Source organism: Chlorobaculum sp. MV4-Y, assembly GCF_025244685.1.
Taxonomy (GTDB): domain Bacteria; phylum Bacteroidota; class Chlorobiia; order Chlorobiales; family Chlorobiaceae; genus Chlorobaculum.
On sequence record NZ_CP104202.1, the window covers coordinates 1,958,556 to 2,007,500 of the forward strand.

Below are 48,945 nucleotides of genomic sequence, written 5' to 3' on the forward strand. Positions count from 1 at the left end.
GTACTCACGCAGCTCGGTCTGGGTCAACTCGGTGAGGTATTCCTGCAACTCATGCTTGGTGTTGCGCCAGGTGAAGTAGGTGTACGAATGGGTGTAGCCGCCTTTTGCAAGACGCGCCATCAGCTTTGGCCGGGTGAAGGCCTCGGCGAGAAACATCGTCTCGGGGTGCTCTTCGCGGATCGAGCCGAGCGCCCACTCCCAGAAGCCGAACGCCTTGGTGTGCGGATTGTCCACGCGGAAAATCTTGACGCCCTTGCCGATCCAGAAGAGGAATACGTCGCGCAGCGCGATCCAGAGATTCTGCCAGTCCTCGGACTCGAAGTCGATGGGCAGAATATCCTCGTAGCGCTTCGGGGGATTCTCGGCGAACTGCACCGTCCCGTCGGGACGCCAGCGAAACCACTGCGGATGCTCCTTCACCCACGGATGGTCGGGCGAGCACTGGAAGGCGATGTCGAGCGCCACCGAAATGCTGTGCTTCTCCGCCTCCTGCACGAAGGCCTCGAAATCCGCCATCGTGCCGAGTTCGGGATGCACCGAAGTGTGGCCGCCGTCCGCGCCGCCAATTGCCCAGCAACTTCCCGGATCCTCCGGCCCGGCCACCAGCGCGTTGTTCTTTCCCTTGCGCTTGGTCACGCCGATGGGGTGAATCGGCGGCAGGTAGATCACGTCGAAGCCCATCAGAGCGATGCGCGGCAAGAGATTCATGCAGTCGCGGAAGGTTCCGTGTTTGCCCGGCTCCTCCGACCACGAGCGGGGAAAGAGTTCGTACCAGGTGCTGAACCCGGCCTTTTTCTGGTCGATCTGGAGGAGGAGAATCTTTTCATAGAGGGTTACCATCGCTTTTTCGGGGGCGCGCCGCATGGCCGCCGCCAGTCCTTCGCTCAGCGCCGCTTCGACTGCCGCCTCGCTCGCGCCGACCGTGAGCAGGCCGACGTAGTGATGCAGCGTGCCCGCATCATCGTCCGCCGCGCGAGCCGCGCCAAGTTCGACGAGCGTCGCACCGATGCGCAGGTCGAGCGACACATCCTGCCCCGCGTCAAGCTTCTTCTGCAACCCCGTCCGCCAGGTCTCGAAATGATCGACCCAGCCCTGCACGGTATATTCATACATCCCAGGCTTGCCCACCTCGAACGACGCCGTCCAGCGGTCGTTGCCGAGGTGTGTCATCGGAACCACGCTCCACGCCGTCTCGCCTTTCAAACGGTACAGCAGCTCGGCGACAATGGTATCCGCGCCATCGGTAAAAATATCGGCCTCGACCGTCATCCGGTCGCCCTCGGTTCTCTTGACGGGAAAACGCCCGCCGTCGATTTCAGGAAAAACGCGGTCGATCACGACCCTCCGGCGTCCGTCGAAGGGACGATCCTGCCGAATCGGGGCAGGTAGCGCAAACTCTTGTTTCATAATCTTTTATGAGTGGAACTTCAGACCGCGCCTCCGGGAACCGGCAGCGCTATCCGGGAACAGGCTCCGGCCATCGTCATAAGGCTGAGCAATGCCGACCCCCCCTGTTTTTCATTCATGAAAATATGAAATGTACCACTCTTTCCCCCGCCGGGAAGCATCTTATTTCTGCCGCTGCGAACGACACTGCCTGCCGGATTTGTTTTCATTGAAAAAAATGATTCTTTTCGTGAGCACAGTTTCAACCACAACCTGAATTTTACAACCATGTTTGACGCCGAAAAAGATCGCCTGCACCAGATCGAGCACCGCCTGAACCAGTTACGGGGGTATCTTTAACATCGATGAACGCAAAGAGAAAATAAGCGACCTGGAGAAGATTTCTGCGGCTCCCGACTTCTGGAACGACCAGAAAACGGCCAACGCGCTGATTCAGGAGTTGAAGGAGCACAAGTCCTGGATCGACGAGTTCGACGAAATCGAAACCGCCGCCAGGAATGCGCAAGAGGAGATCGAAATCGCCATCGAGCTTGAGGACGAATCGCTGGTTTCCGATCTCGACGCCACGCTTGACCGCATTGAGGAGGAGCTGGGCAAAATGGAGTTCCGCAAAATGCTCTCCGGCAAGGACGATGCGGGCAACGCCATGATCGTCATCCACGCGGGCGCGGGCGGCACCGAGGCGCAGGACTGGGCCGAGATGCTCTACCGCATGTACATGCGCTGGGCTGAACGCAAGGGATTCAAGGTTTTCACCGACGACTACCAGGAGGGCGATGGCGCGGGCATCAAAAGCGCAACGCTCGAAATCATCGGCCCTTACGCCTACGGCTACCTCAAGGCAGAGAACGGCGTGCACCGGCTCGTCAGGGTCTCGCCCTACGACTCGAACGCCCGCCGCCACACCTCGTTCGCCAGCGTCTTCACCTATCCCGAAGCGCCGCCGGACGTCGAGATCGAAGTGCGCAAGGAGGACCTCGAACTCTCCACCTTCCGCAGCGGCGGCAAGGGCGGCCAGAACGTCAACAAGGTCGAAACCGCCGTGCGCATCAAGCACATTCCGACCGGCATCGTGGTGGGCTGTCAGGAGGAGCGTTCGCAGCTCCAGAACCGTGAACGCGCGATGAAGATGCTCATGGCGCAGCTCTACCAGCGCAGGCGCGAAGAGGAGGAGGCCCAAAAGCGGGAGATCGAGGGCAAGAAAAAGAAGATCGAGTGGGGCAGCCAGATTCGCAGCTACGTGCTCGACGACCGCCGCATCAAGGATCACCGCACCAACTACGAGCGCTTCGACGTCGAAAACGTGCTCGACGGCGACATCGACGACTACATCCAGCGCTACCTTTCCGAATTCGGCGACGCATAAGCGAAGATGCCATGAGCGAGATGGACAACAAGACACTCTGGTTTGGCATCGTCACCGACATTCACTACAACCCCGAAACCGAGACCGGCAACTCAACAGAAACCGGTCTCGCTCGGGGCATCGAGCAGTGGATGCAGGAGGGTGCAGAGTTCGTCATCCAGCTCGGCGACCTCATCAGCCGCGAAGGCCCCGAAGCCGAGGCCGACCTCATCGCCGTGCGCGACATGCTCGCCCGCTTCCCCGGCAAGGTCTATCACATTGCAGGCAACCACTGCCTCACCGTATCGCCGGAACGCTACAAAGCGATCATGGGCCTCGAAAGCCTCTACTACACCTTTGCCCAGCACGGCACCCGCTTCATCGCGCTTGACGGCATGGAGGTTTCAGCCGTCAACGAACCCCAAACTGAAGCCGACCGCCACCTGCTCGAATACTACCGTGACGCCGTCAAAGCCCCCTTCTACTGCGGAGCCATCGGCGCGCGCCAGCTCGAATGGCTCGTGAACGAACTCGACCTCGCGCTGAAAAACGAAGAGCCAGTCATCATCCTCAGCCATTTGCCGTTGCTCGAAGAGACCACCGACGAAAAACACGGCCTGTTATGGAACCACGAAGAGGTCGTCGCGATTTTGTCGCGCTATCCAAATGTACGCGCAGTTTTGAGCGGGCACTATCACTCCGCCAAGCAGGCAGTGCGGGGTGGAGTGCAGTTTGTGGTGTTGGCGGCCTTTGGAGACAAAGGGGAATGTCATAACAAATACTGCCTCATAATGGAGCTGTCAGGACACAGGCTTGTGATCCGGTCATCAGCAGGGCAGGTTCTGCTCGACGTTGACATTGCATAGCACATAGAGTCAGCCGAGCCATTATCGACCGGCTGACTCCAAAACAATCTTGCCGCTCATTCCGCCCGTTCGAGCACTTCGGCAATGCGCTTTGCCGCTGCGCCGTCCCATTTTTCGGGAATCAGGGTCTTTTCCGACGGTTTGCCAGAGAGGATGACCGAGGCGCGGTCGAGAATCTCCTGTTCGTCGGAGGCGATCAGCACGTTGGTGCCGAGTTCGACGGTCGAGGGGCGAGCGGTGCTCTGACGCAGGGTAAGGCAGGGCACGTTCATCACAGTCAGCTCGGCCTCGAATTCGGCGCTGTCAGTGAGCACGAACGCCGACTCCTTGAGCAGGCGCAAAAGGTCGATGTAGCCCGGCATGTCGATCATCCGGAGACCCGAAACGCCGCCGAGCGCATCTGCGGGCGACGGGCTTCCCGGAAGCAGCACGGTCGAGGTGGCGGCAAGCGATTCGAGCACTTTGCTGAAGAGATCGCGATTTTCGGAAGGTTCCGGCTTGAGCAGGACGGTGACAAACTTTTTCGGAGCAAGCGAGAGCGTTTCGAGCACGGCGGATTCGTTGGCCTTCGCCATAAGCGTCACGAGGCTGTCGATGGCCGTGTTGCCGACGAAAAGGATGCGCTCGTCGGCGAAGCCTTCGTTCATGAGGTTGTAGATGCCGCTGTGCTCGCTGACGAAATGGAGCGCCGCGACCGAGTCGATGACGAGTCGACTCAGCTCCTCGGGGTCGGCGCGGTCGTAACTACGCAGACCAGCGTCGAGGCTGACCACCGGGATACCCATTTTCGCGGCGGCAAGCGCACCGGCGAGGCTGGCGCTGTCGTGGCCGCCGGGCACGACGAAGACTGGTTCAAGTTCGCTAAGCACACGCTCTAACGCAAGCATAAGCGACGCGGTCTCGACAACCGGCGTGCATGGCTCCAGCTCGATGGTGCGGAGTTCATCCGACAAGCCGAATGCCGAGGCAAGCACGTCGTGTTCGGCGCGGCTGCCTGGCGTGAGCGCGCGAACGAGCACCGGCTCGAAAACGCCCTTTTTTCTGAAGACACTGACAAACGGGGCGACATGGAGAAACGCCGCGCGATCCTGGGCAATCAAGACTATTTTTTTCACAGAGGAGACCGGAAAGCTTTATTACATTGACAAATTGAACGATAACCTTCGGAGCAAACCCGAACCAGCCGCATGAAAACAAGACGATCGATAGCGATAGCCGCATGGTGCCTGCTGCCTGTGGCCCTATGGGTAACCTCCCTGCCGGATAATACGCTCTCTGCGGAAAATAAGAAAACAATCCTCGAACACGCCGACCAGATCGAAGGCGGTGAAAAAACCGGCCCATCCGGCACGGCAATTCCTTACCGGTCGGCGGTCGGCAATATCAAGTTTCTGCACGGAGAGACGACGCTGGAGTGCGACCGGGCGACCGACTGGCCCGACAGCGAGCGTATTGATCTCGAAGGACATATCATCATCAAAGACAAAAACGTCGAAACCCGGGCTGATCGCGGCGTTTACCACACCGACAGCGAAACCGGCGAACTGTCGGGCAACGTCCGGGGGCGGGTGATCGGCGACAGCCTGACGACAAAATCGGGACGGGCGGCGTTCGACCAGCACAAAAATGAACTCTGGCTTTTCGACGATGCCGTGGCCTGGCAACTCGGCAGGCAGCTCAGTGGAGACTCGATCCGGGTTCATGTCCATGAGGTCGCTGGAAAAAAGAAGGTGGATGAAATCCAGGTGTTCGGCCACGCTTTTCTTGCTGTCCGGGACACACTCTCCGCCTCGCCTGCGCTGCATGACCAGCTTTCTGGCAAAAAACTGACGGCGAACCTCGACGACAATTCCCGCCTGCAGAAGGTCATCGCCATCAGCAAAGCCCGAAGCCTGTACCATATCTATGACGACAAGAATCAGCCGTCGGGAGTGAACTTCACCTCCGGCGACAGGATCAGGATGTTCTTCGTCGAGGGCAAACTCGACCGCATACTCGTCACTGGCTCTCCTCTCGGCAAGGAGTACCCGAACTACATGCGTAACGATCCGGAGATCAACCTGCCTGGCTTCCGGTTGCGTGACAAGGAGAAGCCGGTTTTCGCACCCTGAGCCTGACAAAGAAAAAGCCTTCCCGTTTTTCGAGAAGGCTTCTTGCTGTTCTATGAAATCACCGTCCGGTCACTTGGCTAAGGGACAGGCACCGGTGGAGCATCCGCCGCCGGATTCCGAGCCTGTGGACGACGATTTGCTGCCGCAGTAGTCGGTGCTGTAGAAGCCTGAACCTTTGAGCACGAAGCCCCCTTCGGCGCTGATGACTCGCTCGTAAGACTCCTCGCCGCACTTGGAGCACTTGGTCAGTGCGTTATCGGTCATGCGCTGAAAAACCTCTTCTTCATGCCCACACTGGCTGCAGCGGTAATGATAGGTTGGCATATTCTATTCCTCCGTTGAGAATCTTTTTCGTGTATGTTGTTTTGGTATCTTCGGGTCGAGAAAACCCTGCAATGTTGGACTCTGTATATAAGTATATTTAATTTTAAAAAAAGTTTCACCGGTGATCGTAAAAACCCGGGCGGTGGTGCTCCGCGACATCAAGTATCGTGACCAGTCCAAAATCTGCCTGCTGCTGACGCGGGAGTACGGGCAGGTGTCGGTGATCCTGAAAGGCGGACGCAGCGCAAAAAGCCGCACCGGCCCGATCTTTTCGCCGGGCAACATCATCGATGCGGTGCTCTACAAAAAGGGCAACCGCGACATCCAGCTCCTGAGCGATGCCAGCCTCGTGACGAGCCCGCTCTCCGAGTCGCCTGACCTGGAACGCTTCAGCGTACTCTACCGGGTGCTCGACCTCGTGCGCTACGCATCCACCCACGAAGAGAAGAACGTGCCGCTCTTCACCATCGCGCACTCGGCCATCTGGCGGCTGTGCCATACGGAGCGCAACTTCCAGACGATCCTCGCCTGGTTCCTGCTTCGCCTCGTCAGCGTACTCGGCTTCACTCCGTCACTCGACCGCTGCGTCTTCAGCAATCTCGACCTGCCCGGCAGCATCGACGAAATGAAACTCGGCGAACTCTTCTTTGTTCACGATCCCGGAGGCTTCGCCCTGCCCGGCAGCGCCGTGCCGATGGGCGCCGCCATCCAGACGGTGCCGGTCAGCCGCTACCATTTCATCCGCGCTCTCGCCGCCACCGGCGGCAACGCGCCGTGCCCGGAAGCTCTGGCAGACGACATTGCAGCGGTCACGGCGCTCTTGCAGGAGTACTGCGCTTGCCACCTCGACCGGATGCCACATCGCAAGCATCTCGACATCGTCTCCCGCCTGATCTCCGCATGAGCGGCGACATGCGGCATGGCTGTTTTCAATCTTCGGGACTATTTTCTATCTTGACCAGTCATTTAAAGCCATAACCCTCGACTAATTCAAACCGAACGATTCGACATGCCTGTACTTACCCGTTCTGCCGAGCTTTTTGAAAAAGCCAAAAAGTTCATCCCCGGTGGCGTCAACTCCCCGGTTCGCGCTTTCAAATCTGTCGGCGGCACCCCGATCTACATGGCCAAAGGCCAGGGCGCTTACATGACCGACGTTGACGGCAACACCTACCTGGACTATGTCGGATCATGGGGGCCGTTCATTCTCGGCAGCATGCACCCCCGCGTGACCGCCGCGATTGAATACACCCTGCGCAACATCGGCACCAGCTTCGGCACCCCGATCGAAATCGAGATCGAAATCGCCGAGCTGCTTTGCAAGATCGTGCCCTCGCTCGAAATGGTGCGCATGGTCAACAGCGGCACCGAAGCCACCATGTCCGCCGTCCGCCTCGCCCGCGGCTACACCGGCAAGGATAAAATCATCAAGTTCGAAGGCTGCTACCACGGCCACGGCGACAGCTTCCTCATCAAGGCCGGTTCCGGCGTGCTCACCCTCGGCGCTCCCGACAGCCCCGGCGTCACCAAAGGCACTGCCAACGACACGCTGAACGCCACCTACAACGACATCGAGTCGGTCAAGGTGCTCGTCAACGAAAACAAAGGCCAGGTCGCCGCGATCATCATCGAGCCGGTCGCAGGCAACACCGGCGTCATTCCGGCCAAGAAAGAGTTCCTCCAGGCCCTCCGCGAACTTTGCGATCAGGAAGGCATTGTGCTCATTTTCGACGAGGTGATGTGCGGCTTCCGCGTGGCTCTCGGCGGCGCTCAGGAGCTGTACGGTGTCACCCCTGACCTCACCACGATGGGCAAGATCATCGGCGGCGGTCTGCCGGTCGGTGCATTCGGCGGCAAGCGCCACATCATGGAGAACATCGCCCCGCTCGGCTCGGTCTATCAAGCTGGCACGCTCTCGGGCAACCCGCTCGCCCTGACCGCCGGTCTGGAAACCCTGAAGATTCTCATGGAGGAGAATCCCTATCCGGAACTCGAGAGAAAGGCTGCGTTCCTCGAAGCTGGCTTTAAGGCCAACATGGACAAGCTCGGCCTGAACTACGTGCAGAACCGCGTCGGCTCTATGGCCTGCCTGTTCTTCACCGAGACCCCGGTTGTGGACTACAAGAGCGCCATCACGGCTGACTCGGCCAAGTACGGCAAGTACTTCCACTCCATGCTCGACCAGGGCATCTACCTCGCCCCGTCGCAGTTCGAGGCCATGTTCACCAGCTTCGTGCACACCGACGAGGATCTGGAGAAGACCGTCAAGGCAAACTACAACGCCCTCGTCGCTGCCCACCAGTAAGCCGCGAGAGGACGACAGAGACGAAAAAAGGGCTGCCTGGAAAGGCGGCCCTTTTTTGTTTGAGGGGATTTTTTGGATTGGGTTGGACGTGAAAGCGAGGATGGTGTAAACAGCGCCGCCGTCAAGCCAATGATTTTGTACCTAATCGGGTATAGTTTGAATAAAAACGTCTGAATTATACCCGTTCGGGGATGCTTTCGTCCGTGCTTGACCCGTCATAATTTGAAACCAAAAACGAGAAATTATGACGAGAAATTATGAGTCAATGAGGCCCGTTATCATAACCGCTCAGATCGCTGTCAAGCGACCAAACAAGCACCAGGCCCATGGGATGCCGGTCGCGGGTCTGCTCCCACTCTTTGATAATGGAAAAATCGCTCAGGCTAACACCTTCACGGGTTGTCAACCACTCCATAAAGACTTCACGACCTGGAAAGTAGGTTGGCCGATACGGTGCCTTGCCATTGAGCGCATCAAGGACGTTTCCAAGCAGCTTCTCTGCGAATTGACGACGCTGATTTCCATCCGGTAAATGCGCAATATGATTTCCCGTCTCCCATATCGTAGCCATCGGCAAAAGAAAATTGTCGCTATTCTCGATACGAATCTGAAAGTCATCAAAAATCTCTTTACGATTCTGATTTCTTCCGGGCACATCCAGTATGTTCGTATAGACTGAGGTGTCGAGCAGAACAATATCACCCATTTGCCCCCTCCGAACGCATCTTTTCCAGTCATTCGAGCGCATGCTGCTTGCGCGCTTCTCCGGTTGGATGATACTTCACGAAACGCTCCAGCGTACCGGAAGTCATCAGATGACCGAGCGTTCCCTGGGCGATCAGTTCGGGATAATCCGGAACATCGGCCAGCCGGACAAGGCGGCTCGAACCATCCTCCGGGTCGCGATAGCAGAATACGACATCGGGCACCGCCGAATCCGGAAGGGCATCGAGCATCGCCGGATTGTGGGTCGAAAGCAGCACTCGCAAAAATCGCTTCTGTGCTATCTGCTGGATCTGCTGTAAAAGATGATGGGCGCGGCTCGGATGCACGCCATTATCGATCTCCTCAATGACAACCAGACTGCCTTCCGGCGCAGACAACATCGCTGCTGCGATGGCAAGAACCCGAAGCGTACCATCTGAGAGCAGTGAAGCATCATACTCCTTTGAGCGCCCGCCAAACGTTTCGGTGAGCTTAACCATTACCCCGCCACGAGGTTCTTGCAGAAAGGAAAGGCCAGAAATATCCTGTTCCGGAAGACTTTGAATAAAATCGAGAATCGGCTGGCGGTTACAATATCGATCCTCCCTAGCTAACTCAAACAGATCCCTCGCTGGAATTGTTAGCTCCTCCCACCAGAGGTTGTACAGCACTGCAGAAACATTTTTTCCGTTCCCCTGCAATACTGAATCGGATGGAAATTCATAGCCCCGCATTTGAGCTGGAACAGGATCGAGAAAGAGCATCGCAGCAAGCCACTGTTCGAGCTGTTTCATCACCGGCGGGATGCGCTCACGAGATATCTTGTGAGCTGCATCGAATGCTGCTGGTGCTGTCAGTTGGGTAAAAATAGCCGCCTGATCACTACAGATGACATGCGGTTTGTTGCGTCCTCTGGTAAAGTTATTATATGCGACGCTTGCATCTGCTCCTTGTTTTCCGGATGGTTGATCAAGGGTGTATATCGGAACAGTTGCGCCTTCATGTGTGAGTGTTTCAGAGGTAATATGCAGTCCATCTATTCTGCGTGTAAGTCCTATAGAGAGAGTATTCTATTCATCGGCATCAGTTTCAACACCAAAACCGAATTGTTCACCCTGCTCATAAGCTAAATCTTCTACCCGGCCCCGAACAACCTTGTCCCCGCTCTGCACTGCATACTGGATAGCGGAAAGGCGCTGCCCCTGGGCAAGCCATGACAACAGCCGCATCCCTTCGATCGCGTTGCTTTTGCCGGAGGCGTTGGCTCCGATCAGGACGGTCAACGGCGCAAGCGGAAGTCTGGCGTATCTGTAACTTTTGAAATCGTTGAGGGTTATTGCTTTGAGCATGGTAAATCTCTCTTGAATGAAACGGACAATTGCAAGCTTTCGCACCCCTACGTCGTCCACTGCCTCACCGCTTCCCTCGTTACCAGCGCCTGCGCCCCTGACTCTCGCAGCAGCGTCTCAACCACCGGTAAAAACTCTTCGATCTTTTCGGTGATGTCAACGATTTCGATCACCATCGGCAGCTCTCCGGCGAGTTCGAAAATCTTCGAGGTGTGCACTTTGTGGTGCAGGCCGAAAGAGAGCAGGCCTCGGAAGACCGTCGCTCCGGCCATACCGCGTTCGAGAGCTTCGCTGACGAGGAGTTCGTAGAGCGGGCGGTGGTGCAGCTTTTCCTGCTCACCGACGAAGACCCGCAGGAGTTCAGATTCGATGAAGTTCATCATTGCCAGAGTTTTGCAAGAAGGGTTCCGAAAACGATACAGACCAAACCGCCAACGAGACTGCCCGCGACGTACAGGCTGGCGTAGAGCGCCTCGCCGTCGCGCATGAGGCCGCTGGTTTCGTACATGGCCGTTGAAAAAGTGGTGAAGCCGCCGCAGAAGCCGGTCGTAAGCAGAAGGCGGGTTTCAGGAGAAAGCAGCGTGGTCGAAAGCGCCAGTTCGGTGATGAAGCCGATGAGGAACGATCCCAGAAGATTAACCGCAAATGTGGCAAAGGGAAAGCCGGTGCCCGAAAACGGCACGGCAAGCGCTACGAGATAACGCGCCACCGATCCGGCAAATCCGCCCGCGCCGACCAGCAAAACGTTCTTCATCACCACTCAGCACCCGCAACGGTCTTGACCGGTCTGCCGACCCTCGATGCGCTTGTGCGCGCAGCACATCTCGTCGTGGATGTTCATGAGGATGTTAAAAATACCGAGACAGATGATGGTGGGAGCCCAGAGTCCAATAAAGATTGCGACAAGCTGGCTGTTCGCCCATGTGCCGAAAATGAACACATAAATGGAGAGCATGATCGACAGGGCCGCAGCCACGAGGTAATACATCGGCTTCATAACGGGTGCTGGTTGGTTGATCGGGTCTGTTTCAATGAATGTAACAATTTGACCCCTTTCCATAAATCCCGGCAGGTCAACACTCCGCCCGGCGGGCCTTTCCGGTTCCGAAACGCGCATTCACCAGAAAAACCAGCGCAGCCACAAGAATGATGGTTGCACCCGAGGCCAGGTTAAACACCCATGAAAGCCACAGCCCGGCAATACTGAAAAGAGCGGCCAGCAAAGCGCCAACGACCATCATCCGGTAAAGATTGTGGCTGAAACTCCTAGCAACGGCGGCGGGAATGCTCAAAAGCGCGATCACCATAACGATGCCGACAATCCGCACCATGATGACGACGGTGAGGGCAATCAGGCAGAGCATCAGCAGGTCGAGCGCCAGCGTCTTCAAGCCGGAAATCCGCGCATACTCCTCGTCGAACGAGATGGCGAGAAACTCCTTGTCGAAAAGCCAGACGACGGTGATAATCAGCATATCGAGGCCCATGATGAGCCGGAGATCGGAGTCGGGCACGGTCAGGATGTTGCCGAAAAGATAGCTGAAGAGATTCGGCGCGTAGCCCGGCGTGAGGCCGATGAGGATGACGCCGATCGACATGCCCGCCGCCCAGAACGCGCCGATGGCCGTGTCCTCGGCGACCTTCGCTTTGCGAGACAGCAACCCGATGCCGATAGCGGCGGCGAGGCTGAAAGGAATGATTCCCGCAAGCGGATTCAGCCCAAGGTAGTAGCTCAGACCGATGCCGCCGAAGGCCGTGTGGGCGATGCCGCCGCTGATGAAACCAAGCCGCCGGACAACAACATAGGTGCCGATGATGCCGCAGGCGACGCTCGACAGAATGGCCGCCAGAAAGGCGTTTCGCATGAACTCGAAGTGCAGGATGTCAGGCATGGCGATGATTCTGGTGGGTTTCGTGTCCTTGAGGCGTGCGATGCTCGACTACATCGACCGGATAGCCGTAGAGATCATCGAGGGCCGAACGGCCAAGTGTCGAGCCGGGCTCGTGCATGTCGAGCGTGCAGTTCAGGCAGGCGATGCGCGAGACATGCCGCCCGATGGTGCCGGTGTCGTGCGTGACCAGCACGATGGTGTGGCTCTTTTTGAGCTGGTCGAGCAGGTCGTAGATGGTGGTTTTCATCTCGGGATCGACGCTGGCCGTCGGCTCGTCGAGCAGCAGCAGCTCCGGTTCTCCGGCGAGCGCACGCGCGATGAGCACGCGCTGGAGTTCTCCGCCCGAAAGTGCGCCGATTCGCCGCTGAGCAAGTTCAGCGAGACCGGTGGTTTCGAGCGCTTCGAGCGCTTTCCGGCAATCCTCGCGCCCGTAGCGCTGCAAGAGCCGCTTTTTCGAGAGCCGCCCCATCAGCACCACCTCCATTGCGCTGATCGGAAACGAGCGGTCGAAATCGAGGCGCTGCGGCACATAGCCGATGCGCCCGGCGGCGCGGCCCGGCTCCTTGCCAAACACTTTGACGCTGCCGGAGGTGGGTTTGACAAGGCCGAGCATCACCTTGAGCAGCGTGGTTTTGCCGCCGCCGTTCGGCCCGAGCACGGCGAGAAAGTCCCCCTCGTGCACCGAGAGCGACAGACCGTCGAGCACCTTCGCGCCGCCGAGTTCGACGCAGAGCTTGTCGCAGACGATCAGCGGCTCCATCATTGCAGGCTCTTTGCAAACGCGGCGGCGGCCTTGCGGAGATTCTTCGCATAATCACGAGCGAGGGGATCGACCGTGACGGTTTGTCCACCAATATCGGCGGCGATGGCCTCAGCCTGCGCCGAGCTGAACTGCGGCGCCAGGAACACCACCCGGATACCCGCACTCCGCGCCTGCCCGATCACAGCCTCCATCTGGCGCGGTGTCAGCGTCTTGCCCTCCTCTTCGGCGGCGATCTGCTCCAGGCCGTACTCGTGGGCAAAATAACCCCAGGCCGGATGGAACACCAGGAACCGGCGGCTCTTCACGCCACTCAGTTGCTTGCGAATCTCGCCGTCGAGAGCCTGAAGCTCTTTGTCGAGCGCCGCCGCATTGGCCGCATAATACTCCTTCCCTGCCGGATCAACGGCCTCAAGCGAACGCTCGACATTGGCCGCAATGAGGCGCGCATTTGCCGGAGCAAGCCAGAAGTGTGGATCGAAGTTGCCGTGATCGTGATGCTCCTCGGCAGACTCCTCGTGCTCGTGCGTCTCCGCGCTCATCGGCAGCAACGTCACCCCTTCGGAAGCGTTGCACACCGCCATTTTTTTGTTGAGATCGACGAGGCGCTGCATCCAGTCAAGCTCGAACTCGACCCCCGATCCCGCCTTGACGAACAGTGCCGCATTGCTCACATCCGCCATCTGCCTCGGCGTCGGCTCGTAGGTGTGCGGATTGCCGCCCGATGGGACCATCACCGACACCGCTACGCGGTCGCCACCGATGCGCTCCACGAACCACGCCAGCGGCTCGATGGAGGCGATGACCTGAATCTTGTTTGACGCGGGTTGCTTCGAAGCGCATCCCGGCAGAAAAACGGCGCAGAGCAAAAGCAGCGCGGCAATGCTTCGGGTGGAGGAGATAACGTGGGTATTGCGGCTGGACCTGATCATCATGCTGTGTCTCCGGATTCGTTGAGATTGAGGCGGAATCTGTTTCTCCGTAAAGATAGGGCAAGAGAGGAAATCCAAAAAGAGAGGTTTGGCGGGAGGCTCCGGATAGCCGACTCCCGCCGCATCCTTGTCAGCTCCGCCTGAAACGGTTCAGCGCACTGACGATTGCCTTGATGGAGGCGAGACTGATGTTCGAGTCGATGCCCGAACCGCAGACCAGCGCACCGTCATCGAAGGCAAGCCGGATGTAGGCAATGGCCAGCGCGTCGGAGCTGTGGCCGATGGCGTGCTCCGTGTACTCGTCAACATGGAAGTCGATGCCGGTATGGCTCACCATGCCACGCACGAAGGCGTCGAGCGGGCCGTTGCCTTTGGCCTTGAAGCTGAACTCGCCCTGTGGCCCAACCATCGCGGCGCTGATGATCGTTGCCACCTCGTCGTTGCAGTCCGGGTCTTCGTCACTCCAGCTGATCGTGCACTTTTTCATGAGATACGGCGTCGTCCTGCCGATATACTCCTTATGGAACAGCTCGTGAATCTGCTCGGGAGAAAGTTCATCGCCGGTGCGGTCGGTCACCTCCTGCACAACAACCCCGAAATCGGGCTGCATCCATTTGGGTACCTGGATGCCGTACTCCTTTTCGAGCACATAGGCGATGCCTCCCTTGCCCGACTGACTGTTGATCCGGACGATAGCCTCGTAGTTGCAACCAACATCCTCGGGATCGATCGGCAGATAGGGCACGTCCCAGACGCCGTCGGCAGCCCGCTGGTGCGCCTTCATTCCCTTGCTGATGGCATCCTGGTGCGAGCCGGAGAAGGCGGTGTAGACCAGATCGCCCGAGTAGGGATGGCGCGGATGCACCGTCATCCGGGTGCAACGGCTGTACACCTCCCTGACGTGCGGCAGGTTGGAGAAGTCCAGCTTCGGATCGATGCCCTGCGTCATCAGGTTCAACGCCATGATGATGATGTCCATGTTGCCGCACCGCTCGCCATTGCCGAACAGGGCACCTTCGATACGATCGGCTCCGGCCATCACCGCCAGCTCGGAGGTCGCCACCGCCGTGCCCCGGTCGTTGTGGGCGTGCACGCTGAAGAGCACCGCGTCGCGATCCTTGATGTGGCGGCAGAACCACTCGATGCGGTCGGCATAGACGTTCGGCGTCGAAAGCTCAACCGTCGATGGCAGGTTCAGAATCACCTTGTTCTCAGACGACGCGCCCCACTCGTCCATCACCGCGTGGCACACGTCGAGCGCGTAGTCCAGCTCCGTGCCGGTAAAGCTCTCCGGGCTGTACTCGAAGCGGATGCCCGGATTGCCGCTCGCCTCTTTCAGCTCGCGAACCAGGCGCGTTCCGGCCACGGCGATGGAGATGATCTCCTCCCGGCTCATGCGGAACACCAGCTCGCGCTGCTGACGCGAGGTCGAGTTGTAGAGGTGGACGATGGCGTTCTTCGCGCCATTGATCGCCTCGAAGGTGCGGCGGATGAGATGTTCCCGGGACTGGGTCAGCACCTGGATGCTCACATCGTCGGGAATCAGGTTGTTCTCGATCAGCTTGCGCACGAAAGCAAACTCCGTGGCCGATGCCGATGGAAAACCCACCTCGATCTCCTTGAAGCCAACCGATACCAGCAGTCTGAAAAACTCCACCTTCTCATCGACGCTCATCGGAATCGGAAGCGCCTGGTTGCCATCGCGCAGATCAACGCTGCACCAGATCGGGGCTTTGGTGATGGTCTTGTCCGGCCAGGTTCTGTCTTTCAGCCCAACCGTCGGATAGGATGTGTATTTCTTATAATTCATCGTACTCATGAGAGAATCTCCATTTAAAACACTTGATAGTAAAAGTCCCTTAATGAAAAAAAGCCGCTTACCCTGAGAGGATTGCGGCTTTGAAAATCAGATTCCGTGCAGTCAACGAAACTACAATGCGCTCCCCCTCAGGCAGGTAAGGCCTGTTAGCGATAGCGAAAGAAGAAGCATGTTGCTGACCGTGTTCATACAAGATAGTGTACCGTTAAATCGGCTGTACAAAAAGTTAGGATAATATAAACAATTCTTTTACCTCTGCAACGCCCTTGCGCCAGCCGCCTCCGATTGTCCGCAGATGCATAGGCGCTCCGCAAAAGAACAGCGAAGCGGTGCAGGAGGTTCCACGGCGATGGGCAAGCAACTGAACGACAACACCCCATAATTATCAGCTAACCGATAACAATGCCTCGATGCCTCGGCAAAAATGGCGGAAACTCCGCGACTTGTTACGCGATAGATCCATGTGCGGCGCGATTTTGCGGGCGGCTTCGATCTTGGGGTAGTTGCTCTTGTATATGCCATTCCTTTTCAAAAATCTGTGCAGGTGTTCCCAGGTTCCTGAGTTGTCCGGATTGCTGAACGACTGCGGGAAAGCCTTGCCGCACAAACCGGAAAAGGCGCCTTTCAACGCCTCGGTATCGCCGATGAACCAGGCTTCAAGTTCTTCTATCGCGATCCGGGTGATAACCTGAAAGCGACCGTTCTGGTCCGGACTTGTTCGGGTGAACAATTCGGCATCGTGCGCTATTCGTTCGAGTCGAGCCTTGAGATTCTCGCAATCATCTTTATCCCGATCCACGAGCACGACGATTTTCAAATCCTCCCCGTTCTCAAGCCGTTTCTTGTAACCAAGCAATCTTTTCGGCAATTCACCGATCAATCGGCTTTTGTTGCGCATGTTGATGAGCTTGAACTTCGCTTTTCCGGCAAGAATTTTCGGCAGGATGATTCGCAATGCCTCCTCGGCTGAAGGCTCCTCAAGCAGCACGTCGATCTGCATCAGCCAGCCTCCCCGGACGCAAATGGATCGCCAACCTCGAAATATCCCTCCATCCACAAATCTCCAAGGGATGCGCCCGCATCGAGCATTGCGGTGACCCCGGTCATATCGGCAATCCGCTTGGAACGAGTATAACCATTGGTATCGCGATACAGGACACGAACCTGACTGGCTCTCAACTGGTTGATGAAAAACGGCGAATGGGTCGTTACGATCAATTGTGTGCGTTCGGCAGCCTGTACGCACTCCTCGGCAAGTTCTGGCAACAAGCGCGGATGGAGATAGTTTTCCGGCTCTTCGATACCGATCAGGCGGGGCGGCTCCGGATCATAGAGTAGCGTCAGATACGCCAACATTTTCAGCGTACCATCCGAAGCGAATCGAGCCAGTATTGGGGTTGAAAATGGAGCGTCCTTGACCTGTAACAAGAGGCGGCCATCATCGAGAATTCTCGAATCGACCTTCTCTATCCGGGGTATTCGGCGACGTAGCGTCTCGAAAATTCTCTCCAGCCGGTCGTTATGCTGATCGGCCAGATATTGAATGACATTGGGCAGATTGTCGCCGGTCGCCGACAAACGCTCTTCGGCTCCAGCCTCGGGGCGTCCTCTTGCTGCATCGGCAGAAAGATAGGAGAGGTGCCAACCAGTGATAAACTCACGAAGCGCGATGACGCGAGGATTCTCGGCCAACTGTCCGAGCGTGTTGACCGCGAGGACATCCGGGCCAGCAAGCGGTTTATCTATGCGCTGATCTTTGGATTCAGGCTGCTCACCACTTATCACCTTTCCTTTGCCCTTCGTGTAATCAAGGAAATAAAATGGTGCTCCGGGATGCGTTCGTTTCCATCGGAGAAATTCCCGAATGACGACAGGGCCTTTCGACTCTTCCCCGATCTCAAGATGGTAGGTGATCAATGGCGTGCCGGGCCGCTCGCGATACTGAAGCTCGATGACAATCGCGCCGTCACAACCCCGGCTTCTCAGCTCGCGAAACCGTCCACGTCGATCCCATGCTTTTCGTAACCCTTCGGTAAAACACTCGGAAAGGAAGGCAAAGACATCGAAAACCGTTGATTTTCCGCTCCCGTTCGGCCCGAGCAAAACCGTAAGCGGTGTAAGGTCTTGAAAATAAATATCCTTGAGCGCCCGGTAATTCCTGACCCTGAGACTCTCTATGCGTGGCGGTTCTATGTAGTTATTCATCTCAGTGCGCTTTTCTGGGTGTTTATTGAACTTATGTTTGAATATAACTAATAAGCTGGGGTAGAGATGGCGCGCAGGGGTATAAACAAAAAGGAAGCGCCGCACACTCAAGCACTTCCTTTTTTTAGACTTTGCGATCAGGAGACACAAAGAACAGCCAACCGCCGCCGGAGGTTCCCCGCTACGCCCGCATCATCGGGACGAAATTGCCATGAAGCGCAGCACCTCGTGTCCCGCGCGGTCATACATCGTCAGCCGGCGACCTCTGACGATATAGCTGCTGCTCTTGCGAAGCGCACTGATAAACGCCCGTTCCCGCGACATCACCCCCGGCTGGCACATCATTTTTGATGATGCAATAGCGCCGAAACGGATGCTGCCCGGCGACTGAATAAACGAACCACTGATCTGGTTACAGCCGCCCGAGCCAACCATTTTGCCCGACGAGTACAGGATAATATGCATGTCCTGCCGCTGCCCGCGGATAAACTCCGCATCCTGACCATCGATCTTCTCAACCCTCCACCACGTCCTGAACAGCTTCGGCGTATCGGCATCCGGCTGCGTCGAGTATTGAGGCGAACAGGCGGTAAGCGCGGCAAGGAGAACGATGAAGAAGTATCGGATCATGACGGCAGAAGTTTGTTCGGGAGGAGAGTTCTGGTTTCCAAAGTAATATAAACAATACAAGGGGAAGATAACGGTGTAAGGGCAGACGGCAGGGGAATAAAACAAAAAAGGAAGCGCCGCGTACTCAAGCACTTCCTTTTTTTGTGGCTCCGCGAGTAGGATTCGAACCTACAACCCTTCGGTTAACAGCCGAATGCTCTACCATTGAGCTATCGCGGAATGCGACCCTTCCTGATCAAAGAGATGCAAATATAAGGCTGCGCGTCAAAATTCCAAACTCGCAAAGATATTTTTAATAATTTTTCCGTCTGACTGGCGGGTTCTGGCTTTTCTTTTTCGAATATTATTTTTGTACATTGATGCTCTTTTATGGAAAAGAGGTGGCTATGTCCAAAGAAAAAGCGCTGATCGAAATTCGTCTTGCGGGTCTTTCACAGGGAACGCACGAGTTCGATTTCACCTGCAACGCAACTGATTTTGCCGATCCGGCTCTCGCAGAGACTGGATTTTCAAGGGACGTCTCAATCAATGTAAGCGTCGAAAAGCTGGATGACGAGATGGTCGTCACCCTGAATACTTCGGCGACAGCCAATCTGACCTGCGATCTGTGCCTTGCACCGATCAGTTCCGAGCTGAAAGGTTCGTATCGGATTTATTATGGCTACGAACAGGCTGGCGAGCCGCAGGAAGAACGTGACGAGGAGTATCGGCTCATCGACAGGAACACACTCGCGCTTGATCTGACCGAGGATGTCCGCGAGACACTGCTGCTCTCCGTTCCCATGAAAGTCACCTGCAAGGACAATCCCGATTGCCGGGTGTTCCATCAGGAAGAATTGAGCGAACCGGGCGAAGACAATCTGCCCGACAGCGACTGGCAGGAGTCGCTCGAAAAACTGAAAAACAAGTATCGTTAACCGTTGATTCTAAACTGAATAGATTATGGCCAACCCGAAAGCCAAGATGTCCAAGTCCAGAAGGGACAAAAGGAGAGCACAGTTCAACGCCCGCACCAAGGCTGCCGTCACGGTTGTCTGCCCGAACTGCGGTGAACCGACTCTTCCGCATCGCGCCTGCCGTCACTGCGGTCACTACAAAGGCCGTCAGGTCACCGGCAAGAGCGTCGTCGCGTAAGCAGTTTCAAGTAAACAAGACAGCACCGCCATGTTGACCATTGTCGTGGATGCCATGGGTGGCGACAATGCACCTGCCTGCGTTGTTGAGGGGGTGATCGATGCCCTAAGGGAGAGCGGAAACCGCTTTGAAATCCTGCTCATCGGGCAGGAGGAAAAGGTCACCCCGCTTCTGCAACAGTATGATACCGGAGCCCTCAAGCTCCGCTTCGTGCACGCACCCGAGGTCATAACCATGGAGGATGTTCCTGCCACCGCCGTCAAGGCGAAGCAGGAGTCGTCACTTGTCCGCGGCCTGAAGCTCTGCAAGTCGAAAGAAGCAGATGCCTTCGTGAGCGCGGGAAACACCGGCGCGATGATGGCGGCTTCACTGTTCGTCCTCGGTCGCCTTCCCGGCGTGCTGCGCCCGACCATCTACGCCTACTTCCCAAGACTCGGCGAGGGCCTTACCAACATCGTCGATGTCGGCGCGAACGTGGATTGCAAGCCGGAAAATCTGGTGCAGTTCGCCGAGATGCTGACGATCTACCAGCGTTACGCAGCCAAAATCGAAAATCCTGTGGTCGGCCTGCTCAACATCGGAGAGGAGGAGGGTAAAGGCCCTGACTACCTCAAGCAGGCATGGAAAATGTTGCAGGAGGCGCACGAGGAGCAGAAAATCAACTTCATCGGCAACATCGAGGGTCACGATATTCTGGCAGGCAAAGCCACCATCGTCGTCTGCGACGGCCTGGTCGGCAACACCATTCTCAAGTTCGGCGAGAGTATTCCGCACTTTCTTGGTGCGCTCTTCAAGCCAGCACTCGAAAAGCTGGTCATGGCGGGCAAGCTCGACCAAAGCTCTGCGGCGCTTGCAGGCCAGGCGTTCAAGGGGATATTTGAACCCTTCGATGTCGAAAAGTTCGGCGGCGTGCCGTTCCTTGGCGTCGATGGCATTTCGATCGTTGGCCATGGGCGTTCCTCATCACGCGCCATCAAGAACATGATCTACATGGCGGAGCACATGATCGAACAGCGCGTCAACGAACGCATTGCGGAAATGCTCGCCTGACGACTTGAATTCTTTCATGCAAACCCTGATGCCCCGGGGCGCCTATCCGCCTCTGTCCATTGCGATTGACCGAAAAGACCGGCTCCGATATAACTTCGCATTTTCCGTTCGCTTATCAAGAGAACCCACAATATGAAAGCAGCCATAACGACGACCGCCAAGTACCTGCCTGAAGAGGTGATGTCCAATAAGGACCTCGAACGGATTCTTGATACCAACGACGAGTGGATAACGACCCGTACCGGCATCAAGGAGCGAAGAATTCTCCGGGATCCGAAGAAGGCCACGTCATACATGTGCACCGAGGTTGCCCGGCAGTTGCTTGAAAAGCGGGGCATCTCCGCCGATGAGATCGACCTGATCATCGTGGCAACCATGTCTCCCGACATGATCTTTCCATCGACGGCATGTCTGGTGCAGGGCAATATCCAGGCAAAAAACGCTTGGGGCTTCGACCTTTCCGCCGCATGCTCGGGCTTTCTCTATGGCCTCTACACCGGCGCACAGTTTATCGAGTCGGGCAACTGCAAGAAGGTGATGGTGATCGGCGCGGACAAGATGTCCTCCATCCTCGACTACACCGACCGCTCAACGGCGATTCTGTTTGGCGACGGCGCGGGCGGCGTCATTCTCGAAGCTGCGAGTGAAGAGGGGTACGGCGTGCTCGATGCCCGTCTCTACTCCGACGGCCTCAACGGCCGCAACCATCTCTTGATGCCAGGTGGCGGAAGCCTTCATCCGGCCTCGCATGAAACGGTTGACAAGCACATGCACTTCATCCAGCAGGATGGCAAGCAGGTCTTCAAGGCGGCTGTCATGGCGATGGCTGATGTGGCCGAAGAGATCATGCAGCGCAACAATCTGGCCGCGGAAACCATCGACTGGCTTGTACCACACCAGGCCAACCAGCGTATCATTCACGCCACCGCCGAGCGTATGGGCATCACCGAGGAGAAGGTGATGATGAACATCGCGCACTACGGCAACACCACGGCCGGCACGGTACCGATCTGCCTCGCCGAGCTGGACGAGCAAGGCAAACTGCACAAAGGCTCGAACCTCGTGCTGGTGAGCTTCGGAGCCGGCTACACCTGGGGCGGCGTTTACGTCCGCTGGCAGTAAGCCAAACCATTCAAAGGAATTACAGGATATGAAAGCATTTGTTTTTCCCGGACAGGGTTCGCAGTACTGCGGCATGGGCCGCGATCTGTACGAACGATTCCCGGAGGCGAAAGCGCTGATGGACCGGGCCGACGCCATTCTCGGCTATTCGATCACCAACGTCATGTTCAACGGTAGTGAGGATGAGCTGAAGCAGACCCGCTACACCCAGCTCGCCATCTTCCTGCACAGCTACGCGGCAGCGACGCTTCTCGGGCGCGACGATGTCGCTATGACGGCAGGGCACAGCCTTGGCGAGTACACGGCGCTCTGTTTCGCAGGCGCGATCTCCTTTGAGGATTCGGTGCGGCTCGTGGCCAAACGCGGCGAACTGATGCAGAACGCCGGACAGCAGAACCCCGGCACGATGGCCGCCGTCATCGGCATGGCTGACGACGCGCTCGACGCACTCCTGCAGGAGGCGGGAAGCGCGGGCATCGTGCAGGCGGCGAACTTCAACTCGCCCGGCCAGGTCGTCATCTCCGGCGACATCGATGCAGTACGGAAAGCGGTCGAACTCGCTCCGTCAAAGGGTGCGAGAATGGCCAAAGCGCTGGTCGTCTCGGGTGCATTCCACTCGCCACTGATGAAACCAGCCGAAAAGGAGCTCGCCGAAACGCTCGACACCATCGCGATCTGCGATGCGGAAATTCCGGTCTGCATGAACGTGGTGGCAAAGCCGGTCACATCGGCAGCGGAAATCCGCGCGAACCTCATCAGCCAGCTCACCAGCTCGGTGCTCTGGAGCCAGTCGGTTCAGGCGATGGTTGACGCGGGTATCACCGAATTTGTCGAAGTCGGCCCCCAGAAGGTGCTTCAAGGCCTCATTAAAAGAATCAGCAAATCAGCTGTGTGCGCGGGAGTCGATACCGCCGACCAGGTGGATGCGATGCGCAATCCTGCCTAACCATAGAAAAACGCAAAGAAACGATTATGACCATGTTCACAGGTAAAACCGCCATCATCACCGGCGCGGCGCGAGGAATCGGCCAGTCGATCGCCCTTGATCTGGCGGCCAAAGGCGCTGATCTTGTCATCGGCGACGTCAAGGCGGAGTGGCTGACAGAAACCGATGAGGCGCTCAAACAGCTCGGCGCGAAAGTGAGCTGCAAGGAGCTCGATGTCACCAATACCGACGCCTGCCAGAAGGTGTTCGACGAAGTAGCTAAAGAGAATGGTCGCATCGACATTCTGGTCAACAATGCCGGCATCACCCGCGACGGCCTCCTGATGCGCATGAGCGAAGAGGACTGGGACGCCGTGCTGACAGTGAACCTCAAGGGCGTTTTCAACTGCACCAAGGCGGTCACGCGCGTCATGATGAAGCAGCGTTCCGGCTCGATCATCAACATCGCCTCGATTATCGGCCTCATGGGCAATGCCGGCCAGGCCAATTACGCGGCCTCAAAAGGCGGCGTCATCGCCTTCACCAAATCGATTGCCAGGGAGCTGGCTTCGCGCAATGTGCGGGTCAACGCTATCGCCCCCGGCTTCATTTCATCGAAAATGACCGACGCCCTCTCCGAAGAGGTTCGCCAGAAGATGCTTGAAGCCATTCCGCTCGGTGTTTTCGGAACGCCCCAGCATGTTGCCGACGCGGTGGCATTTCTCGCCAGCGACCAGTCAGCCTACATCACCGGTCAGGTGCTGAGCGTCAACGGCGGCATGTACATGTAACCGTAACCTGTTGAGAATCGGAGACTTGGCGTAACCGGGCCGGTCCGGAAAGTTTCCGGTTCTCCAGCCGAAGCATAGCTTTGCCTGGCTGCTTTTTCTTTTATATTAACGAACTTGCTTTTTTTAATCGTTTCCAACCACAAACCCGGAGAACAGTGCCATGAGCGCAGCCGAAATCAAAGATAAAGTGTACGATATCATCGTCAGCAAGATGGGTGTCAACAAGGATCAGATCAAGCCGGAATCGAAGTTTGCCGATGACCTCGGTGCCGATTCGCTCGACACGGTCGAACTGATCATGGAGCTCGAAAACGAGTTCGGTGTCCAGATTCCTGATGAAGATGCCGAGAAGATCGGTACCGTACAGCAGGCCATTGACTACATCGTCAACAAAAAGTAAGCAAAAGGCATTCTCTTCGGGCAGGGCGCGTCCCTGCCTGAAACCAACGTAAAATCTGAACAGATGGGTCTGGAACTCAAAAGAGTCGTTGTCACCGGAATCGGCGTCCTTTCACCAATCGGCCTTTCGGCAGAGGACTTCTGGAAATCCCTCATGGAGGGCAAAAGCGGCGCGGCTCCGATCACCTATTTCGATGCGACCGATTTTGCAACCAGGTTCGCCTGCGAGCTCAAGAATTTCAAGGCCGATGAGTATATCGACCGGAAATCTGCAGATCGCATGGATCCATACTGTCAGTACGGCGTCATCACCGCCGAACAGGCGCTGAAAGACTCCGGCCTCGACCTGACCTCGATCGATCCGACCAGGATCGGCGTGGTGCACGGCTCGGGCATTGGCGGTATGACGGTCTACGACCAGCAGTTCCGCCAGTACCTCGAACGCGGCCCCCGCAGGGTCAGCCCGTTCTTCATTCCGATGCTCATTCCCGACATCGCCGCCGGACAGATTTCGATCCGCAACGGCCTGATGGGACCGAACTATGCAACCGCTTCTGCCTGCGCGACTTCGTTGCACGCCGTCATGGACGCTGTCATGCTCCTGCAAATGGGCATGGCCGACTACATGGTTTGCGGCGGCTCGGAAGCGCCGATCACGCAGATGAGCGTGGCCGGCTTCAATTCGGCCAAAGCGCTCTCGACCCGCAACGACGCTCCGACAAAAGCTTCACGCCCTTACGATGTGGATCGCGACGGCTTTGTCATGGGCGAAGGCGCCGGTTCGCTGGTGCTTGAAACCTACGAATCCGCCGTCAAGCGCGGGGCAAAAATCTATGCGGAGGTCGTCGGCATGGGCGCATCCGCCGATGCGTACCACCTCACCGCTCCGCACCCCGAGGGCCTCGGCGCTCGCAGCGCGATGACCAACGCCCTGAAAATGGCGGGCATCACGCCGGACAAGATCGATTACATCAACACCCACGGCACCGCCACCCCGCTTGGAGACCTTGCTGAAATCAAGGCCATCAAGAAGGTGTTCGGCGAACACGCCAGCAAACTCAGCATCAGCTCGACCAAGTCGATGACCGGCCACCTGCTCGGCGCGGCGGGCGCTGTCGAGTCGATCGCCTGTATTCTGGCGCTGCAGAACCAGACCGTGCCTCCGACCATCAACCTCGACAATGTCGATCCGGAGATCGATGTGGATGTGACGCCGAACGTCCCGAAACAGCGCTCGATTGAGTATGCGCTGAACAACGGATTTGGATTCGGTGGACACAACGGCTGCCTGATCTTCAGGAAGGCCCCGGCCGCCTGACCGGAAGTGGCTCGACGATGGCGCTCCTGTGGCAAAAACTGATGTCACTCCCGTTCCTTTGTTCAGAAGCGTCCGATGGTGCCTCTGGCACCCCGGACGCTAACCTGCTTCTCGATCCTCAAACGGCAACGCACCTCGAACGACTCACCGGGCGCAAGTGCAATCGCCTGATCTACCGCACCGCCCTGACGCATCGCTCCGTGCTGCACGACCACCACAGCGGAGAGCATAAACCAGAATCGAACCAGCGGCTCGAATTTCTCGGCGACGCGGTGCTCGACCTCTTGATCTCCGAACACCTCTTCAAGCAGTTTCCCGGAAGCGACGAGGGGCACCTGTCGAGCAACCGGGCAAAGATCGTCAACCGGAAATCACTTGCGGCATTCGCCCGTGAACTGGAACTTGGCAAGCACCTCATCATCGGTGAATCCGCCGACAAACAGAAGATACGCACGAGCGAATCGGCGCTTGCCGACGCCATCGAGGCGCTGGTCGGTGCCATCTACCTCGACCAGGGACTTGCCGGAGCCGAGCGTTTCATCACGAACCACGTCATCGCAAGGGTCGATCTGCACAAGCTTGTGGAGTCAGAGTACAACTACAAAAGCCGCCTGATCGAGTACACCCAGTCGCGCCAGCTTCCACCGCCGCTTTATACGGTCATCGCCGAAGAGGGAGCGGAGCACGAAAAGACGTTCGTCGTCGAGGTTTCCTGCAACGGCCAGCCGCTCGGCAAGGGAACCGCGCCAAGAAAAAAAGATGCCGAACAGCTCGCCGCCAGAGAGGCCATGATCGTGCTCGACAGCCAAAACCCGTTCACACCTGTTGCGGAATCCTGAAACAGTGCATTCGCCCATGTCATTCTATTCGAAATTCTCGGAATACTACGAGCGGGTATTCCCGTTCAGGGAGGAGGTCTGGCGTTTTCTGAAGGAGTATGCCGGAAGTGCCGGTAATCCGCTGCTCGACGTGGGATGCGGGCCGGGGCATTACTGCGGGCGGTTTGCTGCTGATGGGTTCAAGCCACTCGGCATTGATCTCGACGAAGCGATGATCACCGAAGCGAAGCAACGCTATCCCGAAGCTGCATTCCGCTGCCTCGACATGCGGCGGGTCGATGAGATTGGAACGCAATTCGACTGCATCTGGTCAATCGGCAACGTCATGGCGCATCTGCCTGCCGACGAGCTCGCCCCGTTCATCTCGAAAATCCACAAACTGCTCAAGCCGGGCGGCCACTGGCTCATGCAGGTCATGAACTGGGACGTCCTCACGGGATTGACGAAATACGATTTCCCGGTGCGCACCATCGAGGCTAACGGCTCAAAAGCCACCTTCCAGCGCCGCTATTCCTCGATTACGCCTGAGTCGTTGCAGTTTTCTTTCTCGCTTCGGAATGAAAATACGGTACTGTTCGAAGAAGCCGTGACACTCTATCCGGTTGGAGTGGATCGCTATCGGGCGTTGCACGAAGAAGCCGGATTCCAGTGCAAGGGGATATTTTCGGATTTCAGCGGGAGTCCGTTGAAGAGTGTGTCCGGCACGGGGTTGGTGCTGGTGTTCAAAAAGGGGTAAAAAGCTACGTTGTTGTTGAAAAATACTTATTTGTATTCATGACCAACTCGATGAAAGCGATGCCTGGAAGAACCATCGGCTATGTGCGGGCGGTGGCCGAGATCGGCCTGAGTAACCGGACCGACAACCTGATGCGCTGCGTGCAACTCAACAAAAAGGTTTACAACGTGTTTCTCCGGGGATAACTACGCCCAAACGTCGCTGAAAACCGGTTTTCAGGTGCAATGATGCCCATGAACAGGCTGTTTTTAGGTCAGAATAGCGCTGCTTCAGTGATTGCATGACTGAGAATATTTCAAATCACCCTTTTTAGACGTGCCCTGAAAGGGAAGCTTAAGCATTAATTATCTAGGCCAAATCGATCATTCGATGAGCAGTGCCTGCACTTTGCGGCAACCATCGAGAATGAATTGGACAAAAACACGGTTTTCGTGATTTTGCTAAATGATGTGATACGGGGTACTGTAAATACCGCAATACTGCTTGACGAGAACCATTTGAGTTCAGAAGGCTCGCACCACCAAAATCTCCCCCCATCACCCTCTTTACACGCGCCCCAAAATGCGTATATTGCAAACCTTCCGGTCAGCGTGAACGACCGGGAACATCGTTAATCCATGCAGGTTGCGGCGCTTTGCGCTGGCAATGACCTGAACGCCTCTCAATCAAGGCCCGTCCATGAAAGAACAACTGATCTTTGACCTTTCCCGCAGCGGTCGCAAGGGCTACTGCCTCTCCCCGCTCGACGTTGACGAACGTCCGGCGAATGAACTGCTGCCCTCGAAATTCCTGCGCAAGGAACCGGCTGAACTGCCGGAGATGCCGGAGAGCGAGGTGGTGCGCCACTTCGTGCGCCTCTCGAACCTCAACTACCACGTTGACAAAAACATGTATCCGCTCGGGAGCTGTACCATGAAGTACAATCCCAAGATCAACGACTACACCTGCGAGCTGCCGGGCTTCGCCTCGATGCACCCGATGCAGCCGGAATCGACCGCGCAGGGGGCGTTGCAGCTCATGTATGAGCTGGCGGAGATGCTCAAGGAGATTGCGGGCATGAAGGCGGTGACGCTGCAACCGGCGGCAGGCGCGCATGGCGAGCTGACAGGCATTCTGCTCATCAAGAAGTATCACGAAAAGCTCGGCAACAAGCGCCACAAGCTGCTGGTGGTCGATTCGGCACACGGCACCAACCCGGCTTCGGCGGCGCTTGGCGGCTACGAGTGCGTGTCCGTAAAATGCGACGCTTCGGGCTGCACCGACATGGCCGATCTCCGCGCCAAGCTCGACGGCGAGGTGGCGGCGCTGATGCTCACCAATCCGAACACAGTCGGCATTTTCGAGAAGCAGATGCCCGAAATCGAAAAGCTGGTACACGGCAACAGCAGCCTGCTCTACATGGACGGCGCGAACATGAACGCCCTGCTCGGCATCACACGCCCCGGCGACATGGGCTTCGACGTCATGCACTACAACCTGCACAAAACCTTCTCCGCACCCCACGGCGGCGGCGGCCCCGGCAGCGGCCCGGTCGGCGTCAGCGAGCGGCTCGTGGAGTTCCTGCCGGTTCCGGTTGTCGAGAAGTACGACGAGAAAGGCCAGACGCGCTACCGCCTGAACGGTGGCAAGCCGGACACAATTGGCCGCATGATGAACTTCTACGGCAACTTCTCGGTGCTGGTACGCGCCTATACCTACATCCGGATGCTCGGCGCCGCGGGACTGCGCCGCGTGTCGGAGAACGCCATCATCAACGCCAACTACCTGCTCCAGCGGCTCGTCGAGCACTACGCGCTACCCTACCCGCGTCCGGTGATGCACGAGTTCTGCCTGTCGGGCGACCGCCAGAAAAAAGAGCACGGCGTGCGCACGCTCGACATCGCCAAGCGCCTGCTCGACTACGGCTACCACGCGCCGACGGTTTACTTCCCGCTCATCGTCAGCGAAGCGCTCATGATCGAGCCAACCGAGACCGAGACCAAGGAGACGCTCGACGCCTTCGCCGACGCCATGGTCGCCATCGCCGAAGAGGCCAAAAACACGCCGGAGGTGATCCTTGCCGCACCGCAGACCACGCCGGTCAAGCGCCTCGACGAAGCGCAGGCCTCCCGCCAGCTCAACATCTGCTGCTCGCTCTGAAGCGGCAGTCCGGCACAAGGCATTTCAAGCTAAAGGCTGTTCAGGCAAAACGCCGGAACAGCTTTTTTTTGACCAGTCCGATCAGACGAATCAGCCCGATCCCTCTGATCGGTTTTCAGTCTCCGGATTTTGTTTCATAGATTACCCCCTGAAACACCGAGATTTTCAGCCAGACCAGAACGAATCATGCGTTTTTTTCATAGACCGTTCATAGCACTTTTTCTCTTTTCGCTCTTTTCCGCCGGACCTCGACCGGCAATGGCAAACGGCGTCGATTCGCCAAAGAGCGGCCTACTGAAATCCTGGTCTGCACAGGCTGTTTTCTCGAACCGGGACCCGTGGATCGAGCGCACGCTGCGCGACATGAGCATCCGGGAAAAGGTGGGCCAGATGATCGTGGCACAGGTTGACGCGGTCTACAAAAGCGATGACGACCCGCAATACCAACTCATTTCGCGACTTGCCTCTGAAGGAAAAATCGGTGGCATCATGTTCCTGAAAGGCGATGTTCAGAGCGCAGGCCTCTTGGCCAACTGGTTTCAGGAGGTCTCGAAAGTGCCGCTGCTGGTCAGCGCCGACATGGAGAAGGGGGTGGCGATGCGGCTGGACGGTGCGACAAAATTCTCGCCGGCCATGGCGATCTCCGCCGCTGGCGATCCGGCTCTTGCCCGCCGCATGGCCGACATCGTTGCTCGTGAAGCACGCGCCGTCGGCATCCACCAAAACTACGCGCCAACAGTCGATCTGAATATCAATCCGGCCAATCCGGTCATCAACACCCGCTCGTTCGGCGACCGCATTCCGCTGGTCAACGCCATGTCGGCGGCGGTCATCGACGGCCTGCAATCGAACGGCGTCGCAGCCACGGCGAAACATTTTCCCGGCCACGGCGATGTGACCGTGGACAGCCACCTGGCCCTTCCGGTGCTTGAAGGTGACAGACGGCGGCTCGAAAACTATGAACTCAAACCCTTCCGTGCCGCGATTGCAAATGGCGTGTTGAGCGTCATGGTTGGCCATCTGGCCGTGCCGAAGCTGACCGGCACCATGGAACCGGCGTCACTCTCCAGAACCATTGTCACCGACCTGCTTCGGAATGAGCTTGGCTTCAAAGGGTTGATCGTGACTGACGCCCTCAACATGAAGGCGCTACAGAGTGATGGTCTGATACCGGGAGAAATTGCCGTCAAGGCCGTGCAGGCAGGCAACGACATACTGCTCTATCCCGAAGAACCGGAACTGATTTTCGATGCGGTTTGCGCCGCCGTCGAAAATGGAGAAATTTCTGAACGGCAGATCGACCACTCGGTGCGAAGGATTCTCCAGATGAAACACTGGCTGGGCCTCGACCGGCAGAAACTGGTCGAGCTTACCCGGTTGAACGAGCGAGTCGGTACTCCGGAAAACAAACGGGTCGCCGCACAGATCGCCGAAGAGTCGCTCACGCTTATCAGGGATCGCAACCGGAATCTGCCGCTTCGCATTCCGGAAAAGGGACAGCTCGTCAATATCATCCTGAACGACCGATCCGGACAGAAAGTCGGCCGCGATTTCGCCGATACGCTGCGCACCCGCTACAACGTCACCACATTCCGGCTTTCGCCTGAGAGCACGCCAGAATTTTTTCAGCAGGCTACCGACGCAGTGCTCAAAGCCTCCGCGGTAATTCTGACTACCGGCATCCAGGCCTGGTCGCCAACCATGCCGTCCAAGCTTACCGAACAGCAACGCGATTTCGTCCACAGCCTCCCCGCAAAGACAAAAGCGGGCACGCCAGTGCTCTTCATCTCGTTCGGCACGCCATACATCCTTGATGCCTTTCCCGAGATTGGCTCGGCACTATGCGCCTACAGTGAAAACGAAGAGACCGACGCCGCCATCCTCAAAGCACTGAAGGGCGAGCTCGTTCCTAAAGGCACGCTTCCGGTATCGCTCGAAAGCGTGAGACCTTGATCCGTAGGCACATATTATTGTAAATTAGGCGCTTCATCCGCGGCTTCCGGATGAGCTTCGATCAACCCAGCTTACGCCCTCCGACCATGGGAAAAATCATCCGGGACGAATCGACCGCCAGCGCCTACTGGGCCTCGGTCAATACCTTCTGCGCGCTCGAAGACGTGCACGTCATCGCCGACGCGCCCGTGGGGTGCTACAACCTGGCCGGCGTCGCCGTCATGGACTACACCGACGCCATTCCCTACCTTGAAAACCTCACGCCAACCAGCCTGACCGAGCGGGAAATCTCCTCATCGGGCAGCTCTGAAATTGTGCAGGAGACCATCGAAAAGCTGATGGGTTCCGGCAAGCAGCTCATCCTCGTTTCGAGCGCGGAGAGCGAGATGATCGGCAGCGACCACCAGAACATGCTCGCCATGAAGTACCCGTCGGTGCGCTTTTTCCCGTCGAACTCGCTGGGCGAGAACGAGTGGCAGGGCCGCGACCGGGCACTTGCGTGGCTCTTCGGCCAGTTCGACGACGGCAAACCTGCGAAGGTTGAGCCGGGCACGGTGAGCATCATCGGCCCGACCTACGGCTGCTTCAACAGCCCCGCCGACCTTGCCGAAATCAAGCGGCTCATCGCTGGCGCGGGCGGCAAAGTCGTCCATGTCTATCCCTTCGAGTCGAAATCGGCGGACATCGCAAAGCTGAAAAACTCGGCGGCGATTGTGGTGATGTACCGCGAATTCGGCTCGCAGCTCGCCGAAAAGCTCGGTCGCCCTCTGCTCTACGCGCCATTCGGCATCGAACAGACCGACCGCTTCATCGAGGAGGTCGGTCTCCTCGCCGGAACGCCGGAAGAGGCGGCGCGATTCATCGCGGAGGAGAAACGCACGACGCTCAGCCCGTTGTGGGACTTGTGGCGTGGGCCGCAGTCGGAGTGGTTCCCGACCATCCGCTTCGGCGTGGTCGCCAGTAAAAGCTACGCCAACGGCATCCGGCGCGTGCTCTCGGATGAGCTTGGGATGCAGTGCCTCTTCAGCATCGATTCATCGGATGCCGACAACGCCGCCGTGCGCGATGAGATCGCGAAAACACAGCCGCAGTTCCTGTTCGGACGGATGCCCGACAAAATCTACCTCGCCGAAGCCGACGCCAAAAGCCGCTTCATCCCGGCGGGCTTCCCCGGCCCCATCGTGCGCCGCGCGCTCGGCACGCCCTTCATGGGCCACAGCGGCGTGGTCTGGCTGGTGCAGGAGATCGTCAACGCTCTGTACGATACGCTTTTCAACTTCCTGCCCATCACCCGGCGTCAGCAGGCTGCGGCGCCCGCAAAGCCGCTCAAATGGACGCCCGAAGCCAACGCCATCCTCGACGGCATCGTCAAAAAAGCCCCCTTCATCAGCCAAATTTCCTTTGGCCGGGAACTCAAACGAAAAGCCGAAAATCTGGCAGCATCTCGTGGCCTCGACACCGTCACTCCTGACATTCTGCAACAGCTTGGCTGAAAAGTCTACCAACTCCACTGCATCCACAGCATTACTCCCGTGGGGCAACCGCGAGGGTTGCCCCTACAGGTCAAACACCGGCCTGGCAAATCTTTCTTGCATATTTGCGGGATTTTTTTGCATTATGCCCGACTTCTTATCGGTACGGGGAAAAAGAAACGCCGCTGATTTTCAGCACGGCGTCCAGAGCAGCCCTCCCGACCGGCGAATACTGACAAAAAGAGGCTGTCAAGGATTTTTCCCCGCTGAGGGGAGGGGCCGGTTTCAAAACCCTTGCCCCGGCAACATGATTATGGACAACAAATTCAATGTCTGAAATAACGGATGACCGTCAACAGGTGATTATCACCTTGCCCGACGGTTCTGAAAGAAGCTATCCTTCCGGCATTACCGGCCTTGAGATCGCTGCATCCATCGGTAAAAAGCTGGCGCAGGCAGCGCTCGCCATCGCCATCGACGGCAAGCCGCGCGACCTCGCCACGCCACTCACCGGGAATGCGAGCGTTTCGATCATCACCTTCGACTCCGCCGAGGGCCGCGAGATTTTTTGGCACAGTTCGAGCCACCTGATGGCCCATGCCATCGAGGAGCTGTTCGACGGTGCGAAGTTCGGCGCAGGCCCGGCCATCGAGCAGGGATTCTATTACGACATCGCCTGCGAGCACCGCTTCAACGAGGACGACCTTCGCGCAATCGAGGCGAAAATGCTGGAGATCAGCAAACGCGATCTCGCCATCACCCGCGAGGAGATGCCGCGTGAACAGGCCATCGAATACTTCGCCAACGAGCGCAAAGACCCTTACAAGGTCGAGATTCTCGAAGACACGCTGAAGGAAGTTCCGACGGTTTCGGTCTATCATCAAGGCGGATTCGCCGACCTATGCAGCGGCCCGCACCTGCCCTCGACCGGCAAGGTCAAGGCGGTGCTGCTGACCAATATTTCCTCATCGTACTGGCGTGGCGACTCGTCGCGCGAAACGATGCAGCGCATCTACGGCATCACCTTCCCGAGTGACAAGCTGCTCAAGGAGCACGTCGCCCGGCTGGAGGAGGCCCGCAAGCGCGACCACCGCAAGCTCGGCGCGGAGCTGGGGCTGTTCATGCTGACCCCGGAGGTCGGCAGCGGCCTGCCGATCTGGCTGCCGAATGGCGCGATCATCCGCAACGAACTTGAAACCTTCCTGAAAGCCGAGCAGCGCAAGCGCGGCTACGTGCCAGTGTACACGCCGCACATCGGCAACATCGAGCTGTACAAACGTTCGGGCCACTACCCGTACTACAGCGATTCGCAGTTCCCGCCGCTCACCTACAAGGACGAGACGGGCCGCGAGGAGCAGTATCTGCTCAAGCCGATGAACTGCCCGCACCACCACCTGATCTACAGCCAGACGCTGCGCAGCTACCGCGACCTGCCGATCAGGCTGACCGAGTTCGGCACTGTCTATCGCCACGAGCAGTCCGGCGAGCTGAACGGCCTGGTGCGCGCCCGCGGCTTCACGCAGGACGACTCGCACATCTACTGCCGTCCCGACCAGCTCGTTGACGAAATCTGCAACGCCATTGACCTGACCCGCTTCGTGTTCAACACGCTTGGCTTTGACGACGTCGAAACGCGCCTGTCGCTGCACGATCCGGAGAACCAGTCGAAGTACGGCGGCACCGCCAAGGTGTGGGAGCAGGCCGAGATGGATGTGAAGGAGGCCGCCGACCGCATGGGCATCAAGTATTTCATCGGTATCGGCGAAGCGAGCTTCTACGGCCCGAAGATCGACTTCATCGTGCGCGACGCGATTGGCCGCAAGTGGCAGCTCGGCACCGTGCAGGTCGATTATGTCATGCCTGAGCGCTTCGACCTCAGCTACATCGGCAGCGACGGCCAGAAGCACCGCCCGGTGGTGATTCACCGCGCACCGTTCGGTTCGATGGAGCGTTTCATCGGCGTCCTGATCGAGCACACGGCGGGCAACTTCCCGCTCTGGCTCGCCCCCGTGCAAGCGGTCGTCTTGCCCATCGCCGAGGACGTGCACGACTACGCTCGCGAGGTCTATGCAAAACTGCACGAAGCGGGCATCCGCGCCGAACTCGACCTGCGCAGCGAAAAGATCGGCAAAAAAATCCGCGAGGCGGAAGTCTCGAAAATTCCCGCCATGCTCGTCATTGGCAGGAACGAACAGGAGAAGGGCGAGGTCTCGCTCCGCCGCCACCGCAAAGGTGACGAAGGCAGTTTTGGCGTTGACGAGCTGATCGCCAAGCTCTGTGAGGAAAGAGATCGACGATCCTGATCTGACTATCAACAAAAAAAGATCGAATGAAAAAACAGAAAACATCCGGCAACCAGAAGCCCAAAGTTTCTTACAGGATCAACGAACAGATCCGTGTACCAGAAGTCAGGGTCGTGTTTCCCGAGGGAAGCATGCAGGTTATGAAAACCCAGGACGCTCGAAGAATGGCCGAAGAGCGCGGGATCGACCTTATCGAGGTTCAGCCGAATGCCCAGCCACCCGTTTGCAAGCTTGAAAATTACGGGAAGCTGATCTACAAGATGGCGCAGAAGGACAAGTACCTCAAGAAAAAGCAGAAGCAGACCACGCTGAAGGAGTTGCGGTTCCATCCCAACACCGACAAGCACGACTTCGACTTCAAGACCGCGCACCTCGAAGAGTTCCTCCGCAAAGGCAACCGCGTCCGCGCGACCATCGTGTTCCTCGGCCGTTCGATCATTTACAAGGACAAGGGTTTCGAACTTGCCGACCGCCTGACCGAAAGGCTCAGCACGGTAGCCACCCGCGACGGCGACCCGAAGTTCGAGGGCAAAAAGCTCTTCGTCTATTTCGAGCCCGACAAGAAAAAGATCGAGCAGTTCGAAAAATGGCGCGCCAGGGAAGCCGCGCCGCCACTGCCGCCCTTACCGCCTCAGCTCGAAGATATTGAGGACGACGATGACGAATAAAACCATACTGATAACAAGCGATTTTTAATTTAAACCGACGATCATGCCTAAAATGAAATCACATCGCGGCGCCTGCAAGCGATTCAAGGCCACCGCATCCGGAAAAATCAAACGCGAGCGTATGAACGGTTCCCATAACCTGGAACACAAGAACCGCAAGCGCACCCGTCGCCTCCACCAGTCCACGCTGGTCGATGCCACCATGGAGAAGCAGATCAAGAGAATGATCCTCGCCTGACCTGAGAAAGTCTATAACATTAATTCGATACCACGATGCCTAAATCAACCAATTCGGTAGCTTCCAAAGCAAGAAGGAAGAGGATTCTCAATAAAGCCAAAGGATACTGGGGTTCACGCGGCAACGTTCTGACCGTCGTCAAGCACGCTGTTGACAAGGCCGAGCAGTACGCCTACCGCGACCGCCGCGTCAAGAAAAGAAACTTCCGCTCCCTGTGGATCATGCGCATCAACGCTGCCGCCCGTCAGAACGGCGTCTCCTATTCACGCCTGATGGATGCCATCCACAAAAAGAACATCGAGATCGACCGCAAGGCGCTGGCCGAAATCGCCGTGAAGGATCCGGCAGCATTCTCTCTGATCGTCAAAACGGCTCTCGATTAATATTTTGTACAACGGCCCTATGGAGACAAGCATTCAGCAACTGCAGCAGGAGATCGACGGATACCAGATACGGAACGCAAAGGAACTCGAGGCTTTCAGGCTCGAGTTCACGGTGCGCAAGGGCAAAATCGCCGGCCTGTTCGGCCAGCTCAAAACCGTCGATTCCGCTGACAGGCCTCGCATAGGGCAGTTGCTCAACGCGCTCAAACTCTCGGCAGAAGCGAAAGCTGCCGATGCTGAAAGCCTTTTCGCGCAAAACGCGGAGGCTGAGGCGCCAGCTCTCGACCTCTCCCTGCCGGGACGCCGCTCGTTCCTCGGCTCGGAACATCCCGTGCAGAAGGTGCTGGGCGACATGAAGCGCATCTTCACCGCGATGGGATTCGGCATTGCTACCGGCCCGGAGCTTGAACTCGACGAGTACAACTTCGACCGCCTGAACTTTCCGCCGAACCACCCGGCCCGCGACATGCAGGACACCTTCTTCATCACGCGAGGCCAGGAAGAGGGAGATGTGCTGCTCCGCACGCACACCTCACCGGTACAGGTGCGGGTAATGCTCGACGAAAAACCGCCAATCCGGGTGATCTGCCCCGGCAAGGTTTACCGCAACGAGGCGATCAGCGCACGAAGCTACTGTGTCTTTCACCAGCTCGAAGGTCTGTACATCGACAAAAACGTGTCGTTCGCCGACCTGAAAGCCACCATCTACTCATTTGCACGCCAGATGTTCGGCAGCGACGTAAAGCTCCGCTTCCGCCCAAGCTTTTTCCCCTTCACCGAACCGTCGGCAGAAGTTGACGTTACCTGCTACCTCTGTGGTGGCAAGGGATGCCGAGTCTGCAAAAAGTCCGGCTGGCTCGAAATCATGGGCTGCGGCATGGTGCATCCGAACGTGATGAAAAACTGCGGCATCGATCCCGAAGAGTGGACCGGCTACGCCTTCGGCATGGGGGTCGACCGTACGGCGCTGTTGCGCTACAAGATCGACGACATCCGGCTCTTCTTCGAGAACGACGTCCGGATGCTCAGCCAGTTCATGGCGTAGTGAATACCAATACGCCCGATTGAGAAAATCAAAAAAGCCTCGCGAGATCAAACTTACGAGGCTTTTTTATTTCTGTATGGATATCCTGAATCAGGCGGGCACCGGGTTTCTCAGCGCCAGCGTCCACTCCTCCATCGAAGCGTTGGCCGCAGGATTCGGCGCTTCGAGGAAACTGATGACGAAATGCCCGCTCATCTCGGCCACACCGATGGAACGAGGACGAACCGCAAGCATCTTCGGGTTCATCAGCTCTTTTCCGAAACAGAACACGATGTTCTTCCCTGCGCTTATACCCTCACCGATCTGGCCATCAGGCAGAAGAGCGGTATGACCATAATGGTCGAACTCTCCTATCAGCACGGCAAAGGGATGTGATTCGATTTTCTCCCGGTAGTAGGCGATGATCTCATCGACGCTGCGGCAACTGGTCTCTTCTTTGTCAAGTTCAAGGATATAAATGGGGTATTTTTCCTGAAGAAGAATTTGTTTCATGGGTGCTCTCCCTGATTGGTTTGGCTGGATACTGCACGAAGCACGGCGACGCTGAAGAGATGCCGTCTCTCTCAATGGTACGCCAGACTTGAAGATTTTACAACAGAGCAGCATAAAAAAAGCCTCATGACCTTGCGATCATGAGGCGTATTTTACCCGCTGATTTCAGGAAATCAACGATTCGGAATAACGAAGCCGTATGAATTACTCTGCGGCTGCGCCTTCTGCTTCAACCTCGATGCTGAGCTTTGCCGTAATATCCATGAAAAGCTTCGCATCGGCCTCGTACTTGCCGAGAGCCTTGATCGGAGCTTCGAGATGGATTTTGCGACGGTCGATATCAGCACCCTGCACCTTGAGCGCTTCGGCAATGTCGCCAGCGGTCACGGTGCCGAACAGCTTGCCAGACTCGCCAGCCTTGGCAGACACTTTCAGCGTCATCTGCTCCAGCTTTTCGGCCAGTTCACGTGCATTCTGGCGCTGAAGCTCGATTTTCCGAGCCTGCTGTTTCTTCTCGGTTTCAAGCGCCTTGAGCGTGCCTTCTGTAGCACGAATGGCATATCCCTGCGGGATCAGGTAGTTATTGGCATACCCGTTCTTGACGGTGACCACTTCACCGGCATCGCCAAGGGTTGCCACATCTTTTCTTAAAATTATTTTCACGGTCTTTTTCCTCGTTCTGAATAATTAAACTTGTGTGGACAACCACTTATTTGTATTCGTCGGCAACGTAGGGAATGATAGCAAGAAACCTTGCCCATTTGATCGAATGGGTCAGGAGGCTCTGCTCTTTAGCCGACAGGCCGGTAATACGGCGGGGGATGATTTTTCCCTGGTCGTTGATGAAGCGCTTCAGTTTGCGCTCATCGCGATAGTCAAAAAAAACCACCTGGTTTTTCGACACTTTCTTCTTCGATGCCAGAGCATTGCTCAATGATTTGCTGCCCTGCGACGGTGATGATTTCTGTCTCATTGATTTTGTTCAGAATTTTGCTTGCATGATCTTGTGGCCCATCGTCTGCCTGTTTCAATGACAGCAGAACGAAGTGCTCGTTCTCAGTCGGAAGAGAGGTACTTGTACTCGTACATGTGCCCGTCATCGTCGAGATGATGGGTTTCATGCGTATCGTCCTCGATAAAGCCCTCCTCGTCATCCTCTCCGTTTTTCTTTCTCTTGTTGAGGAACTGGATCCTTCTTGCCTTGATTTCAACCACGGTTCTCGACGTTCCATCCTGAGCTTTCCAGGTGCGGCTCTGCAACTCGCCATCAACCAGCACTGCCGAACTTTTTCTCAGGTTGTCCCGACAGCTCTCGGCAAGTTTGTTCCAGGCGACCACACCAACGTAGCAGACATCTTCCTGCCACTGGTGGTTGCTGTCCCTGAACCTGCGATTGCACGCAATGGAAAAATTGACAACTGGCGTTCCACCTGAATTGGTCTGTCTGAAGACCGGGTCTTTGGTAAGGTTGCCGGCAATGATGACGCTGTTGATTTCAGGCATTTTCAGTTCCGCCATAGCATCTACTCCTTTTTGTTCACAAATGGGATCGTTTCGTCATTCACACAATAAACCGGGTGCGATCGGCCGTCAGTTCTTGGCGGCAGCCTCAGCTTCAGGTTCAGCCTGGTCTTCAGGGCTACCAAGCATGACGCTGTATTTCTCGACGCGCTTGCGCATTTCGAGCAGCGGAGAGCTCAGCTGGATGATAAGGAACCGCAGGATAGCCTCTTCATAGCGGAACACGCGCTCGATCTCGGCGATGGCCGACGGCACGGCATCGAACTCGATGTGTGCGTAGTAACCAATGGAGGTCTTGCGGATGATGTAGGCCATTTTCCTTCTTCCGACTTCCAGGACATTGTTGATCACGCCGCCTTTGTCGGTAACTGTCTTTTTGACCAGCTCCATGGCTGCGGCAATGGCATCATCCTGAAGGCCGCCGTCAATGATGACGGTGCATTCATACTGTTTCAGTGTATTCATAGCGCAATCGTTCTTGAGTGAAGTCATACTGTGCAAATGGCGGAAAACAGGTATTGCGCATCCCTGCTTTCGCGGCTTCATGCGGACGCACGAACACCATTCGCGTTTTAGGACATGCAAGGTAAAAATTTTCTTTTGTTTTCCAACGCCTCGAACACAGCATTGTTAACGTCCTTGTAACAAGCGTGAATCACAAAGAGAGTTCGACCGATACCGGCGCGTGGTCGGAGCTTTTCTCGTCGAGATCGACCGAAACCCCGGAGACTTTTCCGGCCAGAGCGGGAGTAAGATAGATGCAATCGATGCGCCAGCCGAGGTTGCGCTCGCGGGCGAATTTCCAGTTGGGCCACCAGGTAAACAGGTCTTTCCTGTCGGGATTCAGCTCGCGGACGATGTCGTGCAGCCCGAGTTCGAGATGCGCCCCGATGGCCGCCCGCTCTTCGGTACGAAGCCCCGTCGCGCCGGGCTTGTTCTGCGAGCGATGCACGTCGATATCGCGAAGCGCCACGTTGATGTCGCCAAGGAGAATGATCTCGCGTCCTTCAGCCAGGAGTCCAGCGATAAAGGCTTTCAGATCAGCGAGATAACGCAGTTTTACGGCGTAGTGCTCCGCTCCGTCGCCACGCGGCACGTAGGTGCCGATGAGGGTGAATTGTGGCGCGTGCAGCACAAGCGTTCGGTTCTCGATGTCGAACGGCGGCACCTCGCAAGTAAACTCGTCGAGGCTGCCATCGCGGACAAGCAGGCCGACGCCGCTGTACCCCTTTTTGAACGACGAGCCGTTCCAGAATTTCCGGTACCCCTCGATCGAAGCGATGCTTTCGGGAATCTCCTCCTCGCGCGCCTTCACCTCTTCGAGCACCGCGATATCTGGCTTGCGGCTTTCGAGCCATACGGCGAGCGCCTCCTGCCGGGCGCGGATGCCGTTGATATTCCACGTGGCGATCTTCATGGCGACAACTGGTTGAGCGTTTCGATGATGCGCGAGGCGATGCGTTCGGGCGCGATCTCCATCATGCAGCGGAAGTACCCTTTCGGGCAGGCAGCGCGACCGATGTGCGAGCAGGGACGGCAAGAGAGTCCCTGCGTCTCGAACAGCTCGTACTCTGCCCCCCACGGCATGAAGCCAAACTCCTTGACCGACGAGCCGAAAATGACGAAAAGCTTTTTGCCGAAAGCCGAGGCGATGTGCATCAGCCCGGTGTCGTTGGTGAGCACGAGCGCCGAGCGTTCGAGCAGCGCGGCGGACTGCATGAGCGAAGCTTTTCCGGCGAGCGACTGCACGCGGTTTTGCGCCGATTCGGGAAGCATCGCGATAAGTTTTGCGGCGTCCGGTTCGTCCTCCTTGCCACCGAGCAACAGAACGCGCGCCGGAGTTTGGGATGTGACCAGCTCGATGATCCGGGCAAAGCGTTCGAGTGGGTAGCGCTTGGTGAAGTGGTTCGCGCCAAAGCAAACCGCCAGCACAGAGCCATCCGCGCCGAGCGCTCCGGCGGCAAAGGCACGATCCTCCGGCGACGGATAGAGGCTGCATAGCGCGGTGACTTTCGGCGCGATTCCCCCCAGCGCCTCGCCGTAACGCTCAACAACGGAGTGGTAGCCACCCGAAACATTGATCTTGAACTGCACCAGCAGCAGCTTTTTCCAATTGCGCTTGTGGTAGCGCGTGACCTTGCCTGCCCGAAGTTTCCGGACGAGGGCGCGAGACCGCCGGTTGTTTTGCAGATCGAGCACCAGATCGTACGCCGATCCGGCTGCAAGCGACTCCGGCGTCACGACCGACGCCACGGCGGGATTCGACACGACGAGCGGCGCGAACGGCGCCTTGGTGCAATAGTCGATCCGCGCCTGCGGAAGCGCGCGATGCAGCTCGGCCAGCACGGGCGTCGTCAACACGATGTCGCCGATGGCGCTGAGCCTCACGACGAGGACTGTCTGAATCGCGCCGGATTCGGTCACGACCAGAACTCCCACCAGGCCTTGTAGCCCAGTTTTTTCTGCTGATTCGACACACCAAGTTTAGCGATTCGGTCGTTCGCAACCTCAATCATCCGCTCCTTGCCCGGCGTCTCGCCCTTGCGTTCCTCGATCATCTCGACCGCCTTCTTGAACTCCGGCATCGCTTCCGCGCCGCGCCCGAGACCGTCGAGCGCCAACGCGCGGCTATAGACCGCCGAAATCCAGAGCTTGCCCTCATCCTGATTCAGCTCGCCACGCCGATTGAAATGATGTAGAGCCTTGTCGGCGGACAGAAGCGCCTCCTCGAACGAGCCGAGCCCTGCCAGCGCCTCGGCAAGCCCGGCGTGGCAGAACGCGTCGAATCCGGCGTGATCGAACGCCTCCTCAAGCGGCATCGTGCGCGAAATCTCCATCGCCTTGCGGCAATTCGCCGCCGCCTCGTCATAGTTTGATTCGAGCAACTGACGCTGCGCATCCGAAAGCGCCAGATACGCCCCGGCAACCTCTTTGAGTGGTTTCATAAGCAGATAACAGAAGTGAAAAAAAGATTCACGCTTTCTTCAATGATTTTTGCAGAAATCTTTAACAAATCTCGTAAAAAATTTTAACAAAAATGAACTGCACTTTCTTGCTAATGGTTTATTTTATAGATCATTGAGTGTAACAAAATCACTAACATTTTCGATCACATGAAAGAGGTCATGACCTTCAAGTCGGGCAAGTTCATCTTCTGCGATCAGTATGACAAGCCTCGCATCGAGAAGCTGCTCGTCGTAGCATCAACTTTGAACGACGCTATCAGCGATTTGCCGATTCTGCCAAAGTGGTCGTCACAGATCGATCCGGAACTTCTGTACAGTTCGGTCGCAGGAACCGCCGCTATCGAAGGAAATTCCCTCAATGCAGAGGAAGTTCGGGAACTCGACGAGGGAAAAATACCCGATGCGGGCCACACAGCAAAGGACAGGCTCGAAATTACCAACCTCATCGGCGCGTACCGGCGGCTCGACGAGCAGAAGGCGAACTTCGCAACCTCGCGTCTCCTGACCGAAGAGCACATCCGCGACCTCCACCGCCAGATCACGAGCGGCCTGCCGTATGAAGACAACATCCCCGGCACCTACCGAAATGGCATGGTCAAGGTCGGCGACAAGGCGCACGGAGGCATTTACACGCCGCCGAAAATCATCGAAGATGTCGAGATGCTCATGCGGGAGTTCATCGACTGGATTGACAGCGACGACCTCCTGAGCGAGAACGTTTTCGTGCGGGCGGCGCTGGCGCACTACCACTTCTCGCTGATCCACCCCTTCTGGGACGGCAACGGACGTACCGCACGGCTGATCGAGGCGATGCTGCTCCAGGCGGCAGGGATTCGTTACGTCCCCAAAATGCTCTCGAACTACTATTACCGGCATGTTGACGACTATTACCGCGCCTTCTCGGAGAGCATCAAAGCAAAAAAGATGTCACGCCGTTTCTCGAATTCAACCTGCGCGGCGTGATCGAATCGTTGCAGCAGATGAAAAACCGCATCGCGAATTTCATCCGGGTGATGGCGATGCGCGATTACCTCCATTTTCTCATTAGCAACAAGGCAATCACGAAGCGGCAGAATGATTTACTGACACTGCTGCTCGATGACTCGTCGGGCAAGCCGTTCACGCTGCACGAACTTCAACAGGCGATGCCCTACGCGATGCTGTACAGAAAAGTATCTGAAATGACCGCGCGGCGTGACCTGAAAAAACTGCTTGACCTAAAGCTGCTCGTCCTCGATGCGGACAATCGCTACTCGTTGAACCTGCGCGGCTTCGACTCGTGACGGCTCACTCACCCGGCTGCATCAGCGCTTCGAGTTCGGCGGGAATCTCGGGGCGGCCTCGACCGTTAAGGGCGGTACCGGTGATTTTGGCTTTGATCGCGGGCTTCATCTCCGGCAGACGCAGGATATCCTGGTAAAAAGCGAATCGCAGCGGTGACTCGCGCACCATGTTGAGGCCGACGGTGAAACGGTCGCCGCTTTGCAGCGGGGATTTGTAGTCGATTTCTGCGCGAACAACCACGAGCTTGATGCCCCGCTCCGTAAATTCCTTGAAATCGATGCCGACCGTTTTGAGATACACGTGCCGCGCGTGTTCGAGGTAGTTCTGATAGACGCTGTTGTTGACGATGCCCTGCATGTCGCACTCATAGTCACGCACCTCCAACTCCATCGTGAAAGCGTATGTTTGCTGATTCATCCACTATTTCGTTGTCGTTGAAAAAATTACCGTGCGGCGCTCACTGCCGTTCCCGAATCGCTGCCGTCAGCGCGGGCAGGAACTCCGCCACGTCCGACACCGCGAGCACGTCGGCCACGCTGGCGATTGGCGCATCGCGGTCGGGGTTGACGGCGAGCACGAAGCCGGAGCCTTTCATTCCGGCAAGGTGCTGGATCGCGCCGGAGATGCCGCACGCCACGTAGAGCTCGGGAGAAACGTTCTGCCCGCTCGACCCCACCTGCCGCGCCCTTTCGAGCCATCCGGCATCGACCGCCGGGCGGCTCGCACCAACCTCGCCGCCGAGCGCGTCGGCGAGCGCCCGCACCAACTCGACGCGCTCGGCGCTGCCGACGCCGCGCCCGGCGCTGACGATCACCCCAGCACGAGTGAGATCGATGCCCCGCTCTGGCTCGATGCAACCGAGGAACTCGATAGCGGCGTCCGGTTCGGCGGCGATAGCGATTACCTCGGACGTACCGGCCATCGGCACGGCGGCGAACGCCCCCGGCTGGATCGTCAGCACGACAAAGTCGGTCAGCGGCGTGACGGTGCGGCGCATCTTACCGTTGCAACTCTCAACCACGTAGCCACCGTCGTCAAGTCCCGCAACGCTGGAGACCTGCGCCGCCTGCATGGCGAACGCCACGCGCGGCGCGACGTTCCAGCCAAGCGACGAGTGCGGAAACACCACGGCGTCGGGCTGCTCCCGCTCGACGGCAGCCAGCACGAGCCGTTTGCAATACGCCGCGTCGTACTCATTTCCGGCCTCCGCGCGATAGAGTCGCCCGTCGAAAGCGGGAATATCGTCCGCCGCCCCGGCCAGCACCATCGAAATCTCCGCACCGAGCCGGGCGGCGAATCCAAACAACTCCGCGGTTTCGGCGGTGAGGCGACCGTCGCGGACTTCACCAACAAGCAGCAGCTTCATCGCGCTCCTCCTTTGCCGGAAACGAACCCTTTGGCTTCAAGAATTTCAAGCACCTGAGCGGCCATCGCCCCGGCGTCGCCTTCGAGAATCACGCCCGCTCCGTTGGGTTCGTGGGGGCGGAAATTTGCGGAGGACCCTTTCGGCGATTCAAGCCCGACCGATTCCGGAGAAAGCACGGTCAGCGCCGCGCGTTTCGATTTCATGATATTCGGCAGGGTCGGGTAGCGGGGCAAATTGAGGCCAAGCTGGCAGGTCAGCAGCACCGGAGCTTTCAGCCGGAGCCTGCACCTGCGTCCTCCTTCGAGTTCGCGCTCGACAGTCATCGCGCCATCCTGCCACTCGAATGCCGTGATACCCGTCACGGAGGCGATGCCAAGCCATTCGGCCACCAGCACGCCAACCTGCGCGGAGCTGCGGTCTTCGGACTGCATGCCGGTGAAAACAAGGTCGAACCCGCGCCCGGCGGCAAACCCGGCGATCATCGAAGCGATCTGCCACGGATCGCGTTCTGTTGCCATCGGATCGTCGATGTGCACGCCGTCGTCGCACCCCATAGAAAGCGCCTTGCGAATCGTCTCCACCACCCTCGCCGGGCCAATGGAAAGTACCGTCACCTGCGCTTCACCTCCGAGCGCCTCTTTGAGTCGCACGGCCTGTTCGACTGCGAAGGTGTCATACTCGTTCATCCGCCAGGCAAGTCCGGCCTCATCGAACCAGCTGCCAGCAGCGTTCGGCACGAAATGCCCCTCCATATCGGGCACCTGTTTTACACAGACCAGTATGTTCATGACATCAAAATCACACTCATTCAGCAAAGCTTGCCCGCAATCCGGCCAACGATACGTACCGGAAAGCCATATCCATGAACAACGTAGTAAGCCGGTATCGAACTGGCAACTGAAAAACCGGCAAAATTTCTTCCGGAAACCGCCACACTCAAGTTGCCGAAGTGTCTTGCGTTGTTTTCAAAATTTTGCATAGATTGGATTGAGCAGTAGCTCATGTTCTGATAAACGATGAAACAAAAAACAATGACAACCATGAAAAAAATGATTTTCCCCCTGCTGCTGGCAGGAGTGTGTGCAGTACCATCCCTGGCTCATGCGGCAAGCACTCCGTATGTGAGCCTTTCAGGTGGCCTCGGATTGTTGAATAACTCGACAGTCGATGGAAATAACGATGAGATCAAGTACAAAACCGGATACCTGATCAATGGCGCTGTCGGCTTGAAAAATGAGGATGTGCGTCTGGAGGCTGAGGTTGGGTACCATCGGAACGAGGTCGACTCCGCGCTGGATCCCGAGCCTCGTGGAGCCCATGTGTCCATGTGGACCTTCATGGCCAATGGCTATTACGACATTCCAATGAAGGACTCCGTCGTATCGCCCTACGTCATGGGAGGCCTTGGAGTTGCCGATGCATCGATCAGCGGTGGCAACATGTCTGGTTCACTTAGCAGCACCGAATTCGCCTGGCAGGTTGGGGCAGGGGCCGGCATCAAAGTCACCAATAACGCGACCATCGACCTCGGATACCGCTACCTCTCACCATCCGACGGTTCTTTCGGCGGAACAAAAGTATCGCTTGCCAGCAGCAATATCCTTGCTGGTATCAGGTACAGTTTCTGAGAGGCATTGCAAATACGCCGTATCGAGGCTCTGGAAAAACCGGAGCCTTTTTTTATTTCCCGCTCAAAGCGCGACCACATCATCAGCCAGTTCCGTCAGGCGCTCGCTACCATTTTCCGTTACGACAAAGGTGTTTTCGATGCCAATGGCTCCTTTGCCGGGAAGGACGAATTTCGGTTCGACGGCCACGACCTGCCCCGCCTGCAACGGCATGACAAAGCCTTGCGCGAGCACCGGCAGCTCGTCGAGTTCGAGGCCAACGCCGTGGCCGACAAAACGCGACTGCTCGCCCGGCATTCCCATGAAGTTGCCGCCGAGACCTGCCGCTTCGGCCATCGCGGCGGCCTGCTTGTAAATCTCCTCACAGATCGCGCCCGGCACCATCGCCCGGCGCACCGCTTCCTGAATTTCCAGCGATACCTTGAAGGCATGTTGCAGTTCGGCATCGAGCGTGCCAACGACGAACATGCGGGTCATATCGACGATGTAGCCGTTGAAGACGCCGACGAAATCGACCAGCACCGGCTCGTTCTCCCGGATCACATCGAATGACGCCCCTTGCGGCGCGGCACTCGACAGCCCCCGACCCGTAACGGCTCCGTCGAAAAATCCGTAGCTCGCCGCGCCGCCAGACACCGCCATGCCGCCAAAGAGTTCCTGGTTAAACGCCCGCATTCGCACGTACCCTTCGTGCCCGATCCGGCGCAACCGCGACTCCACTTCGGCGGCCAGATCGACCTCGCGCATCCCTGCCTTCAGGAAAGTCGGCACCTCGCGGAAGATCGAGCAGAGCTTCTCCGCGCTGTGGCGGAGCATGTCGATTTCGGCGGGCGACTTGACCGAGCGCAGCTCGCGCACGGTCATGGTGACATCGGTGAAGGTACGCCCCGGCAACACCTTCGAATACCAGGCGTGCTGCGCCACCGGCACGGCGTCGAAGGTCATGCCAACCTTGTCACCCTCGCGCCCGAGCAGCGCCGACAGCTCCTTGCTCGACGGAAAGGGGCGGATGTCGTCGATCAGTCCTTCGGCTTTTGCGCGAACGAGGCTTTTGCGCACGAGCAGCACCGGCTCACCCTCGGCGGGAACCCAGAGCGCCGAGTTCTGGCGCGTGCCGGTGAAGTAGAAAATATCAACGGGCATCAAGAGGAGCACCGCCTGTATTCCGCTTTCAGCAAGACGCGCTTGCAGGCGCACTACCCGCTGTTGCGCTTCAATTCGGGTCAGCATCATGAAAAATTTCTTTTGTTGCTGTTTCGTGTTGATCGATGCTCTGGGCGATAACCTCCGCGAGATCGAATGCTTCGAGTTCCGGTTTGCCGGATTCGCGTTTCAACCCGTCTTCAAACATGCTCAGGCAAAATGGACAGGCCGAAACCAGCGTCGATGCGCCGGTCTTTCTGGCCATGCGGAGTCGCTCGTCTACGATCGGCGTACCCAGCTTTTCCCCGGCAAGAATGCGCCCACCGCCCGCTCCGCAGCAAAAGCCTTCTCTGCCCGACCACTCCATTTCGGCGAGCCTGCCGCCCGCGGCCTCAAGCACAAGACGAGGCTCTTCGATAATGTTTCTGTACCGGGCGAGATAGCAGGAGTCGTGATAGGTGGCACTGAAACTTGCTGGATTCAGCTTGAGGCGGCCTTCGCCGACGAGCCGCCGGATGAAGGTGGAGTGGTGCTCGACCGGCGTGTCCAGCCCGAGTTCGCGATAGTCCCGCACGAAGGTGTTGAAGCAGTGGGGACAGGCCGTGACGATTTGTTTTGCTTTCGCCGCACAGAACGCAGCGATGTTGCTCTCGGCCACCATTCGGTAGAGGTACTCGTTGCCGAGCTTCCGCGCCGGTTCGCCGCAGCAGCGCTCCGCGGGGCCGAGGATCGAGACGCTGACGCCCGCCGCCTCACAGATTTTGATGAAGCTCTTGGCTACCTTGCGATTTCGCGGATCGAACGAGGCGTAGCAGCCGACGAAGTAGAGAATGTCCGTTTCGGTTTTCCCATCGGCGACGCTGACCGGCAGGCCTTTGGCCCAGTCGCCTCGCGATGCGGCGGCGAGGCCGAACGGATTGCCGTTGACTTCGATGGCGTCGCAGGCGCGGCGGGCCTCCTCGCCGGGGAACTCCCCCCCCATGAGCACGAGGCTGCGGCGCATCTCGATGATCTTGCCGACATGCTCGATGCTCGCCGGGCAAATCTCCTCGCACGCACCGCAGGTGGTGCACGACCAGAGAGCACCACGTGAAACCGCCTCGATCAGGCCGTTCTCCGATGCCGTTTCGGCAAGCGAGCCGATGTCGTCAATCACCTTCATCGGCGAGAGCGGCTTGCCGGTGAGATACGCCGGGCAGCGCTGCTGGCACCTTCCGCACGCAGTGCAGGCGTCGGCGTCGAAAAGGTCTTTCCAGCTCAGATCGCCAATCGCGGATGCCCCGAACCGCTCGGCGTTCTCGTCTTCGAGATCGAGCGACGCAAGCGTTCCTTTCGGCTCGTGTGGCTCGAAAAAGCTGTTGCCGCTGGTGGTAGCGATGT

General features: G+C 57.6%; 55 protein-coding genes, 1 tRNA gene and 1 pseudogene (2 of these 57 running past the window's edge). 26 read left to right on the forward strand and 31 right to left on the reverse strand.

The window, feature by feature from the left end; genetic code table 11:
* Nucleotides 1-1,407, reverse strand: the 5' portion of a protein-coding gene (locus NY406_RS09630; protein ID WP_260533965.1) for an alpha-1,4-glucan--maltose-1-phosphate maltosyltransferase. It extends 606 nt beyond the left edge of the window; only the first 1,407 of its 2,013 coding nucleotides appear in the window; the start codon lies at nucleotides 1,405-1,407; its stop codon lies beyond the left edge, outside the window.
* 267 nt (nucleotides 1,408-1,674) lie between these two features.
* Between NY406_RS09630 and prfB the strand changes: the two genes are divergently transcribed.
* Together prfB and NY406_RS09640 are read left to right on the forward strand one after the other, a co-directional pair.
* Nucleotides 1,675-2,773, forward strand: a protein-coding gene (gene prfB / locus NY406_RS09635) for a peptide chain release factor 2 (RefSeq protein WP_260533966.1) whose coding sequence is annotated in 2 segments (ribosomal slippage) — nucleotides 1,675-1,743 and nucleotides 1,745-2,773 — 1,098 coding nt in all. Because the reading frame shifts where the segments join, the coding sequence is not laid out codon by codon here.
* 11 nt (nucleotides 2,774-2,784) lie between these two features.
* Nucleotides 2,785-3,618 carry a metallophosphoesterase gene (locus tag NY406_RS09640; protein ID WP_260533967.1) on the forward strand — a complete coding sequence of 278 codons (834 nt, stop codon included), beginning with the start codon at nucleotides 2,785-2,787 and terminating at the stop codon, nucleotides 3,616-3,618.
* 56 nt (nucleotides 3,619-3,674) lie between these two features.
* Here NY406_RS09640 and NY406_RS09645 read toward each other — a convergent pair whose 3' ends face one another.
* Nucleotides 3,675-4,733, reverse strand: a complete 1,059-nt coding sequence (locus NY406_RS09645) for a UDP-N-acetylglucosamine 2-epimerase (RefSeq protein ID WP_260533968.1) — start codon at nucleotides 4,731-4,733, stop codon at nucleotides 3,675-3,677.
* A gap of 72 nt (nucleotides 4,734-4,805) precedes the next feature.
* Here NY406_RS09645 and NY406_RS09650 point away from each other — a divergent pair, with 72 nt between their 5' ends.
* Nucleotides 4,806-5,729: a hypothetical protein gene (locus NY406_RS09650; protein ID WP_260533969.1), complete on the forward strand. Its 924-nt coding sequence runs from the start codon at nucleotides 4,806-4,808 to the stop codon at nucleotides 5,727-5,729.
* A 69-nt stretch (nucleotides 5,730-5,798) separates the two neighbouring features.
* On the opposite strand, the gene NY406_RS09655 is transcribed toward NY406_RS09650, so the two are convergent.
* Entirely contained in the window at nucleotides 5,799-6,053 is a 255-nt protein-coding gene (locus NY406_RS09655; RefSeq protein ID WP_260533970.1) for an FmdB family zinc ribbon protein, read from the reverse strand.
* A gap of 121 nt (nucleotides 6,054-6,174) precedes the next feature.
* Here NY406_RS09655 and recO point away from each other — a divergent pair, with 121 nt between their 5' ends.
* Complete coding sequence (recO, locus tag NY406_RS09660) at nucleotides 6,175-6,957, forward strand: DNA repair protein RecO (RefSeq protein WP_260533971.1); 783 nt, start codon at nucleotides 6,175-6,177, stop codon at nucleotides 6,955-6,957.
* 105 nt (nucleotides 6,958-7,062) lie between these two features.
* Nucleotides 7,063-8,358, forward strand: coding sequence for a glutamate-1-semialdehyde 2,1-aminomutase (gene hemL / locus NY406_RS09665; RefSeq protein WP_260533972.1), 1,296 nt, complete (start codon nucleotides 7,063-7,065; stop codon nucleotides 8,356-8,358).
* A 262-nt stretch (nucleotides 8,359-8,620) separates the two neighbouring features.
* Here the strand turns inward: hemL and NY406_RS09670 are convergent, their stop codons facing one another.
* From NY406_RS09670 to NY406_RS09735, 14 genes are all read right to left on the reverse strand, one after another.
* A complete protein-coding gene (locus NY406_RS09670) occupies nucleotides 8,621-9,064 on the reverse strand; it encodes a hypothetical protein (RefSeq protein ID WP_260533973.1) in 444 nt (147 codons plus the stop codon).
* 28 nt (nucleotides 9,065-9,092) lie between these two features.
* Nucleotides 9,093-9,857 carry an AAA family ATPase gene (locus NY406_RS09675; RefSeq protein WP_260533974.1) on the reverse strand — a complete coding sequence of 255 codons (765 nt, stop codon included), beginning with the start codon at nucleotides 9,855-9,857 and terminating at the stop codon, nucleotides 9,093-9,095.
* A gap of 276 nt (nucleotides 9,858-10,133) precedes the next feature.
* Nucleotides 10,134-10,412 (reverse strand): AAA family ATPase, encoded by a 279-nt coding sequence (locus tag NY406_RS09680; protein WP_260533975.1) that lies wholly within the window; start codon nucleotides 10,410-10,412, stop codon nucleotides 10,134-10,136.
* Between the two features lie 47 nt (nucleotides 10,413-10,459).
* Nucleotides 10,460-10,795, reverse strand: a complete 336-nt coding sequence (locus NY406_RS09685; protein WP_260533976.1) for a DUF190 domain-containing protein — start codon at nucleotides 10,793-10,795, stop codon at nucleotides 10,460-10,462.
* Complete coding sequence (gene crcB / locus NY406_RS09690) at nucleotides 10,792-11,166, reverse strand: fluoride efflux transporter CrcB (protein WP_260533977.1); 375 nt, start codon at nucleotides 11,164-11,166, stop codon at nucleotides 10,792-10,794. The genes NY406_RS09685 and crcB overlap by 4 nt, the downstream gene beginning before the upstream one ends.
* Before the next feature lie 6 nt (nucleotides 11,167-11,172).
* The gene (locus tag NY406_RS09695) at nucleotides 11,173-11,409 is read right to left on the reverse strand and encodes a hypothetical protein (RefSeq protein ID WP_260533978.1); all 237 of its coding nucleotides are present in this window, start codon (nucleotides 11,407-11,409) and stop codon (nucleotides 11,173-11,175) included.
* A gap of 76 nt (nucleotides 11,410-11,485) precedes the next feature.
* A complete protein-coding gene (locus NY406_RS09700; RefSeq protein ID WP_260533979.1) occupies nucleotides 11,486-12,304 on the reverse strand; it encodes a metal ABC transporter permease in 819 nt (272 codons plus the stop codon).
* Nucleotides 12,297-13,067: a metal ABC transporter ATP-binding protein gene (locus tag NY406_RS09705; RefSeq protein ID WP_260533980.1), complete on the reverse strand. Its 771-nt coding sequence runs from the start codon at nucleotides 13,065-13,067 to the stop codon at nucleotides 12,297-12,299. Before NY406_RS09705 ends, NY406_RS09700 begins: the two co-directional genes overlap by 8 nt.
* Entirely contained in the window at nucleotides 13,064-13,999 is a 936-nt protein-coding gene (locus NY406_RS09710; RefSeq protein ID WP_260533981.1) for a metal ABC transporter solute-binding protein, Zn/Mn family, read from the reverse strand. The genes NY406_RS09705 and NY406_RS09710 overlap by 4 nt, the downstream gene beginning before the upstream one ends.
* 127 nt (nucleotides 14,000-14,126) lie before the next feature.
* Nucleotides 14,127-15,815 (reverse strand): 2-isopropylmalate synthase, encoded by a 1,689-nt coding sequence (gene leuA, locus NY406_RS09715; RefSeq protein WP_260533982.1) that lies wholly within the window; start codon nucleotides 15,813-15,815, stop codon nucleotides 14,127-14,129.
* Between the two features lie 385 nt (nucleotides 15,816-16,200).
* Nucleotides 16,201-16,815 (reverse strand): DUF4276 family protein, encoded by a 615-nt coding sequence (locus tag NY406_RS09720; protein WP_260533983.1) that lies wholly within the window; start codon nucleotides 16,813-16,815, stop codon nucleotides 16,201-16,203.
* Complete coding sequence (locus NY406_RS09725; RefSeq protein WP_411267108.1) at nucleotides 16,815-18,020, reverse strand: AAA family ATPase; 1,206 nt, start codon at nucleotides 18,018-18,020, stop codon at nucleotides 16,815-16,817. Before NY406_RS09725 ends, NY406_RS09720 begins: the two co-directional genes overlap by 1 nt.
* A 192-nt stretch (nucleotides 18,021-18,212) precedes the next feature.
* A complete protein-coding gene (locus tag NY406_RS09730; protein ID WP_260533985.1) occupies nucleotides 18,213-18,650 on the reverse strand; it encodes an META domain-containing protein in 438 nt (145 codons plus the stop codon).
* A gap of 144 nt (nucleotides 18,651-18,794) precedes the next feature.
* Nucleotides 18,795-18,869, reverse strand: a tRNA-Asn gene (locus tag NY406_RS09735).
* 167 nt (nucleotides 18,870-19,036) lie between these two features.
* On the opposite strand from NY406_RS09735, the gene NY406_RS09740 reads away from it, so the two are divergent.
* The 19 genes from NY406_RS09740 (at nucleotide 19,037) to pheS (ending at nucleotide 37,165) form a co-directional block, all read left to right on the forward strand.
* On the forward strand, nucleotides 19,037-19,567 hold the full coding sequence (locus NY406_RS09740; protein WP_260533986.1) for a YceD family protein: 531 nt from the start codon (nucleotides 19,037-19,039) through the stop codon (nucleotides 19,565-19,567).
* 25 nt (nucleotides 19,568-19,592) lie between these two features.
* Nucleotides 19,593-19,784, forward strand: coding sequence for a 50S ribosomal protein L32 (gene rpmF, locus NY406_RS09745; RefSeq protein ID WP_010933766.1), 192 nt, complete (start codon nucleotides 19,593-19,595; stop codon nucleotides 19,782-19,784).
* 30 nt (nucleotides 19,785-19,814) lie between these two features.
* Complete coding sequence (gene plsX, locus NY406_RS09750; protein ID WP_260533987.1) at nucleotides 19,815-20,834, forward strand: phosphate acyltransferase PlsX; 1,020 nt, start codon at nucleotides 19,815-19,817, stop codon at nucleotides 20,832-20,834.
* A gap of 132 nt (nucleotides 20,835-20,966) precedes the next feature.
* Nucleotides 20,967-21,956 (forward strand): beta-ketoacyl-ACP synthase III, encoded by a 990-nt coding sequence (locus tag NY406_RS09755; protein WP_260533988.1) that lies wholly within the window; start codon nucleotides 20,967-20,969, stop codon nucleotides 21,954-21,956.
* A gap of 28 nt (nucleotides 21,957-21,984) precedes the next feature.
* Nucleotides 21,985-22,902, forward strand: a complete 918-nt coding sequence (gene fabD / locus NY406_RS09760; RefSeq protein ID WP_260533989.1) for an ACP S-malonyltransferase — start codon at nucleotides 21,985-21,987, stop codon at nucleotides 22,900-22,902.
* A 32-nt stretch (nucleotides 22,903-22,934) separates the two neighbouring features.
* The gene (gene fabG / locus NY406_RS09765; RefSeq protein WP_260633790.1) at nucleotides 22,935-23,672 is read left to right on the forward strand and encodes a 3-oxoacyl-[acyl-carrier-protein] reductase; all 738 of its coding nucleotides are present in this window, start codon (nucleotides 22,935-22,937) and stop codon (nucleotides 23,670-23,672) included.
* Between the two features lie 160 nt (nucleotides 23,673-23,832).
* The gene (gene acpP / locus NY406_RS09770) at nucleotides 23,833-24,072 is read left to right on the forward strand and encodes an acyl carrier protein (RefSeq protein WP_069810945.1); all 240 of its coding nucleotides are present in this window, start codon (nucleotides 23,833-23,835) and stop codon (nucleotides 24,070-24,072) included.
* Between the two features lie 63 nt (nucleotides 24,073-24,135).
* Complete coding sequence (gene fabF, locus NY406_RS09775; protein ID WP_260533991.1) at nucleotides 24,136-25,389, forward strand: beta-ketoacyl-ACP synthase II; 1,254 nt, start codon at nucleotides 24,136-24,138, stop codon at nucleotides 25,387-25,389.
* A 41-nt stretch (nucleotides 25,390-25,430) separates the two neighbouring features.
* Nucleotides 25,431-26,228, forward strand: coding sequence for a ribonuclease III (gene rnc, locus NY406_RS09780; protein ID WP_260533993.1), 798 nt, complete (start codon nucleotides 25,431-25,433; stop codon nucleotides 26,226-26,228).
* Between the two features lie 16 nt (nucleotides 26,229-26,244).
* Complete coding sequence (locus tag NY406_RS09785) at nucleotides 26,245-26,964, forward strand: class I SAM-dependent methyltransferase (RefSeq protein ID WP_260533995.1); 720 nt, start codon at nucleotides 26,245-26,247, stop codon at nucleotides 26,962-26,964.
* Nucleotides 26,965-27,002: 38 nt separating this feature from the next.
* A complete protein-coding gene (locus tag NY406_RS09790; RefSeq protein WP_260533997.1) occupies nucleotides 27,003-27,149 on the forward strand; it encodes a hypothetical protein in 147 nt (48 codons plus the stop codon).
* Nucleotides 27,150-27,642: 493 nt separating this feature from the next.
* On the forward strand, nucleotides 27,643-29,103 hold the full coding sequence (gene gcvPB / locus NY406_RS09795) for an aminomethyl-transferring glycine dehydrogenase subunit GcvPB (protein WP_260533999.1): 1,461 nt from the start codon (nucleotides 27,643-27,645) through the stop codon (nucleotides 29,101-29,103).
* 186 nt (nucleotides 29,104-29,289) lie between these two features.
* Entirely contained in the window at nucleotides 29,290-31,056 is a 1,767-nt protein-coding gene (locus NY406_RS09800) for a glycoside hydrolase family 3 protein (RefSeq protein ID WP_260534001.1), read from the forward strand.
* Nucleotides 31,057-31,142: 86 nt separating this feature from the next.
* Nucleotides 31,143-32,549 (forward strand): chlorophyllide a reductase subunit Z, encoded by a 1,407-nt coding sequence (bchZ, locus tag NY406_RS09805; protein ID WP_260534003.1) that lies wholly within the window; start codon nucleotides 31,143-31,145, stop codon nucleotides 32,547-32,549.
* A 308-nt stretch (nucleotides 32,550-32,857) separates the two neighbouring features.
* A complete protein-coding gene (thrS, locus tag NY406_RS09810) occupies nucleotides 32,858-34,831 on the forward strand; it encodes a threonine--tRNA ligase (protein WP_260534005.1) in 1,974 nt (657 codons plus the stop codon).
* A 26-nt stretch (nucleotides 34,832-34,857) separates the two neighbouring features.
* Nucleotides 34,858-35,499: a translation initiation factor IF-3 gene (gene infC / locus NY406_RS09815; protein ID WP_260534007.1), complete on the forward strand. Its 642-nt coding sequence runs from the start codon at nucleotides 34,858-34,860 to the stop codon at nucleotides 35,497-35,499.
* A 43-nt stretch (nucleotides 35,500-35,542) separates the two neighbouring features.
* The gene (gene rpmI / locus NY406_RS09820; protein ID WP_129050875.1) at nucleotides 35,543-35,737 is read left to right on the forward strand and encodes a 50S ribosomal protein L35; all 195 of its coding nucleotides are present in this window, start codon (nucleotides 35,543-35,545) and stop codon (nucleotides 35,735-35,737) included.
* A 35-nt stretch (nucleotides 35,738-35,772) separates the two neighbouring features.
* Entirely contained in the window at nucleotides 35,773-36,120 is a 348-nt protein-coding gene (gene rplT, locus NY406_RS09825) for a 50S ribosomal protein L20 (protein WP_260534010.1), read from the forward strand.
* Nucleotides 36,121-36,139: 19 nt separating this feature from the next.
* Nucleotides 36,140-37,165, forward strand: coding sequence for a phenylalanine--tRNA ligase subunit alpha (pheS, locus tag NY406_RS09830; protein WP_260534012.1), 1,026 nt, complete (start codon nucleotides 36,140-36,142; stop codon nucleotides 37,163-37,165).
* A gap of 90 nt (nucleotides 37,166-37,255) precedes the next feature.
* Here the strand turns inward: pheS and NY406_RS09835 are convergent, their stop codons facing one another.
* The 8 genes from NY406_RS09835 to NY406_RS09870 all read right to left on the reverse strand — a co-directional run bounded on the left by NY406_RS09835 (nucleotide 37,256) and on the right by NY406_RS09870 (nucleotide 42,123).
* Entirely contained in the window at nucleotides 37,256-37,657 is a 402-nt protein-coding gene (locus tag NY406_RS09835; RefSeq protein ID WP_260534014.1) for a DUF6858 family protein, read from the reverse strand.
* Between the two features lie 204 nt (nucleotides 37,658-37,861).
* Nucleotides 37,862-38,320: a 50S ribosomal protein L9 gene (gene rplI / locus NY406_RS09840; RefSeq protein ID WP_260534016.1), complete on the reverse strand. Its 459-nt coding sequence runs from the start codon at nucleotides 38,318-38,320 to the stop codon at nucleotides 37,862-37,864.
* Between the two features lie 46 nt (nucleotides 38,321-38,366).
* Nucleotides 38,367-38,630: a 30S ribosomal protein S18 gene (rpsR, locus tag NY406_RS09845; protein ID WP_164927162.1), complete on the reverse strand. Its 264-nt coding sequence runs from the start codon at nucleotides 38,628-38,630 to the stop codon at nucleotides 38,367-38,369.
* An 83-nt stretch (nucleotides 38,631-38,713) separates the two neighbouring features.
* The gene (locus NY406_RS09850) at nucleotides 38,714-39,175 is read right to left on the reverse strand and encodes a single-stranded DNA-binding protein (protein WP_164927163.1); all 462 of its coding nucleotides are present in this window, start codon (nucleotides 39,173-39,175) and stop codon (nucleotides 38,714-38,716) included.
* Between the two features lie 72 nt (nucleotides 39,176-39,247).
* Nucleotides 39,248-39,643: a 30S ribosomal protein S6 gene (gene rpsF / locus NY406_RS09855; RefSeq protein WP_260534018.1), complete on the reverse strand. Its 396-nt coding sequence runs from the start codon at nucleotides 39,641-39,643 to the stop codon at nucleotides 39,248-39,250.
* A 190-nt stretch (nucleotides 39,644-39,833) separates the two neighbouring features.
* Nucleotides 39,834-40,595: an exodeoxyribonuclease III gene (locus tag NY406_RS09860; protein ID WP_260534020.1), complete on the reverse strand. Its 762-nt coding sequence runs from the start codon at nucleotides 40,593-40,595 to the stop codon at nucleotides 39,834-39,836.
* Nucleotides 40,592-41,620 (reverse strand): glycosyltransferase family 9 protein, encoded by a 1,029-nt coding sequence (locus NY406_RS09865; protein ID WP_260633791.1) that lies wholly within the window; start codon nucleotides 41,618-41,620, stop codon nucleotides 40,592-40,594. The genes NY406_RS09860 and NY406_RS09865 overlap by 4 nt, the downstream gene beginning before the upstream one ends.
* Nucleotides 41,599-42,123, reverse strand: coding sequence for a tetratricopeptide repeat protein (locus NY406_RS09870; protein WP_260534022.1), 525 nt, complete (start codon nucleotides 42,121-42,123; stop codon nucleotides 41,599-41,601). Before NY406_RS09870 ends, NY406_RS09865 begins: the two co-directional genes overlap by 22 nt.
* Nucleotides 42,124-42,291: 168 nt before the next feature.
* Here NY406_RS09870 and NY406_RS09875 point away from each other — a divergent pair.
* A pseudogene (locus tag NY406_RS09875) lies at nucleotides 42,292-43,427 on the forward strand (Fic family protein).
* 4 nt (nucleotides 43,428-43,431) lie between these two features.
* Here NY406_RS09875 and NY406_RS09885 read toward each other — a convergent pair.
* The 4 genes from NY406_RS09885 to NY406_RS09900 are packed head-to-tail and all read right to left on the reverse strand — an operon-like array spanning nucleotide 43,432 to nucleotide 45,836.
* The gene (locus NY406_RS09885) at nucleotides 43,432-43,845 is read right to left on the reverse strand and encodes an acyl-CoA thioesterase (RefSeq protein WP_260534028.1); all 414 of its coding nucleotides are present in this window, start codon (nucleotides 43,843-43,845) and stop codon (nucleotides 43,432-43,434) included.
* A 40-nt stretch (nucleotides 43,846-43,885) separates the two neighbouring features.
* On the reverse strand, nucleotides 43,886-44,794 hold the full coding sequence (locus NY406_RS09890) for an electron transfer flavoprotein subunit alpha/FixB family protein (RefSeq protein WP_260534030.1): 909 nt from the start codon (nucleotides 44,792-44,794) through the stop codon (nucleotides 43,886-43,888).
* Nucleotides 44,791-45,582 (reverse strand): electron transfer flavoprotein subunit beta/FixA family protein, encoded by a 792-nt coding sequence (locus tag NY406_RS09895; RefSeq protein WP_411267080.1) that lies wholly within the window; start codon nucleotides 45,580-45,582, stop codon nucleotides 44,791-44,793. Before NY406_RS09895 ends, NY406_RS09890 begins: the two co-directional genes overlap by 4 nt.
* Nucleotides 45,583-45,602: 20 nt before the next feature.
* Entirely contained in the window at nucleotides 45,603-45,836 is a 234-nt protein-coding gene (locus tag NY406_RS09900; RefSeq protein WP_260534035.1) for a hypothetical protein, read from the reverse strand.
* Here NY406_RS09900 and NY406_RS09905 point away from each other — a divergent pair.
* Complete coding sequence (locus NY406_RS09905; RefSeq protein WP_260534037.1) at nucleotides 45,835-46,422, forward strand: outer membrane protein; 588 nt, start codon at nucleotides 45,835-45,837, stop codon at nucleotides 46,420-46,422. The genes NY406_RS09900 and NY406_RS09905 overlap by 2 nt on opposite strands.
* A 63-nt stretch (nucleotides 46,423-46,485) precedes the next feature.
* Here NY406_RS09905 and NY406_RS09910 read toward each other — a convergent pair whose 3' ends face one another.
* Complete coding sequence (locus NY406_RS09910) at nucleotides 46,486-47,652, reverse strand: M24 family metallopeptidase (RefSeq protein ID WP_411267109.1); 1,167 nt, start codon at nucleotides 47,650-47,652, stop codon at nucleotides 46,486-46,488.
* Nucleotides 47,636-48,945, reverse strand: partial view of a heterodisulfide reductase-related iron-sulfur binding cluster gene (locus tag NY406_RS09915; RefSeq protein WP_260633792.1) — the 3' portion only. Its footprint extends 721 nt past the window's final position; the window shows 1,310 of its 2,031 coding nt (coding positions 722-2,031); its start codon lies beyond the right edge, outside the window — the gene reads right to left on this strand; its stop codon occupies nucleotides 47,636-47,638. Before NY406_RS09915 ends, NY406_RS09910 begins: the two co-directional genes overlap by 17 nt.

Coding starts and splice junctions, on each gene's coding strand:
- NY406_RS09640 (WP_260533967.1), top strand. CDS start 2,785: ATGAGCGAGATGGACAACAAGACACTCTGGTTTGGCATCGTCACCGAC.
- NY406_RS09650 (WP_260533969.1), top strand. CDS start 4,806: ATGAAAACAAGACGATCGATAGCGATAGCCGCATGGTGCCTGCTGCCT.
- NY406_RS09655 (WP_260533970.1), bottom strand. CDS start 6,053: ATGCCAACCTATCATTACCGCTGCAGCCAGTGTGGGCATGAAGAAGAG.
- hemL (WP_260533972.1), top strand. CDS start 7,063: ATGCCTGTACTTACCCGTTCTGCCGAGCTTTTTGAAAAAGCCAAAAAG.
- NY406_RS09670 (WP_260533973.1), bottom strand. CDS start 9,064: ATGGGTGATATTGTTCTGCTCGACACCTCAGTCTATACGAACATACTG.
- NY406_RS09675 (WP_260533974.1), bottom strand. CDS start 9,857: ATGAAACAGCTCGAACAGTGGCTTGCTGCGATGCTCTTTCTCGATCCT.
- NY406_RS09680 (WP_260533975.1), bottom strand. CDS start 10,412: ATGCTCAAAGCAATAACCCTCAACGATTTCAAAAGTTACAGATACGCC.
- NY406_RS09685 (WP_260533976.1), bottom strand. CDS start 10,795: ATGATGAACTTCATCGAATCTGAACTCCTGCGGGTCTTCGTCGGTGAG.
- crcB (WP_260533977.1), bottom strand. CDS start 11,166: ATGAAGAACGTTTTGCTGGTCGGCGCGGGCGGATTTGCCGGATCGGTG.
- NY406_RS09695 (WP_260533978.1), bottom strand. CDS start 11,409: ATGAAGCCGATGTATTACCTCGTGGCTGCGGCCCTGTCGATCATGCTC.
- NY406_RS09700 (WP_260533979.1), bottom strand. CDS start 12,304: ATGCCTGACATCCTGCACTTCGAGTTCATGCGAAACGCCTTTCTGGCG.
- NY406_RS09705 (WP_260533980.1), bottom strand. CDS start 13,067: ATGATGGAGCCGCTGATCGTCTGCGACAAGCTCTGCGTCGAACTCGGC.
- NY406_RS09710 (WP_260533981.1), bottom strand. CDS start 13,999: ATGATGATCAGGTCCAGCCGCAATACCCACGTTATCTCCTCCACCCGA.
- leuA (WP_260533982.1), bottom strand. CDS start 15,815: ATGAGTACGATGAATTATAAGAAATACACATCCTATCCGACGGTTGGG.
- NY406_RS09720 (WP_260533983.1), bottom strand. CDS start 16,815: ATGCAGATCGACGTGCTGCTTGAGGAGCCTTCAGCCGAGGAGGCATTG.
- NY406_RS09725 (WP_411267108.1), bottom strand. CDS start 18,020: ATGAATAACTACATAGAACCGCCACGCATAGAGAGTCTCAGGGTCAGG.
- NY406_RS09730 (WP_260533985.1), bottom strand. CDS start 18,650: ATGATCCGATACTTCTTCATCGTTCTCCTTGCCGCGCTTACCGCCTGT.
- NY406_RS09740 (WP_260533986.1), top strand. CDS start 19,037: ATGTCCAAAGAAAAAGCGCTGATCGAAATTCGTCTTGCGGGTCTTTCA.
- rpmF (WP_010933766.1), top strand. CDS start 19,593: ATGGCCAACCCGAAAGCCAAGATGTCCAAGTCCAGAAGGGACAAAAGG.
- plsX (WP_260533987.1), top strand. CDS start 19,815: ATGTTGACCATTGTCGTGGATGCCATGGGTGGCGACAATGCACCTGCC.
- NY406_RS09755 (WP_260533988.1), top strand. CDS start 20,967: ATGAAAGCAGCCATAACGACGACCGCCAAGTACCTGCCTGAAGAGGTG.
- fabD (WP_260533989.1), top strand. CDS start 21,985: ATGAAAGCATTTGTTTTTCCCGGACAGGGTTCGCAGTACTGCGGCATG.
- fabG (WP_260633790.1), top strand. CDS start 22,935: ATGTTCACAGGTAAAACCGCCATCATCACCGGCGCGGCGCGAGGAATC.
- acpP (WP_069810945.1), top strand. CDS start 23,833: ATGAGCGCAGCCGAAATCAAAGATAAAGTGTACGATATCATCGTCAGC.
- fabF (WP_260533991.1), top strand. CDS start 24,136: ATGGGTCTGGAACTCAAAAGAGTCGTTGTCACCGGAATCGGCGTCCTT.
- rnc (WP_260533993.1), top strand. CDS start 25,431: ATGTCACTCCCGTTCCTTTGTTCAGAAGCGTCCGATGGTGCCTCTGGC.
- NY406_RS09785 (WP_260533995.1), top strand. CDS start 26,245: ATGTCATTCTATTCGAAATTCTCGGAATACTACGAGCGGGTATTCCCG.
- NY406_RS09790 (WP_260533997.1), top strand. CDS start 27,003: ATGACCAACTCGATGAAAGCGATGCCTGGAAGAACCATCGGCTATGTG.
- gcvPB (WP_260533999.1), top strand. CDS start 27,643: ATGAAAGAACAACTGATCTTTGACCTTTCCCGCAGCGGTCGCAAGGGC.
- NY406_RS09800 (WP_260534001.1), top strand. CDS start 29,290: ATGCGTTTTTTTCATAGACCGTTCATAGCACTTTTTCTCTTTTCGCTC.
- bchZ (WP_260534003.1), top strand. CDS start 31,143: ATGGGAAAAATCATCCGGGACGAATCGACCGCCAGCGCCTACTGGGCC.
- thrS (WP_260534005.1), top strand. CDS start 32,858: ATGTCTGAAATAACGGATGACCGTCAACAGGTGATTATCACCTTGCCC.
- infC (WP_260534007.1), top strand. CDS start 34,858: ATGAAAAAACAGAAAACATCCGGCAACCAGAAGCCCAAAGTTTCTTAC.
- rpmI (WP_129050875.1), top strand. CDS start 35,543: ATGCCTAAAATGAAATCACATCGCGGCGCCTGCAAGCGATTCAAGGCC.
- rplT (WP_260534010.1), top strand. CDS start 35,773: ATGCCTAAATCAACCAATTCGGTAGCTTCCAAAGCAAGAAGGAAGAGG.
- pheS (WP_260534012.1), top strand. CDS start 36,140: ATGGAGACAAGCATTCAGCAACTGCAGCAGGAGATCGACGGATACCAG.
- NY406_RS09835 (WP_260534014.1), bottom strand. CDS start 37,657: ATGAAACAAATTCTTCTTCAGGAAAAATACCCCATTTATATCCTTGAA.
- rpsR (WP_164927162.1), bottom strand. CDS start 38,630: ATGAGACAGAAATCATCACCGTCGCAGGGCAGCAAATCATTGAGCAAT.
- NY406_RS09850 (WP_164927163.1), bottom strand. CDS start 39,175: ATGGCGGAACTGAAAATGCCTGAAATCAACAGCGTCATCATTGCCGGC.
- rpsF (WP_260534018.1), bottom strand. CDS start 39,643: ATGAATACACTGAAACAGTATGAATGCACCGTCATCATTGACGGCGGC.
- NY406_RS09860 (WP_260534020.1), bottom strand. CDS start 40,595: ATGAAGATCGCCACGTGGAATATCAACGGCATCCGCGCCCGGCAGGAG.
- NY406_RS09870 (WP_260534022.1), bottom strand. CDS start 42,123: ATGAAACCACTCAAAGAGGTTGCCGGGGCGTATCTGGCGCTTTCGGAT.
- NY406_RS09885 (WP_260534028.1), bottom strand. CDS start 43,845: ATGAATCAGCAAACATACGCTTTCACGATGGAGTTGGAGGTGCGTGAC.
- NY406_RS09890 (WP_260534030.1), bottom strand. CDS start 44,794: ATGAAGCTGCTGCTTGTTGGTGAAGTCCGCGACGGTCGCCTCACCGCC.
- NY406_RS09895 (WP_411267080.1), bottom strand. CDS start 45,582: ATGAACATACTGGTCTGTGTAAAACAGGTGCCCGATATGGAGGGGCAT.
- NY406_RS09905 (WP_260534037.1), top strand. CDS start 45,835: ATGAAAAAAATGATTTTCCCCCTGCTGCTGGCAGGAGTGTGTGCAGTA.
- NY406_RS09900 (WP_260534035.1), bottom strand. CDS start 45,836: ATGGTTGTCATTGTTTTTTGTTTCATCGTTTATCAGAACATGAGCTAC.
- NY406_RS09910 (WP_411267109.1), bottom strand. CDS start 47,652: ATGCTGACCCGAATTGAAGCGCAACAGCGGGTAGTGCGCCTGCAAGCG.